The organism is Nonomuraea sp. NPDC049646 (assembly GCF_044465525.1).
Taxonomy (GTDB): domain Bacteria; phylum Actinomycetota; class Actinomycetes; order Streptosporangiales; family Streptosporangiaceae; genus Nonomuraea.
Genome location: NZ_JBITLU010000008.1, coordinates 1 through 55,283, shown reverse-complemented (window position 1 = coordinate 55,283; position 55,283 = coordinate 1). Strand labels below are relative to the sequence as shown.

The 55,283-nt window shown below is 68.9% G+C and carries 59 protein-coding genes and 1 tRNA gene (1 of these 60 running past the window's edge); 25 read left to right on the top strand and 35 right to left on the bottom strand.

Features of this window, described 5'->3' with window-relative positions; genetic code table 11:
- Positions 1-991, bottom strand: partial view of an LCP family protein gene (locus ACIBQ8_RS24170; protein WP_397193022.1) — the 5' portion only. The gene continues 272 nt to the left of window position 1, outside the view; the window shows 991 of its 1,263 coding nt (coding positions 1-991); its start codon is at positions 989-991; its stop codon lies off the left edge, out of view.
- A gap of 244 nt (positions 992-1,235) precedes the next feature.
- On the opposite strand from ACIBQ8_RS24170, the gene ACIBQ8_RS24165 reads away from it, so the two are divergent.
- Both ACIBQ8_RS24165 and ACIBQ8_RS24160 read left to right on the top strand, forming a co-directional pair.
- Complete coding sequence (locus tag ACIBQ8_RS24165; protein WP_397193021.1) at positions 1,236-2,582, top strand: hemolysin family protein; 1,347 nt, start codon at positions 1,236-1,238, stop codon at positions 2,580-2,582.
- A complete protein-coding gene (locus tag ACIBQ8_RS24160; RefSeq protein ID WP_397179992.1) occupies positions 2,579-3,625 on the top strand; it encodes a hemolysin family protein in 1,047 nt (348 codons plus the stop codon). The genes ACIBQ8_RS24165 and ACIBQ8_RS24160 overlap by 4 nt, the downstream gene beginning before the upstream one ends.
- Here the strand turns inward: ACIBQ8_RS24160 and pdhA are convergent.
- Complete coding sequence (gene pdhA / locus ACIBQ8_RS24155; protein ID WP_397193020.1) at positions 3,595-4,662, bottom strand: pyruvate dehydrogenase (acetyl-transferring) E1 component subunit alpha; 1,068 nt, start codon at positions 4,660-4,662, stop codon at positions 3,595-3,597. The genes ACIBQ8_RS24160 and pdhA overlap by 31 nt on opposite strands.
- 389 nt (positions 4,663-5,051) lie before the next feature.
- Positions 5,052-5,134 (bottom strand) — tRNA-Leu (locus tag ACIBQ8_RS24150).
- 198 nt (positions 5,135-5,332) lie between these two features.
- On the opposite strand from ACIBQ8_RS24150, the gene ACIBQ8_RS24145 reads away from it, so the two are divergent.
- From ACIBQ8_RS24145 to pknB, 7 genes are all read left to right on the top strand, one after another.
- Positions 5,333-6,073, top strand: coding sequence for a DUF3662 and FHA domain-containing protein (locus tag ACIBQ8_RS24145; RefSeq protein ID WP_125640997.1), 741 nt, complete (start codon positions 5,333-5,335; stop codon positions 6,071-6,073).
- Positions 6,074-6,090: 17 nt separating this feature from the next.
- Positions 6,091-6,561: an FHA domain-containing protein gene (locus tag ACIBQ8_RS24140; RefSeq protein WP_357693136.1), complete on the top strand. Its 471-nt coding sequence runs from the start codon at positions 6,091-6,093 to the stop codon at positions 6,559-6,561.
- A complete protein-coding gene (locus tag ACIBQ8_RS24135) occupies positions 6,558-7,853 on the top strand; it encodes a Stp1/IreP family PP2C-type Ser/Thr phosphatase (RefSeq protein WP_397179994.1) in 1,296 nt (431 codons plus the stop codon). Before ACIBQ8_RS24140 ends, ACIBQ8_RS24135 begins: the two co-directional genes overlap by 4 nt.
- The gene (locus ACIBQ8_RS24130; protein WP_397179995.1) at positions 7,854-9,272 is read left to right on the top strand and encodes an FtsW/RodA/SpoVE family cell cycle protein; all 1,419 of its coding nucleotides are present in this window, start codon (positions 7,854-7,856) and stop codon (positions 9,270-9,272) included. It begins immediately after the preceding gene.
- Complete coding sequence (locus ACIBQ8_RS24125) at positions 9,269-10,729, top strand: peptidoglycan D,D-transpeptidase FtsI family protein (RefSeq protein ID WP_397179996.1); 1,461 nt, start codon at positions 9,269-9,271, stop codon at positions 10,727-10,729. Before ACIBQ8_RS24130 ends, ACIBQ8_RS24125 begins: the two co-directional genes overlap by 4 nt.
- Positions 10,730-10,750: 21 nt before the next feature.
- Positions 10,751-12,121, top strand: a complete 1,371-nt coding sequence (locus ACIBQ8_RS24120; RefSeq protein WP_397179997.1) for a protein kinase — start codon at positions 10,751-10,753, stop codon at positions 12,119-12,121.
- Positions 12,122-12,204: 83 nt separating this feature from the next.
- Positions 12,205-14,049, top strand: coding sequence for a Stk1 family PASTA domain-containing Ser/Thr kinase (gene pknB, locus ACIBQ8_RS24115; RefSeq protein ID WP_397193019.1), 1,845 nt, complete (start codon positions 12,205-12,207; stop codon positions 14,047-14,049).
- A 428-nt stretch (positions 14,050-14,477) separates the two neighbouring features.
- Here the strand turns inward: pknB and ACIBQ8_RS24110 are convergent, their stop codons facing one another.
- Genes ACIBQ8_RS24110 through ACIBQ8_RS24100 form a run of 3 tightly spaced genes read right to left on the bottom strand, consistent with a single transcriptional unit; the run spans position 14,478 to position 15,830 of the window.
- On the bottom strand, positions 14,478-15,050 hold the full coding sequence (locus ACIBQ8_RS24110) for a gamma-glutamyl-gamma-aminobutyrate hydrolase family protein (protein ID WP_358291014.1): 573 nt from the start codon (positions 15,048-15,050) through the stop codon (positions 14,478-14,480).
- Entirely contained in the window at positions 15,047-15,205 is a 159-nt protein-coding gene (locus ACIBQ8_RS24105) for a hypothetical protein (RefSeq protein WP_397193018.1), read from the bottom strand. Before ACIBQ8_RS24105 ends, ACIBQ8_RS24110 begins: the two co-directional genes overlap by 4 nt.
- Position 15,206: 1 nt before the next feature.
- Positions 15,207-15,830 carry a class E sortase gene (locus tag ACIBQ8_RS24100; protein ID WP_397180000.1) on the bottom strand — a complete coding sequence of 208 codons (624 nt, stop codon included), beginning with the start codon at positions 15,828-15,830 and terminating at the stop codon, positions 15,207-15,209.
- A 144-nt stretch (positions 15,831-15,974) separates the two neighbouring features.
- Between ACIBQ8_RS24100 and ACIBQ8_RS24095 the strand changes: the two genes are divergently transcribed.
- Positions 15,975-16,220 carry a cell division protein CrgA gene (locus tag ACIBQ8_RS24095; RefSeq protein ID WP_125640971.1) on the top strand — a complete coding sequence of 82 codons (246 nt, stop codon included), beginning with the start codon at positions 15,975-15,977 and terminating at the stop codon, positions 16,218-16,220.
- 34 nt (positions 16,221-16,254) lie between these two features.
- Here ACIBQ8_RS24095 and ACIBQ8_RS24090 read toward each other — a convergent pair whose 3' ends face one another.
- Both ACIBQ8_RS24090 and ACIBQ8_RS24085 read right to left on the bottom strand, forming a co-directional pair.
- Entirely contained in the window at positions 16,255-17,118 is an 864-nt protein-coding gene (locus tag ACIBQ8_RS24090) for a rhomboid family intramembrane serine protease (RefSeq protein WP_397180001.1), read from the bottom strand.
- A 112-nt stretch (positions 17,119-17,230) separates the two neighbouring features.
- The gene (locus ACIBQ8_RS24085) at positions 17,231-17,767 is read right to left on the bottom strand and encodes a peptidylprolyl isomerase (RefSeq protein ID WP_352363322.1); all 537 of its coding nucleotides are present in this window, start codon (positions 17,765-17,767) and stop codon (positions 17,231-17,233) included.
- A 219-nt stretch (positions 17,768-17,986) separates the two neighbouring features.
- On the opposite strand from ACIBQ8_RS24085, the gene ACIBQ8_RS24080 reads away from it, so the two are divergent.
- Positions 17,987-18,424: a hypothetical protein gene (locus ACIBQ8_RS24080; RefSeq protein WP_352363324.1), complete on the top strand. Its 438-nt coding sequence runs from the start codon at positions 17,987-17,989 to the stop codon at positions 18,422-18,424.
- A gap of 99 nt (positions 18,425-18,523) precedes the next feature.
- Positions 18,524-19,600, top strand: a complete 1,077-nt coding sequence (locus ACIBQ8_RS24075) for a hypothetical protein (RefSeq protein ID WP_397180002.1) — start codon at positions 18,524-18,526, stop codon at positions 19,598-19,600.
- A 2-nt stretch (positions 19,601-19,602) separates the two neighbouring features.
- Here ACIBQ8_RS24075 and ACIBQ8_RS24070 read toward each other — a convergent pair whose 3' ends face one another.
- On the bottom strand, positions 19,603-20,160 hold the full coding sequence (locus tag ACIBQ8_RS24070) for a hypothetical protein (protein ID WP_397193017.1): 558 nt from the start codon (positions 20,158-20,160) through the stop codon (positions 19,603-19,605).
- A gap of 124 nt (positions 20,161-20,284) precedes the next feature.
- Here ACIBQ8_RS24070 and ACIBQ8_RS24065 point away from each other — a divergent pair, with 124 nt between their 5' ends.
- Both ACIBQ8_RS24065 and ACIBQ8_RS24060 read left to right on the top strand, forming a co-directional pair.
- On the top strand, positions 20,285-20,956 hold the full coding sequence (locus ACIBQ8_RS24065; protein WP_397180004.1) for a response regulator transcription factor: 672 nt from the start codon (positions 20,285-20,287) through the stop codon (positions 20,954-20,956).
- Complete coding sequence (locus ACIBQ8_RS24060; RefSeq protein WP_397180005.1) at positions 20,953-22,302, top strand: ATP-binding protein; 1,350 nt, start codon at positions 20,953-20,955, stop codon at positions 22,300-22,302. The genes ACIBQ8_RS24065 and ACIBQ8_RS24060 overlap by 4 nt, the downstream gene beginning before the upstream one ends.
- On the opposite strand, the gene ACIBQ8_RS24055 is transcribed toward ACIBQ8_RS24060, so the two are convergent.
- From ACIBQ8_RS24055 to ACIBQ8_RS24000, 12 genes are all read right to left on the bottom strand, one after another.
- Positions 22,289-23,254 (bottom strand): GNAT family N-acetyltransferase, encoded by a 966-nt coding sequence (locus ACIBQ8_RS24055; RefSeq protein WP_397180006.1) that lies wholly within the window; start codon positions 23,252-23,254, stop codon positions 22,289-22,291. The two genes, ACIBQ8_RS24060 and ACIBQ8_RS24055, sit on opposite strands and share 14 nt — an antisense overlap.
- A 10-nt stretch (positions 23,255-23,264) precedes the next feature.
- Positions 23,265-23,615: a hypothetical protein gene (locus ACIBQ8_RS24050; RefSeq protein WP_397180007.1), complete on the bottom strand. Its 351-nt coding sequence runs from the start codon at positions 23,613-23,615 to the stop codon at positions 23,265-23,267.
- Complete coding sequence (locus tag ACIBQ8_RS24045) at positions 23,612-23,989, bottom strand: SgcJ/EcaC family oxidoreductase (protein WP_397193016.1); 378 nt, start codon at positions 23,987-23,989, stop codon at positions 23,612-23,614. Before ACIBQ8_RS24045 ends, ACIBQ8_RS24050 begins: the two co-directional genes overlap by 4 nt.
- Positions 23,990-24,104: 115 nt before the next feature.
- Positions 24,105-24,677: a PadR family transcriptional regulator gene (locus ACIBQ8_RS24040; RefSeq protein WP_397180010.1), complete on the bottom strand. Its 573-nt coding sequence runs from the start codon at positions 24,675-24,677 to the stop codon at positions 24,105-24,107.
- 35 nt (positions 24,678-24,712) lie between these two features.
- The gene (locus tag ACIBQ8_RS24035; RefSeq protein WP_397180011.1) at positions 24,713-25,507 is read right to left on the bottom strand and encodes an MBL fold metallo-hydrolase; all 795 of its coding nucleotides are present in this window, start codon (positions 25,505-25,507) and stop codon (positions 24,713-24,715) included.
- Between the two features lie 34 nt (positions 25,508-25,541).
- On the bottom strand, positions 25,542-26,183 hold the full coding sequence (locus ACIBQ8_RS24030) for a response regulator (protein ID WP_397180012.1): 642 nt from the start codon (positions 26,181-26,183) through the stop codon (positions 25,542-25,544).
- The gene (locus tag ACIBQ8_RS24025) at positions 26,171-27,340 is read right to left on the bottom strand and encodes a sensor histidine kinase (RefSeq protein ID WP_397193015.1); all 1,170 of its coding nucleotides are present in this window, start codon (positions 27,338-27,340) and stop codon (positions 26,171-26,173) included. Before ACIBQ8_RS24025 ends, ACIBQ8_RS24030 begins: the two co-directional genes overlap by 13 nt.
- Positions 27,341-27,402: 62 nt before the next feature.
- Complete coding sequence (locus ACIBQ8_RS24020; protein WP_397180014.1) at positions 27,403-27,819, bottom strand: acyl-CoA thioesterase; 417 nt, start codon at positions 27,817-27,819, stop codon at positions 27,403-27,405.
- Positions 27,816-28,433, bottom strand: a complete 618-nt coding sequence (locus ACIBQ8_RS24015; RefSeq protein ID WP_397180015.1) for a TetR/AcrR family transcriptional regulator — start codon at positions 28,431-28,433, stop codon at positions 27,816-27,818. Before ACIBQ8_RS24015 ends, ACIBQ8_RS24020 begins: the two co-directional genes overlap by 4 nt.
- Before the next feature lie 30 nt (positions 28,434-28,463).
- Complete coding sequence (locus ACIBQ8_RS24010; protein ID WP_397193014.1) at positions 28,464-28,871, bottom strand: hypothetical protein; 408 nt, start codon at positions 28,869-28,871, stop codon at positions 28,464-28,466.
- Positions 28,872-29,024: 153 nt separating this feature from the next.
- A complete protein-coding gene (locus tag ACIBQ8_RS24005) occupies positions 29,025-30,824 on the bottom strand; it encodes a flavin-containing monooxygenase (protein WP_397193013.1) in 1,800 nt (599 codons plus the stop codon).
- A gap of 36 nt (positions 30,825-30,860) precedes the next feature.
- Positions 30,861-31,286 carry a DUF6010 family protein gene (locus tag ACIBQ8_RS24000; RefSeq protein WP_352363358.1) on the bottom strand — a complete coding sequence of 142 codons (426 nt, stop codon included), beginning with the start codon at positions 31,284-31,286 and terminating at the stop codon, positions 30,861-30,863.
- A 130-nt stretch (positions 31,287-31,416) separates the two neighbouring features.
- On the opposite strand from ACIBQ8_RS24000, the gene ACIBQ8_RS23995 reads away from it, so the two are divergent.
- Positions 31,417-32,403 carry a GlxA family transcriptional regulator gene (locus tag ACIBQ8_RS23995; protein WP_397193012.1) on the top strand — a complete coding sequence of 329 codons (987 nt, stop codon included), beginning with the start codon at positions 31,417-31,419 and terminating at the stop codon, positions 32,401-32,403.
- On the opposite strand, the gene ACIBQ8_RS23990 is transcribed toward ACIBQ8_RS23995, so the two are convergent.
- Together ACIBQ8_RS23990 and ACIBQ8_RS23985 are read right to left on the bottom strand one after the other, a co-directional pair.
- A complete protein-coding gene (locus tag ACIBQ8_RS23990; RefSeq protein WP_397180020.1) occupies positions 32,384-32,914 on the bottom strand; it encodes a flavoprotein in 531 nt (176 codons plus the stop codon). The two genes, ACIBQ8_RS23995 and ACIBQ8_RS23990, sit on opposite strands and share 20 nt — an antisense overlap.
- A complete protein-coding gene (locus tag ACIBQ8_RS23985) occupies positions 32,911-33,399 on the bottom strand; it encodes a MarR family winged helix-turn-helix transcriptional regulator (RefSeq protein ID WP_397180021.1) in 489 nt (162 codons plus the stop codon). The genes ACIBQ8_RS23990 and ACIBQ8_RS23985 overlap by 4 nt, the downstream gene beginning before the upstream one ends.
- A 65-nt stretch (positions 33,400-33,464) precedes the next feature.
- Between ACIBQ8_RS23985 and ACIBQ8_RS23980 the strand changes: the two genes are divergently transcribed.
- Positions 33,465-34,295, top strand: coding sequence for an alpha/beta fold hydrolase (locus ACIBQ8_RS23980; RefSeq protein ID WP_397193011.1), 831 nt, complete (start codon positions 33,465-33,467; stop codon positions 34,293-34,295).
- Positions 34,296-34,323: 28 nt separating this feature from the next.
- Here ACIBQ8_RS23980 and ACIBQ8_RS23975 read toward each other — a convergent pair whose 3' ends face one another.
- Positions 34,324-34,995 carry an HNH endonuclease family protein gene (locus tag ACIBQ8_RS23975; protein WP_397180023.1) on the bottom strand — a complete coding sequence of 224 codons (672 nt, stop codon included), beginning with the start codon at positions 34,993-34,995 and terminating at the stop codon, positions 34,324-34,326.
- A gap of 85 nt (positions 34,996-35,080) precedes the next feature.
- On the opposite strand from ACIBQ8_RS23975, the gene ACIBQ8_RS23970 reads away from it, so the two are divergent.
- Positions 35,081-35,716: a hypothetical protein gene (locus ACIBQ8_RS23970; RefSeq protein ID WP_397193010.1), complete on the top strand. Its 636-nt coding sequence runs from the start codon at positions 35,081-35,083 to the stop codon at positions 35,714-35,716.
- Positions 35,717-35,774: 58 nt separating this feature from the next.
- On the top strand, positions 35,775-36,569 hold the full coding sequence (locus ACIBQ8_RS23965) for a helix-turn-helix domain-containing protein (RefSeq protein ID WP_397193009.1): 795 nt from the start codon (positions 35,775-35,777) through the stop codon (positions 36,567-36,569).
- Here ACIBQ8_RS23965 and ACIBQ8_RS23960 read toward each other — a convergent pair.
- The 3 genes from ACIBQ8_RS23960 to ACIBQ8_RS23950 form a co-directional block, all read right to left on the bottom strand.
- Complete coding sequence (locus ACIBQ8_RS23960) at positions 36,537-37,190, bottom strand: class I SAM-dependent methyltransferase (protein ID WP_397193008.1); 654 nt, start codon at positions 37,188-37,190, stop codon at positions 36,537-36,539. The two genes, ACIBQ8_RS23965 and ACIBQ8_RS23960, sit on opposite strands and share 33 nt — an antisense overlap.
- A 63-nt stretch (positions 37,191-37,253) precedes the next feature.
- Entirely contained in the window at positions 37,254-38,123 is an 870-nt protein-coding gene (locus ACIBQ8_RS23955; protein ID WP_397180027.1) for a permease-like cell division protein FtsX, read from the bottom strand.
- 46 nt (positions 38,124-38,169) lie between these two features.
- Positions 38,170-38,640, bottom strand: a complete 471-nt coding sequence (locus ACIBQ8_RS23950; protein ID WP_397193007.1) for a hypothetical protein — start codon at positions 38,638-38,640, stop codon at positions 38,170-38,172.
- A gap of 262 nt (positions 38,641-38,902) precedes the next feature.
- On the opposite strand from ACIBQ8_RS23950, the gene trpS reads away from it, so the two are divergent.
- Positions 38,903-39,883, top strand: a complete 981-nt coding sequence (gene trpS / locus ACIBQ8_RS23945) for a tryptophan--tRNA ligase (RefSeq protein ID WP_397193006.1) — start codon at positions 38,903-38,905, stop codon at positions 39,881-39,883.
- Positions 39,884-39,941: 58 nt separating this feature from the next.
- Here the strand turns inward: trpS and ACIBQ8_RS23940 are convergent, their stop codons facing one another.
- The 6 genes from ACIBQ8_RS23940 to ACIBQ8_RS23915 form a co-directional block, all read right to left on the bottom strand.
- Entirely contained in the window at positions 39,942-41,384 is a 1,443-nt protein-coding gene (locus tag ACIBQ8_RS23940; RefSeq protein ID WP_397193005.1) for a hypothetical protein, read from the bottom strand.
- 207 nt (positions 41,385-41,591) lie between these two features.
- Complete coding sequence (locus ACIBQ8_RS23935) at positions 41,592-41,888, bottom strand: hypothetical protein (protein ID WP_397193004.1); 297 nt, start codon at positions 41,886-41,888, stop codon at positions 41,592-41,594.
- Positions 41,889-42,497: 609 nt separating this feature from the next.
- Positions 42,498-43,040 carry a GrpB family protein gene (locus tag ACIBQ8_RS23930; RefSeq protein ID WP_397193003.1) on the bottom strand — a complete coding sequence of 181 codons (543 nt, stop codon included), beginning with the start codon at positions 43,038-43,040 and terminating at the stop codon, positions 42,498-42,500.
- A gap of 246 nt (positions 43,041-43,286) precedes the next feature.
- A complete protein-coding gene (locus ACIBQ8_RS23925) occupies positions 43,287-44,084 on the bottom strand; it encodes a hypothetical protein (protein WP_397193002.1) in 798 nt (265 codons plus the stop codon).
- Positions 44,081-44,581 (bottom strand): SigE family RNA polymerase sigma factor, encoded by a 501-nt coding sequence (locus tag ACIBQ8_RS23920; RefSeq protein ID WP_397180035.1) that lies wholly within the window; start codon positions 44,579-44,581, stop codon positions 44,081-44,083. The genes ACIBQ8_RS23925 and ACIBQ8_RS23920 overlap by 4 nt, the downstream gene beginning before the upstream one ends.
- A 541-nt stretch (positions 44,582-45,122) precedes the next feature.
- Positions 45,123-45,536, bottom strand: a complete 414-nt coding sequence (locus ACIBQ8_RS23915) for a hypothetical protein (protein ID WP_397180036.1) — start codon at positions 45,534-45,536, stop codon at positions 45,123-45,125.
- A 241-nt stretch (positions 45,537-45,777) separates the two neighbouring features.
- Here ACIBQ8_RS23915 and ACIBQ8_RS23910 point away from each other — a divergent pair, with 241 nt between their 5' ends.
- Complete coding sequence (locus tag ACIBQ8_RS23910) at positions 45,778-46,089, top strand: immunity 53 family protein (RefSeq protein WP_397193001.1); 312 nt, start codon at positions 45,778-45,780, stop codon at positions 46,087-46,089.
- Positions 46,090-46,902: 813 nt separating this feature from the next.
- On the opposite strand, the gene ACIBQ8_RS23905 is transcribed toward ACIBQ8_RS23910, so the two are convergent.
- A complete protein-coding gene (locus ACIBQ8_RS23905; protein ID WP_397193000.1) occupies positions 46,903-47,394 on the bottom strand; it encodes a hypothetical protein in 492 nt (163 codons plus the stop codon).
- Positions 47,395-47,859: 465 nt separating this feature from the next.
- Between ACIBQ8_RS23905 and ACIBQ8_RS23900 the strand changes: the two genes are divergently transcribed.
- From ACIBQ8_RS23900 to ACIBQ8_RS23880, 5 genes are all read left to right on the top strand, one after another.
- Positions 47,860-48,381 carry a hypothetical protein gene (locus tag ACIBQ8_RS23900; RefSeq protein WP_397192999.1) on the top strand — a complete coding sequence of 174 codons (522 nt, stop codon included), beginning with the start codon at positions 47,860-47,862 and terminating at the stop codon, positions 48,379-48,381.
- A gap of 361 nt (positions 48,382-48,742) precedes the next feature.
- Entirely contained in the window at positions 48,743-49,171 is a 429-nt protein-coding gene (locus ACIBQ8_RS23895) for a DUF4279 domain-containing protein (RefSeq protein ID WP_397192998.1), read from the top strand.
- A gap of 126 nt (positions 49,172-49,297) precedes the next feature.
- On the top strand, positions 49,298-49,510 hold the full coding sequence (locus tag ACIBQ8_RS23890) for a hypothetical protein (RefSeq protein ID WP_397192997.1): 213 nt from the start codon (positions 49,298-49,300) through the stop codon (positions 49,508-49,510).
- A gap of 1,425 nt (positions 49,511-50,935) precedes the next feature.
- Positions 50,936-51,508 (top strand): RNA polymerase sigma factor, encoded by a 573-nt coding sequence (locus ACIBQ8_RS23885; RefSeq protein WP_397192996.1) that lies wholly within the window; start codon positions 50,936-50,938, stop codon positions 51,506-51,508.
- Entirely contained in the window at positions 51,501-52,391 is an 891-nt protein-coding gene (locus tag ACIBQ8_RS23880) for a CU044_5270 family protein (protein WP_397178808.1), read from the top strand. Before ACIBQ8_RS23885 ends, ACIBQ8_RS23880 begins: the two co-directional genes overlap by 8 nt.
- A gap of 784 nt (positions 52,392-53,175) precedes the next feature.
- Here the strand turns inward: ACIBQ8_RS23880 and ACIBQ8_RS23875 are convergent.
- On the bottom strand, positions 53,176-54,939 hold the full coding sequence (locus ACIBQ8_RS23875; protein ID WP_397192995.1) for an AIPR family protein: 1,764 nt from the start codon (positions 54,937-54,939) through the stop codon (positions 53,176-53,178).
- Between the last annotated feature and the right edge of the window lie 344 nt (positions 54,940-55,283).

The window sequence follows — 55,283 nt, the reverse complement described above, 5'->3', positions numbered from 1 at the left end:
CCGGGCTGGCCGCCTTCTTCACCACCGCGCCGAGGAACTGCCGCTGCCGCTTGGTGCGCTCGAAGTCCGGCAGCGCGCCGCCCTTGCGGGTGCGTACGTAGCCGAGGGCCTGGGAGCCGTTGAGCACCTGCTTGCCCTTCTTGAGCTTGAGCCCGGCCTTGGGGTCGTCGACGTCGGCCCGCACGTTGATCTCGACGCCGCCGATCGCGTCCACGATGTCCACGAAGCCGGCGAAGCCGATCTCCATGTAGTTGTCGACGTGCACGCCGGTGACGGTCTCGACCGTGCGGACCAGCAGCTTCGGCCCGCCGGCCGCGTACGCCGCGTTGAGCTTGTCGCGCCCGCGCCCCGGAATGGTCACCGCCGAGTCGCGCGGAAGGCTGACCAGGGTGGGCTTGTCGCCGTTGTCGGAGATGTGCAGCAGCATCATCGAGTCGGTGCGCTGCCCGACCGCGCGCCCGGTGGCCAGCTTCTTGCGCTCGGCCGCGGTCAGGCCCTTGCGGCTGTCGGAGCCCACCAGCAGCCAGTTGGTGCCGGGGGTGTCGGCGGGCCGGCCCGCGTACTCGTCGAGCACCCCGTCGATGCCCGCCAGCCTGGAGTTGATCCAGAAGAACAGGCCCACGGCCGCCACCAGGAGCAGCGCGACCAGGCCCGCGACGATCTTCAGGACGGTCCGGCCGCGCACCCGCGGCCCCCTGGGCCCGCGCGGCTCCTTCGGCGCGGGCTCGCCCGCCGCCCTGAGCGGTTTGACGGGGCTGTTCCCGGCGCGCTCGCGTCCGTAGACCTTGCCCGAGCGGGGAGGCGGTGGAGGCGGCGGCGACTGCTGCTCGTCGGAGTAGGCGGGCAGCTTGGACGTGGCCGCGTTCGGCACGCCCGGCGGGACCCGGTGGGCGGGTGCGCCACCGGAGCGCTGCCCGTCGCCGGGCCTCGGTGGCAGCGGGCGGCCGTCGCCCGGCGAGCGCATGGCCCGCGTACGGTCGTCCTCAGACACTTCGCCTTCTTCCCTTCGGTATGCCATAGACGCTACGTCCAACCCCCTGGCAGTGAAGACATCTCACCAAGTTTCTCCCACGGACAAGTACACACAACTAGCTGAGAGTCACTGCGGAAACATAGACGCGGACTGCGTCGTTAGCGTTATGGACGACCTCTATCGAAGGGATGATCGTGTCCGCTCCGGACTCGTGGAGTCTTGGCCCGTGCCTCGGCACGGGTTCCTCTGAGGGCTCACCCCGGTGAGCGCCTATCTCGGCCTGCTGGCCCTTTTCCTCCTCACCGCCGCCACCGGGTACTTCGTCGCCCAGGAGTTCGCCTTCGTCGCCGCCGACCGGGGCCTCCTGCGCGAGCAGGCCGCCGCCGGTGACACCCAGGCCGAAAAGGCGCTCCAGGTGACCTCCCGGCTCTCGTTCATGCTCTCGGGCGCCCAGCTCGGCATCACCGTCACGGCCCTGCTCGTCGGTTTCCTGGCCGAGCCGGCCATCTCCGTCCTGGTACGGCCCTGGCTCGACGGCACGGGCCTGCCCGACGCGGCGATCACGGGGCTGTCCGTGGCCGCCGGCGTGTTCGTGGCGACCGTGGTGCAGATGGTGCTCGGCGAGCTGGCGCCGAAGAACCTCGGCATCGCCAGGCCCGAGCCGGTGGCCAAGTTCCTGGCCGGGTCCACGCTGGTCTACCTGGCGGTCGTGGGGCCGGTGGTCAAGCTGTTCGACTCGGCCGCCACCGGGCTGCTCCGCCGCGTCGGCATCGAGCCGGTCGAGGAGGTCGAGCACGGGGCCACCCCCGAGGAGCTCTCCCGGATCATCGAGGAGTCGACCCAGGCGGGCGAGCTGCCCCCGAGGTTGTCGGAGCTGCTGGAGCGCGCCCTGGAGTTCGGCGACCACAGCGCCGAGGAGATCATGGTGCCGCGCCCCCGCGTGGTGGCGCTGCGCGACTCCCAGCCCATCTCCGAGCTGCTGGAGGTCATGCGCGAACGCGGCCACTCCCGCTACCCCGTCATCGGCCACGACGGCGACGTGGTGGGCGTGACGGGCGTGCGCGAACTGCTGGCGTCCGGCCTGGACGAGGGCCTGGTCGGCAGCATCACCCGGCCCGCGCTGCTGGTGCCCGACTCGCTGCCGCTGCCGGCCGTCCTCGACCGGATGCGGGCGGCCGACGACGACATCGTCTGCGTCATCGACGAGTACGGCGGCCTGGCCGGCGTGCTCACCGTCGAGGACCTGGCCGAGGAGCTGGTCGGCGAGCTCGTCGACGAGAACGACCCCGAGCCGGCCGGCGCCGTCGAGCGGCCCGGCGGCGTCTGGGAGGTGCCCGGCTGGCTCAGGCTGGACGAGGTCGAGCGCGCGACCGGCGTCGCGCTGCCGGAGAGCGACGACTACGACACCCTCGCCGGCCTGGTGCTGGCCCGGCTGGGCCGGATGCCCGACCCCGGCGACGTGGTGACCGTCCCGATCGAGGGCGACGCCGACCCGTTCGCCGACGACGCGGCCGAGCACCTGGCCGAGCTGACCGTCATGTCGCTCAACCGCCGGGTGCCCGAATGGGTGCGGCTCGCGCCCGTGCAGCACGCGGAGGCGTCCCGATGACGATGATCCTGGTCAGCCTCGCGCTGCTGCTGTTCAACGCGCTGTTCGTGGCCGCCGAGTTCGCGTTCGTCTCCGCCAGGCGGCACCGTCTGGAGGAGATGGCCTCGGGCGGCAACCGCCTGGTCCGGGTCGCGGCCAAGTCGGCGGTGGGCGGCGGGCGTCAGCTCTCGCTCATGCTGGCCGGCGCGCAGCTCGGCATCACCCTGTGCACGCTGGGCCTCGGCCAGGTCACCGAGCCGGCCATCGAGCACTTCCTGGAGCCGGTCTTCGCCGCCGTCGGCGTGCCGGAGTCGCTGCGCATGCCGATCGCGCTGACGATCGCGCTGGCGCTGGTGACGTTCCTGCACATGGTGGTGGGCGAGATGGCGCCCAAGTCGTGGGCGCTGACGCACCCCGAGCGGGCGGCGCTGCTGCTGACGCTGCCGTTCCGCGGGTTCACCCAGCTCATGCGCCCGCTGCTGTCGTCGCTCAACGGGCTGACGAACCTGATCCTGCGCCTGTTCGGCGTGCAGCCGCGCGACGAGCTGGCCACCACCAGGACGCCCCGGCAGCTCGCCATGCTGGTGGGCGAGTCGGGCCGGATGGGCCTGCTCGACCGCGAGGAGCACGACCTGCTCACCCGCGCGCTGCGGCTGCAGGCCGAGGGCATCGAGCGCCTGATGGTGCCGATCGACCGGGCCGTGAAGGTGCCGCCGTCCGCCGGTTCGGCCCAGATCAGGGCCAAGGCTGCGGGCAGCGGCCACCTGCGGCTGCTGGTGGGCGGCCCGGCCGGGATCGAAGGCGTCCTGCACGCCCGCGACGCCCTCCTTCAGCCCGCGCGTACGGCCGGTGAGCTCGCCAGGCCGCTGCCGAGGCTCGCGTGCGTCACGCAGGTGCCCGAGGCCGTGACGGCCCTTCAGGAGGCCCGCGCGCACCTGGCGCTGGTCACCGGCCAGGGCGGCGCGGTCATCGGCATGGTGAGCCTCACGGACCTGCTGGGCGAGCTCCTGGACACCAAGGCCGCCTCGCGCGCCTACTCCCCGGCGGCGAACCCGTCGAGGTAGGCGGCGTGCTGCGCCCGCTCGGACTCGATGAGCGGGTGCGGCTCGGCGTAGACGTGCTCGAAGATCGCCGAAGGGGCGGGGTCGGGCAGTTCGAGCAGCCGCCTGCGCAGCTCGGCCCCGATCTTGGCGGCGTCGGCCTCGACCTCGCGGAAGAAGTCGTCGCCGGTGCCGGCCGCGGTCAGGTACGCCCTGACCCGCTCGATGGGGTCGCGCCGCCGCCACGCCTCGACGTCGTCCTTGGCCCGGTAGCGGGTGGGGTCGTCGGAGGTGGTGTGCGCCCCCATCCGGTACGTGAACGCCTCGACGAGCGTGGGCCCCTGCCCCGACCGGGCGTCGGCCAGCGCCTTGCGCGTGACCGCGAGGCAGGCCAGCACGTCGTTGCCGTCGACCCGGACGCCGGGGAACCCGAAGCCCTCGGCCCGCCGGTACAGCGGGATCCGCGACTGGCGTTCCTGGGGCTCGGAGATGGCCCACTGGTTGTTCTGGCAGAAGAACACGATCGGCGCGTGGCAGGCGCCCGCGAAGACGAACGCCTCGTTCACGTCGCCCTGGGAGGTGGCGCCGTCGCCGAAGTAGACGATGGTCGCCCCGGCCTTGTCGGTGCCGATGACGCCGTCGCGCTGCATGCCCATCGCGTAACCGGTGGCGTGCAGCGCCTGCGTCCCGATGACGATCGTGTACAGGAAGAAGTTGTGCCGGGACGGGTCCCAGCCGCCGTGGTTGACGCCGCGCCACATGGCGACCACGTCGAGGGGGTCCATCCCCCGGCAGTAGGCGACCCCGTGCTCCCGGTAGGAGGGGAAGACGGCGTCCAGATCCCCGATGGCGCGCCCGGAGCCGACCTGGGCGGCCTCCTGCCCGAGCAGTGACGTCCACAGCCCCAGCTCCCCCTGACGGGCGAGCGCGACGGCCTCGGAGTCGATCCGCCGGACGGCCACGAGATCCCGGTAAAGATCCCGGATCTCATCATCCGAGACGACCAGCGGATATTCGGGATGCTCCACACGCTCACCGGAGGGCGTGAGCAGCTGAACCATCGAGTCATCCATTGTGCGGCAACCCCCTGAACGGAAACCCAGCGGCCACAGTTTGCCGTAGCCCTCAGGATCACCCGAACCCGCCCACCAATCCAATGTGACCTAAATCACGCAAGCCACCAGAAAGTTCCCTGCAAGCCGGCTGACCTAAAGTCCAAGTGCCACGTCACAAGAAAGAAATCCCAGGACCCTTGCGCACCAGGACCCGGTACGAAACTGTGGGCCAGGCCCAGGAGATGAGCAACCCGCGTGGATGGGGGCCCGGGGGAGAATCCCCCGAAAGCTTGTCCCCCTGGGGGTCCGGGGGTTATCCCCCGGGCAGATATGACGAGGGGACCCGAGGAAGCCGACCTGTAAGGCCGGCGACCAAGGATCCCCTAGTCACCGAGTGGGCGAGGAGGGATTTGAACCCTCACGTCCTTTCGGACACACGGACCTGAACCGTGCGCGTCTGCCGTTCCGCCACCCGCCCGTTTGTGGGTGCGGAGAAACAGTAGCACGGAACAGCCACTGGTACTGAACCCGGATACGATCGCAGAAGACACGGAAGCGGAGGAGCTGGGCGCGACTGGCAACGAGCGTCACGACGCCGCCACGTGGGACGAGCGGAAACCGGGCGCCGGAAGCGTCTGGGGCCGCGATCATATGCAGGGAAGAAGGGAGGTACCCGGTGGGAGTCCTTCAGCGCTTCGAGCGAAGGCTCGAAGGCTTGGTTGAGGGGGCCTTTGCGCGGGCGTTCAAATCTGACCTTCAGCCGGTCGAGGTCGCCAGCGCGGTTCAACGGGAGATGGACGAGCGGGCGGCGATCGTCGCGCAGGGCCGGACGCTCGTGCCCAACGACTTCGTGGTGGAGCTGTCCACGACCGACAGCGAACGGCTTGAGGTCTACGCCGACAGCATCAGCCACGAGCTGGCCAACCTCGCCAGGGAGTACGCCAAGGAACAGGGCTACTCCTTCGTGGGACCGGTCCGGGTGCGCTTCGAGACCGCCGGAGACCTGGCTGTGGGCCTGTTCCGCATCCGGTCCGGCGTCATCCGCGGCGCGACGGTCGAGCAGGACGAGATCCGCCAGCCGGCGAGCGACCTGCCCCCGTCCAGGCCCGGGGCCTTCAACGGGCGGCCCAGGCTGCTCGTCTCCACCCAGGACGACCCGCAGGGCGACCGCTCCTACGAGCTCACCACGCCGGTGACCTTGCTCGGCAGGGGCACCGACTGCGATCTTCGTCTTGTCGATCCGGGAGTGTCGCGGCACCATGCGGAGCTGCGCGTCGAGGGGCAGCTCGTGGCCCTCGTCGATCTCGGTTCGACGAACGGCACCTTCGTCAACGGCCAGCCGGTACGCAGAATCGAGCTCCAGAACGGCACGCGAGTGACGCTGGGACGCACGACTCTGGTGTTCCGGCGCGATTAGGGGTAGACAGACGGTCCATGTCCGAGCTCACGCTGCTGCTGATCCGGCTCGCCTTCCTGGCGGTGCTGTGGTTTTTCGTCATTGCCGCAGTCGGCGTGATCCGGACTGACTTGTTCGGTTCACGCACGGCTCCCGCGGGCCCGCGCAAAGCCGTGAAGCCCGCCAAACCGGTGGCCAAGCCCAAGAGCAAGAAGGGCGAGCCACGCCAGCTCATCGTTACCGGTGGCCCATTGCAGGGCACCACCATTAACCTCACGGAGACGCCCATCACCATTGGCCGGGCGAACGACGCCACGCTGGTAGTCAGCGACGACTACGCATCCAGCCGGCATGCCCGGCTCTTCCCTCAGGACGGTCAGTGGATCGTGGAAGATCTCGGTTCGACCAACGGCACGTATCTCGACCGCTCGAAAGTCACCCGTCCGACCCCGGTGCCGCTCGGTGTTCCGATCCGCGTCGGCAAGACAGTCATTGAATTGCGCAAATGACCATCGCACTCCGCTACGCCGCCCGCTCGGACGTCGGCCTCCTCCGCGAAGGGAACGAGGACTCGGCGTACGCTAGCGGCCGCCTGCTGGCCGTCGCCGACGGCATGGGCGGGCACGCACACGGCGAGGTGGCGAGCTCTGTCGCCATCGCCGCCATGGCCTCTCTGGAAGAGGCCCAACAGGGGGGTGACCTGCTCAACGCCATTGAGGCAGCGGTGCGCGACGCCAATCGCCGGCTGCACGAGATGGTCGGGCGGGATCCCAGCCTCAAAGGCATGGGCACGACGCTCACCGCCATGCTCTGGAACGGCACCCAGGTCGCCCTGGTGCACGTGGGCGACTCGCGCGCCTACCTCCTGAGACGCGGCGAGCTCTACCAGATCACCCATGACCACACCCTGGTGCAGCAGCTCGTCGACGACGGGCGCATCACGCCCGAAGAGGCGGCCACGCACCCCCAACGATCGATCCTGCTGCGCGCGCTCGACGGCAGCGGCGAGGTCGATCCCGACCTCACCCTGCGCGAGGCGCAGGTGGGCGACCGCTACCTGCTCTGTTCCGACGGCCTGTCGGGCGTGGTGAGCGCCGAGACGCTGCACGCCACGCTGACCAACATCGACGACCCCGAAGAGGTGGTCCGCCAGCTCATCGATCTGGCGAACCGGGGCGGCGGGCCCGACAACATCACGTGCGTGCTCGCCGACGTGCTGGAGATCAGCGACGGCCAGGAGGTTCCCGTGGAGGCGGCGGTCGTCGGCGCCGCGGGGATGACCAGGCTACGAGGAGGCGCCCCGGAGACCCAGCCGGGGCGAGTGAGCGCGGTGACCGCACCCCAGCCGGCGATCGCCGACGGTGACGACTTCGACGAGCCGGTCGCGCAGGCGACCCGGCGGTCGGGGCGGCGCCGTCGTGTGTGGCCCGTGCTGGTCACCGTGCTCGGGGTGGGCGCCGTCGCCTTGGGCGCCGGCGGTTACCTCGGATGGCAGTGGACCCAGGACCAGTTCTTCGTCGGTGCCAGGGGCGACGAAGTGGTCATCTTCCAGGGGATCAAGCAGGAGGTGGGGCCGATCGAGTTCTTCCACGTGGAGAAGCGCACCGGCCGTCCGCTCTCCAAGCTGTCCCCGGCGGACCAGGCCCTGATCAAGAGCGGCATCCCCGTCACCGACGTCAACGAAGGCGTGACGAAGATAAACGGATTGAAGTTCTCCCAGGACGACACGGGCGACAAGGGCGACACGAGCACCACGGCCACGTCGCCCACGCCCACCGCCACCAAGACGAAATCGCAATAAATGGCAGAAATGCTCGCGACCCCCGTCCCGATGCCGGCCAAACGGCGGGTGGCCCAGCTGGTCCTGCTCGCCATGGCGGTGCTGATCATCATGGGCGCCTACGCCAACGTCGGCCTGGCCGTCGACGGCAAGGTGCCGGCCGGCATGCTGGCCTACGGCCTGGGCCTGGGCGGCCTGATGCTGGCGGCCTACCTGGTGCTGGCCAAGTTCGCGCCATGGGCCGACCCGCTGATCCTGCCGCTGGTGACCCTGATCAACGGCCTCGGGCTGGTGATGATCTACCGGCTGGAGTCGGCCGACATGGGCGGCGCCTCCACGGCCAACCAGATCATGTGGACCGGCGTCGGCGTCGTGATGTTCTCGATCACGCTGATCGTGCTGCGCGACCACCGCATGCTGCAACGCCTGACGTACACGGCGGGCGCGGTGGGCCTGGTGCTGCTGGCGATCCCGGCGCTGCTGCCCGGCTCGCTCAGCGAGGTCCAGGGCGCCAAGATCTGGATCCGCATCGGCGGCTTCTCCATCCAGCCGGGCGAGTTCGCCAAGCTGGCGCTGGTGGTCTTCTTCGCCGGTTATCTGGTGGCCAAGCGCGACGTGCTGGCGCTGGCCGGGCGGCGGCTGCTCTTCATCGACCTGCCGCGTGCCCGCGACCTCGGCCCGGTCCTGGTGACCTGGGGCCTCAGCCTGCTGGTGCTGGTCTTCGAGAAGGACCTCGGCACCTCGCTGCTGCTGTTCGGCACGTTCATCGCGATGCTCTACATCGCCACCCAGCGCACCTCGTGGGTGCTCATCGGCGTCCTGCTGTTCGTCGGCGGCGCCTTCCTCGCCGGGCAGGTCTTCGACCACGTGGGCGCGCGTTTCGACGCCTGGCTCGACCCGAGCAACCCGATCTACTTCGGCACCGACCCCGTCTGCCAGCAGGGCGGCGCGGGCGACCCGATGTGCAGCAAGAGCTACCAGATCATGCAGGGGCTGTTCGGGTTCGGCGCGGGCGGCATCCTCGGCACCGGGCTCGGCCAGGGGCACCCCGACCTGATCCCGCTGAGCTTCTCCGACTTCATCTTCGCCGCGACCGGCGAGGAGCTCGGGCTGACCGGCCTGATGGCGCTGCTCATGCTCTACGCGCTGCTGGTCGAGCGCGGCCTGCGCACCTCGCTCGTGGCCCGCGACCCGTTCTCGAAGCTGCTGGCGGGCGGCCTGTCGTTCATCCTGGCCTGGCAGGTGTTCATCATCGTCGGCGGCGTGACGAACCTCATCCCCCTGACCGGCCTGGTCACCCCGTTCATGTCGCAGGGCGGCTCGGCGCTGCTGGCTAACTGGATCCTTATCGCGCTGCTGGTACGCATGTCGGACGCGGCGCGACGGCCCCCGCCCCAGGCGATCCAGAACGAAGGACTCACCCAGGTGTTCCAGCGATGAACAGCACTCTGAAGCGTGCGGCCGTGGCCTGCCTGGTCATGTTCGCGCTCCTGATGATCAACGTGAACATCCTCCAGGCGGTCCGCGCCGACGACTACCGCTCCAACCCGAGCAACCGCCGCAACTACTACGAGCGCTACGCCGTCGAGCGCGGCCGCATCACCGCCGGCGGCAAGGTGATCGCCCAGTCGGTGGAGACCGACAGCAAGAACTTCCGCTTCGTCAGGAAGTACACCGACGGCAAGCTCTACGCGCACGTCACCGGCTACTTCTCGCCCGAGAGCGCGAGCGCGATCGAGGGGGCCGAGAACAAGCTGCTCGACGGCTCCAGCGCCGACCTGCTGCTGCGGCGCAGCATCGACCTGTTCACGGGCGAGCCGACCAGGGGCGCGAACGTCGACCTGACGATCAACCCCAAGGCGCAGAAGGCGGCCTACGACGCGCTGCGCGCCAGTGGCAAGCGCGGCGCGCTGGTGGCGCTCGACCCGCGGACGGGCGGCATCCTCGCGATGGTCTCGCTGCCCACCTTCGACCCGGCCGAGCTGTCGGGCACCGACAAGGGCACGGTGTTCTCCCGCTACAACGAGCTGGACAAGGACAAGAGCCAGCCGCTGCTCAACCGGGCCATCGCCCAGACGTACCCGCCGGGGTCGACGTTCAAGGTCGTGACGGCGGCGGCGTACCTGGAGGACGACTCCTCGCGCGGCGGCGACACCACGGTCGACGCGCCGCAGCGGCTGCCGCTGCCCAACACGAACATCAGCCTGCCCAACTACGGCGGCGCGGCCTGCGGCGCCGGCCAGGTGCCGCTCGTGTACGCGCTGGAGAAGTCCTGCAACACGCCGTTCGCCAAGATCGGCATGCAGCTGGGCTACGACAAGCTCAACGAGCAGACCGAGAAGTTCGGCATGGGCAAGCAGATCGGCGTGCCGATGTCGGTGGCCCAGAGCGACTTCGGCAGCAAGTACGACGACGCCGCGCTCGCGATGGCCTCGATCGGCCAGCGCGACAACCGGATGACGCCGCTGCAGATGGCCATGATCGCGGCCGGCATCGCCAACGACGGCAAGGTGATGAAGCCGTACCTGGTGAACAAGATCACCGACTCCAAGAACGACGTCATGGAGGAGGCCAAGCCCGAGGAGCTGACCGAGGCGGTCAGCTCCGAGACGGCGAGCAAGCTGCGCGACATGATGGTCAGCGTGGTCAACAACGGCACGGCCAACCTCGCGCAGGTGCCGGGCGTCCAGGTGGGCGGCAAGACCGGCACCGCGGAGACCAGCAACGGCGCGCCGCCGCACGCCTGGTTCATCTCCTTCGCGCCCGCCGAGAACCCGAAGGTGGCGCTGGCGGTCATCGTCGAGTCGGGCGCGGCCAACGTCGGCGCGGAGGCCACGGGCGGCCACACCGCCGCCCCGATCGCAAAGGCTGTGCTGGAGGCGGTGCTGAACAAGTGAGTGACGGTAACGTGCTGGGTCATGCGGCTCCGTAACCGCTACCTTCTGCTCTCCCGCATCGCCACGGGCGGTATGGGAGAGGTGTGGCGCGCCCGTGACGAGCTTCTGGGCCGCGAGGTCGCGGTCAAGATCCTGCGCAGTCACATGCACGCCGACCCCACGTTCCGCGAGCGCTTCCGCAACGAGGCGCGGCTCACCGCCGCCCTGGCCGACCCCGGGGTGGCCCAGATCTTCGACTACGGCGAGCAGAGCGATCTGGCCTATCTCGTGATGGAGCTGGTGCACGGCGAGCCGCTGTCGGCCATCCTGGGCCGCAACGGCGCGCTCGGGCCCGAGGTGGCGCTCGACGTGGTGCACCAGACCGCCAAGGCGCTGCACGCGGCCCACTCCTCCGGGATCATCCACAGGGACGTCAAGCCCGGCAACCTGCTGGTCACCCGCGAGGGCACGATCAAGGTGACCGACTTCGGCATCGCCCGCGCCCTGGAGGCCGCGCCCGTCACGCAGACCGGCACCGTGCTCGGCACCGCCCAGTACGTCAGCCCCGAGCAGGCCCAGGGCTTCCCGCTCACGCCCGCGACCGACCTGTACTCGCTGGGCGTGGTGGCCTACGAGTGCCTGGCCGGCCACACGCCGTTCCGGGCCGACAGCCAGGTGGCGATCGCGCTGCTGCACCTCAATGAGCAGCCGCCGCCGCTCGGCGCGGACGTGCCCGTCCCGGTGCGCGACCTGGTCATGACGCTGCTGTCCAAGGAGCCGGGGATGCGTCCGGCCTCGGCGCTGGAGGCGGCCGACCGGGCGTACGTGCTGCGCCAGTCGCTGGTGGAGGGCGTCGAGCAGGGCGCCGACCTGAGCATGTTCACCGACCCCGCGGGTTTCCGGGTGCGCGAGCCGGCCACGGAGGACCAGCGGGCGACCGAGAGCCTCGCCCCGGCGACGACGGTCCAGAGCCCGCCCGATCCGCCGGCCCGCAGCCGCCGCGGCGCGCGGACGCTGGCGCTGGTCGCGACGGCCGGTTGCGTGGCCGCGGTGGGGCTGAGCGCGATCACGTTCGCCAACCGCGATACGACGCCGCCGCCCCTGCCGGAGATCGCCGAGCCGAGCCACTCCCCGATGCAGTCACCTGAGCTGCTCAGGCCCACGCGGACCAAGAAGCACACGCGCCGACCCCCGGCGCTTCCGGTGAAGTCGACGCGGCCGGTACCCTCGCGGTCGGCTACGGTAAGCAAGTCGGCTACTCCCACGAAGAAGCCGACACCGAAGCCAACCCCGACCACCCGTACCCCGACTCCCACCCCCACCACCCCAACGCCCAGCAGGACACCGACAACTCCGACACCAACCGCTTCGCCGGACCCGGGTGGCACAAACCCGCCGAAGGAGGAGACGTGATGCGCTACGGGGTCGATGATGGACACCGGCGGCCCCCCGAGCAGGCCGGTACCCAAGATGAACGGTAAGGGACAGTGCAGGAAATGACTCAGCCTCGGCTACTCGGAGGTCGTTACGAGCTCGACGGTGTCGTCGGGCGCGGCGGCATGGCCGAGGTGTATCGCGCCCGAGACATCCGGCTGGACCGCATAGTCGCGATCAAGACCCTCCGCTCCGACCTGGCGCGCGATCACACCTTCCAGGCCCGCTTCCGCCGCGAGGCGCAGTCGGCGGCCTCACTGAACCACCCCGCCGTCGTCGCGGTCTACGACACCGGCGAAGACGTCACCGACGGCACCCCGGTGCCCTACATCGTGATGGAGTACGTCGACGGCCGGACGCTGCGCGACCTGCTGCGCCAGGACCGCCGGCTGCTGCCCGAGCGGGCGGCCGAGCTGGTCGACGGCATCCTGCGCGCGCTCGACTACAGCCACCGCGGCGGCATCGTCCACCGTGACATCAAGCCGGCCAACGTGATGATCACGCGCGCCGGCGACGTCAAGGTGATGGACTTCGGCATCGCGCGCGCGATGGCCGACTCGGCCGCCACCATGACCCAGACGGCGCAGGTGATAGGGACCGCCCAGTACCTGTCGCCCGAGCAGGCCCGCGGCGAGCGCGTCGACGCCCGCAGCGACATCTACTCCACCGGCTGCGTGCTGTACGAGCTGCTCACCGGCCAGCCGCCGTTCACCGGCGACTCCCCGGTGGCGATCGCCTACCAGCACGTCCGCGAAGAGCCGATCCCGCCCTCGCAGATCGACCGCGAGATCCCGGCGTGGGCCGACGCGATCGTCCTCAAGGCCATGGCCAAGGACCCGGCCCACCGCTACCAGAACGCCGGCGAGATGCGGGCCGACATCCAGCGGGCCATGTCCGGCATGCCGGTCGACGCCCAGACGATGGCGATGACCGGGAACTTCAACCAGGGCACCCGCATGATGACCGCCACCCAGGCGGCCCAGGGCCCGGCCACGCAGCGCACCGGCGCGGTCCCGCCGTACGAGTACGGCGACGGCGACGGCTCCCGCGTGGGGCGGCGCAGGGCGTCCGGCGGCGGTGGCGGCAACGCGGTCAAGACAGCGTTGTGGATCATCATCCCGCTGCTGATCATCGGGGCCTTCGTCACGGTCGGCTACCTGGTGTTCGGCACCAAGACCGCGCCCACCGACGCCTCGGTCACCATCCCGGCCCTGTCCACGCAGAAGCAGGGGGCCGCGCAACAGGCGCTCATCGCCCTGAACCTGAAGCCCGAGGTGGTGCAGGAGGCCAGCGACGAGTTCGGCAAGGGCACGGTGATCAGGACCGAGCCGGCGGAGGGCGAGAAGGTCGAGAAGGGCGCCACGGTCAAGCTGTTCGTGTCCAAGGGCAAGGAGAAGGTCGCCGTACCCGACGGGCTCATCGGCATGAGCACCCAGGACGCGATCAAGGCCCTCGACGACGTCGGGCTGAAGGGCGTGGTCAAGACCAAGCAGTCCGCCAAGCCCCAGGGCAAGGTCTTCGAGACCAAGCCGGCGGCCGGCACCGAGATCGAGAAGGACACCAGCGTCACGCTCTACGTGCCGTTCGAGCTGACCGAGCTGCCCGACGTGATCGGCTACACCCAGCAGGACGCCATCGCCGCGCTCAAGGGCGCCGGTTTCAAGGTGAAGGTGTCGCCGCAGGCCAGCGACCAGGCCGAGGGCACGGTCATCCAGCAGAACCCGGGCGCCGGGCAGAAGCTGCAGCCGAACACGACGATCACGATCGTGGTGTCCACCGGGCCCGAGACGGCTCCGCCGCCCACCAACGAGCAGCCGACCGAGCAACCGACCGACGACCAGACGGACTTCCCGTCCGACGAGCCGACCGAGGACAACCCGATCGGCGACGACGGCCTCAACGGCTGACCTACCACCGAGGGCCGCCCTCCCCACCCGGGGAAGGGCGGCCTTCGGCGTTCCACCGCAACGCCCACTCCGCCTTGCCTGTAGGGCCGGGGGGACCGAGTGTCCCGCCCTGCCGGAAGGGGCGGAGTGGCGAGCGTCCCGCGTCGCGAGAAGGGCAGGGGGCGGACGGCCCGCGCTGCGGGAAGGCCGAGAGGTGGTGAGTCTCCCGTCTTGCTGTAAGGAGCGGGGGGCGAGCGTCCCGCCCTGCGGGAGGGCCGGGGTGGCGAGAGGGCCGTCCTGTGAGAGGCGCCGGGGGTGGCGAGCGGCCCGTCCTGCCAGAAGGGGTGGAATGTGGGTGTTCTGGCTTGTCGGGGGCGTGGGAACGCCCCCGCCGCTCGGGGGCAACGGCGGGGGCGCTCATTTGGTAGTCGCTCTGTGCGAGCCGGGCGTTACACGATCCCGTGCAGCCAGTTCCCGAGCAGCCGGTGGCCGTGCTCGGACAGCACCGACTCCGGGTGGAACTGGATGCCCTCGATGGGCGCCCGGCGGTGGCGCAGGCCCATGATGACCCCGTCGTCGGTGCGGGCGGTCACGTCGAGGACCTCGGGGACGGTCTCCGGCAGCACGGCGAGCGAGTGGTAGCGGGTCATCGGCACCGGCGACGGCAGGCCCTCGAAGACGCCCTTGCCGTCGTGGTGCACGGCGCTGGTGCGCCCGTGGACCAGTTCGGGCGCGCGGGCCACGGTGGCGCCGAAGGCGACCGCGATGGCCTGGTGGCCGAGGCAGACGCCGAGCAGGGGCGTCCCGCGCTCGGCCGCGCGCAGCACCAGGGGCACGCTCACACCGGCCGCCTCCGGGGTGCCCGGCCCGGGGCTGACGAGCACGCCGTCGAAGGCGTCGCCGTCGCGCACGTCCACGACGTCGCGGGGACGGACGTCGCAGTCGGCGCCCAGCACGCGCAGGTACTGGACGATCGTGTGGACGAAGCTGTCGTGGTTGTCCACGACCAGCACGCGGGTCATCTTCTTACGGTCACCTCGTCGAGCGTCACCGCCGGCTCCAGGAGCGGGAACACGGCATACCAGAGTACGACCCCCGCGACCGTGACCAGCAAGGCGGCCGCCAGCACCTTGCGACAGGGGTCGCCGGGCAGTTTGCGCCAGATCCAGCCGTACATGTCATTCCTTTCTGAGCTCGGTCTTCTTGAGCACGCCGTACACGATGAGGCGCTGGGCGGCGGAGTACTCGGGGTGGCAGGTGGAGAGGGTGATGTAGGCGCGGATGGGACGGATGTCGGGCTTGCCGGGGACGGGGGCGAGCACGTCCACCTCCGTGGGCTCCACGACGTCCTGGGACGTGACGCGGTAGGTGTAGCGGGCCTCGGGGGCGTCCACGATGATCTCGTCGCCGCGTTCGAGCTCGTCGAGCTCCTTGAACGGGGCCGCGTACGTGGTCCGGTGGCCCGAGACCACGAAGTTGCCGATCTGGCCGGGCATGGCGCTGTCGGGGTAGTGTCCCGGGCCCTTCTTGAGGTGCTCGGCGTCCACACCCTCGACGATGGCGTACCGGTAGTCGCGGCCGAGCCTCGGGATGCTGAGCATGGCGACGGCCTTGCCGAGCTCGATCTTGTCGATGCGGCCGCGGTCGCGCTCGGCTCGCTCGGCGGCCAGCTCGCGCTGGAGCAGCAACTGCTGGCTCCTGGTGTAGGCGCCGGTGCCCCAGAGCAGGTAGGCGCAGAACAACATGAGGACCAGGCCGGCGGTGATGCTCAGCTCCCCCACGGCCCGGAAGATGGACCGCATGTCGTCAGCGTATTCATGACATCTCCCGACGCGGGGGATCGCCATGTCGTGCGCGTGGCGACTATCCTGGGGCACGCTTCAACTACGCTTAACGAAGAGCCTGTGGACGATCCGGAAGCCCAGGCCCTCAGCAGGAGTTACCCAGTGCCCAAGTCCAAGGCTCGCAAGAAGGCGGTTTACACCCCGCCGCAGAAGTCCCAGCAGGTCAAGGTCAGCCCGCGCTGGCTGGCGCCCACCATGGTGGTGTCCTGGATCATCGGCATCCTGTGGATCGCGATCTACTACGTCGCCCCGCAGGCGCCCTTCTTCAGCGACCTCCAGAACTGGAACCTGCTGATCGGGTTTGTCTTCATCATCTTCGGTGTGGTTCTTTCCACCCGCTGGCGTTAGTTCTTTCCACAGTCTTTTCCACAGCCTGGGGAAGTCAGATCGAGCTCAGGATCGCCGAGGTCCGGGCCATCACGAGCACGGCTAGCACGGCCAGCGCTCCCGCGATCGCCAGCACCTGCCACAGGGTCCGGTTGTTCTTGGGGGCGTAGGCCATCGCTCCCGCCAGCACCGAGCCGGTGATCAGGCCGCCGACGTGCCCGGTCCAGCTGATGCCCGGGAACACGAAGGTGATCACCAGGTTGATCACGATGAGCATGGCGATGCCGCGTACGTCCATGTTGAGCTTGCGGCCCACCACGAAGACGGCGCCGAAGAGGCCGAAGATGGCTCCCGACGCGCCCACGGTCGGCTGGCCGAGCGGGTCGAGCCAGAGGCTGAGCACGCTGCCGCCGACGGCGCTGACGAGGTAGAGGGCCGTGTAGCGCACGTGGCCGAAGGCGCGCTCCAGGTAGGGCCCGACGACGTAGAGCGCCCAGCAGTTGAACAGGATGTGGAAGACGCCGGCGTGCACGAACGCGGCGCTGACCAGCCGGTAGTAGTCGCCGAAGACCGCCACTCCGGCCGGCCACATCTGCAGCGCGCCGGTGACGGCGGGCACGAGGTACTGGGCGCCGAAGACCAGGACGTTGACGGCCAGGATGGCCCAGGTGACGTACGGCGTGCCGACGACCTGGCCGCCGAAGGTGGAGCGGGCCTGGCGGAAGCCCTGGCTGCCCTGGGCGACGCATTCGGGGCACTGGAAGCCCACGGCGGCGTCGCGCATGCAGTCGGGGCAGATGGGCCGGTCGCAGCGCTGGCAGCGGACCCAGGTCTCCCTGCCGGGATGCCGGTAGCACGTGGGGACCGCCTCGGCGGGCTGCTCGGGCTGCGAGGGCGGGCTGGGCGGCTGGCTGGTCATGTCCAGAGCCTATGACGTACCAGCCCCAGCTGTGTGCTGTCGATCAGGGCTGTGACATGCCTGCCCGAAGGGGGCGGGACCCGTGGACGGCCCGCCCCCGTCAGGGATGGGCTCAGCCCTGCACGCGCTCGATGGTGACCGACTCCAGGACGACGTCCTGGACGGGACGGTCGCGCCGGTCGGTGTCGGTCTTGGCGATGGCGTCGACGACGTCCTGGCCCTCGACGACCTCACCGAAGATCGTGTGCTTGCCGTTGAGGTGCGGCGTGGGCACGACCGTGATGAAGAACTGCGAGCCGTTGGTGCCCTTGCCGAACCGGACGCCCGCGTTGGCCATGGCCAGCAGGTAGGGCCGGTTGAAGTAGAGGTCCGGGTGGATCTCGTCGTCGAACTCGTAGCCGGGGCCGCCGATGCCCTGGCCGAGCGGGTCGCCGCCCTGGATCATGAAACCGGAGATGACCCGGTGGAAGATGGTCCCGTCGTACAGCCGGGCCGTGCTCTTCTCACCCGACTCCGGGTGCGTCCACTCGCGGGTGCCCTCGGCGAGCTCCACGAAGTTCCGGACGGTCTTCGGCGCCTGGTTCGGGAAAAGCTCGACCTTGATATCGCCGCGATTGGTCTTCAGATTTGCGATCAGCTTCTCAGCCACGAGACAGCTGCCCCCCTCTATGCACAGGGTTGTTTGTGATGTTGTGAGAAGTATGGCCGTTCGGCCTCCTGAGCCATCCTCCCATGGACCGCCATGATTGAGCCGCCTTGTCCAGGGAAGGTCAAGCGCGGGGCCCCAACGACAGGGGAGGTTGTCGTGTCCCTGACACTGAAGAGACGCCGCGTGGTAATAGAGGTACCCGCCACGTGGATGGGCCGCATGAAGGCCCAGGCCGTCAAGACCGGCCATCGCATGGCGCCAATGGCGGACCAGGCCAAGGTGGCCACCGCACAGCGCATCGAAGACGCCCGTTACTGGGCGGCGCCGAGGCTCGACGCCGCGGCGCACGGGTTCGAGGATCAGGTCGCTCCCAAGGTCAGCAGGATGCTGTCGGCGGCGGCCAAGCGAATCGACCCCAAACCGTCCCGGTCACGGCGGTGGCCGACGATGGTGCTGCTGACCGGTCTTGCGGTCGGCGCGATCGGCTACATGGCCTACCGCCGCAACGCCCAGCAGTGGACCGAGCACATGAAGGACTCTGCCTCCGATGCATCACGCTGGGTCGGCGAGAAGGCGGACCGGACCGCGCATTCTGCGGACCGGATGGCGTCCAACGTGCAGAACAAGACGGACCAGGCATCGCACAACATGCCCTGATCCGGACCGGAAGCGCGCCTCCGCTCTCACGAGCGGGGGCGCGCTTCCGCGTTCCGGCCCCCGTTGACTCTTCACCAAGCGCTTGCTACAAAGCCGGGCATGGCGCTGTCACCGCTCGACGATCACCCCGTGCACCAGACCGCCCAGGTCATGCGGCACGTCGCCACCTCCGACCGCAACTTCTACGACCGCTACTACTTCAACTGCCACGCAGGCACCGACGAGCTCATGCTGATCGTCGGCCTCGGCCAGTACCCCAACCTCGGCGTCACCGACGCCTTCGCCCTCGTCAGGCACGGCGACCTGCACCGGGTCGTGCGGGCCTCGCGCGAGCTGGGCCCCGACCGGATGGACACCGGGATCGGCCCCTTCCGGGTCGAGGTGATCGAAGGGCTCAAGCGGCTCCGCGTGATCCTGGAGCCGACCGAGCATGGCCTTTCCTTCGAGCTCGACTGGGAGGGGACGATCCCGGCGACCCTCGAACCCCGCCACCACCTGCGCCGGCAGGAACGGGTGATGTTCGACTCGGTGCGGCTCGCCCAGACCGGCCGCTGGTCCGGCAGCATCACCGTCGGCGACCAGGTGATCCCGGTCACCCCCGACCGCTGGCTCGGCACCAGGGACCGGTCGTGGGGCGTGCGGCCGGTCGGCGAGCCCGAGCCGCCCGGCATCCAGGCCAACGACCCCGGCACGTTCTACTGGCTGTACGCGCCGATGAAGTTCGACGACCACGCCATCCTGTGCATCATCCAGGAGGACCACCGTGGCCGGCGGCTGCTGGAGGAGGCCGTGCGCGTCTGGACGGACGGGCGGGAGGAGGAGTACCTCGGCCGGCCGGACTACCGCCCGGTCTACGCCCCGGGCACCCGGGACGTCGTGGACGCCGTGATCGCGTTCTCGCCGCCGGGCGGCAGGCCGTTCGAGGTGCGCTGCACGCCGGTGCTGCCGGTCCACCTCATGGCCGGCACCGGGTACGGGCTGGAGCCGGAGTGGCGGCACGGCATGTACCAGGGGCCGGGGCCGGTCGTGCAGGGGGTGACGTACCGGCTGCCCGACGACGCCGCCAGGATGTGGGGCCTGGTCGACGCCGTCGGCCGCTTCGAGTACGACGGGCTCGTCGGTTACGGGCTGTACGAGTACTGGGCGCTCGGCCCGCACCCGTCGTTCCCCGGCTGAACCTACTTGGCGGGCTCGGCCGAGGCGCACACGATGTGGACGACCTTGCCGGGGTCGTCCAGCTTCACGGCGCCCGGGGGAAGCTCGGTCGCGGGCAGCGCCGGCAGCATCCGCGCCGCCTCACCCTCGGGAAGGGTGGCGCTCGGGGCCGCGGGTGCGGCCTCGCCCTCGGGAAGGGTGGCGCTCGGGGTGGTCGGCGCGGCCTCGGTGCCGGCCTGAGGGGCCGCCGGGGCGGCCGGGACCGAAGGCGTGGTCGGGGTGGCCTCGGTGACGGTCCCGGGGGCGAGTTCGATCACGCGGCCGCGCTCGGCCTTGAGTTCCGGCGCGCCGTCCGCCCGCTCCCCCTTCTCGGCGCGCATGACGAACACGCGGGCCACCGGGCCGTCGGCGAGCTTGATCTCCTTGCCGTCCGGCGTCCGGCAGGACACGGCCGCTGTGGTGACGGTGGTCGCGGTGGTGGCGTCGGGGGCGGGGGTTCCGTCGGCCAGGGCGGAGCCGCCCAGGCCCGCGAGCGCGAGCACCCCCACCGTGCCGAGGACCGCGAGACGTCGCTTGAACATGCATTCTCCTCAGTGGAATCCATCCGAACGCCCCGAGCGTGCTCGCCCGCACCTGAAGCGACCCTGAACGCGCCCTAAATGATCTTCAGGTTGGCTTTAGGTTCGCTCAGGCACTCTGGACGTCGTGCGAGTGCTGCTGGTGGAGGACGAGGAACGGCTGGCCGGCCTGATCAAGGGCGGGCTGGCGGGCGAGGGCTTCGCCGTGGACGTGGCCCACGACGGGCGCGACGGCCTGTGGATGGCGACCGAGAACTCCTACGACGTCATCGTCCTGGACGTGATGCTGCCCAGGATGAACGGCTACACGGTCTGCTCCCGGCTGCGCGAGGCGGGCGACTGGACACCGATCATGATGCTCACCGCCAAGGACGGCGTCTACGACGAGGCCGAGTCGCTCGACAACGGCGCCGACGACTACCTGGCCAAGCCGTTCTCGTACGTGGTGCTGCTGGCCCGGCTGCGCGCCCTGGTGCGGCGCGGCGGGACCGAGCGGCCCGTGACGATCACGGTCGGCGACCTGGTGGTGGACCCGGCCGGGCTGCGCTGCCGCCGGGGCGGGGTGGAGGTCGGGCTGACGCCGAAGGAGTTCGCGGTGCTGCACGCGCTCGCCCGCCGCTCCGGCGAGGTGGTCTCCAAGAGCGAGCTGCTGGCCCAGGCGTGGGACTTCTCCTACGACGGCGACCCGAACATCGTCGAGGTCTACATCAGCGCCCTGCGCAGGAAGATCGACCTGCCGTTCGGCCGGACGACGCTGGTGACCGTCCGGGGAGCGGGCTACCGGTTGGAGGCGGCGTGAGGGCGCTGCTCGCGGGGCGGCCGAGGTGGGCGCGGGTGCCGGCCGGGCTGTCGTCGGTGCGGGTGCGGGCCACCGTCGCGGCGACGCTGGTGGTGGCCCTGGCGCTCGGCGTGGCCGCCCTGGTGCTGGTCATGGCGTTGCGCGGCACGCTGGAGGGCAACGCGGGCGAGGAGGCGGTCAGGCGCGCCGCGGCGGCGATGCCGTACGCGGAGACGGTGCCGGTCCTGCCCGAAGGGGTGACGCCGGCGGCCGGCACGACCGCCGCGCAGGCGAGCCCGACCCTGGTGGACGACCTGTCCGTGGTGCGGCTGGCCGATCCCGACCTCGTCCTGGCCGGCCGGGCCACCGGCTCGCCCGCCCTGTGGGCGCAGCCGGCCGACTACGCCGTCGCGGGCCTGCAGGTGAGCACGCCGACCGGCCCGGCCACGCTCTGGTCGCGGGTTTCGCTGGACGGCGTGCAGAAGGCCGTCCAGGCCCTGTACGGCGCGTTGCTGCCCGGCGTGCCCGCCCTGCTGCTCGTGGTGGCCGGGATGACCTGGTTCTCCGTGGGCCGCGCGCTGGCCCCCGTGGCCGCGATCAGGGCCAAGGTGGCCGACATCACGGCCCGCGACCTGCACCAGCGCGTGCCGGTGCCCGGCTCCAAGGACGAGATCGCGGCCCTGGCCACCACCGTGAACGGCACCCTCGACCGTCTGGAGACGGCCGTGGGCCGGCACAAGCGGTTCGTCGCCGACGCCGCGCACGAGCTGCGCAGCCCCATCGCCACCCTGCGGGCCCGCCTCGAACTGGCCGAGCCGAGCGAGCTCACCCGCGAGGCGCTGGCCGACGTCGAACGCCTGCAGTCGCTGGCCGCCGACCTGCTCATGCTGGCCAAGCTGGACGCCGGCGAGCCGCTGCGCACCGGCGAGCTGGACCTGGGTCAGGTGGCGGCCGAGGAGTCGCTGCGCGCCAGGCGGCGGCCGGAGATCAGGGTCGAGCTGGACATCGAGCCGGACGTGGTGCTGCACGGCTCCCGCGCCCACCTCGACCGGCTGGTCACCAACCTGGCCGACAACGCCGTACGGCACGCCGCCTCGGCCGTACGCGTACGGGTGCGCGCCGAGGAGGGCCAGGCCGTGCTGGAGGTGCGCGACGACGGCCCGGGGATCCCGCCGGAGCACCGCGAGGCCGTCTTCGGCCGCTTCACCCGCCTGGACGAGGCGCGGGCGAGGGACGCCGGCGGCGCCGGCCTCGGCCTGCCCATCGCCAGGGACATCGCCCACCTGCACGGCGGCACGCTCACGTACACGGACGCCGGTTTCGTGGCCCGGTTCCCCCTCGCGGAGGCGGCGCTCAGCCCCGTTTGACGGTCAGGGCGTAGTTCGTGCTGCGCTGGATGATCTCGAAACCGGCGCGGGAGTAGACGCGGACGGCTCCCGTGGGGTTGTCGGCGTCGACGCCCAGCGCGGTCGTGTCGAACCCCTGGGCGCGGAAGGCGGCCAGGGCGTGCGCGATGAGCGCGCCGGCCACGCCCTTGCCGCGCCACTCCCGGACCGTGCCGATGATCTGGATCCAGGCCCGGCGCTCGCCGGCCAGCTCGTTGTAGCCCTCGAAGGTGTGGGTGATGAGCGTGCCCACCGCCCGCCCGTCGTGCAGGGCCACGAACGACGACTCCGGCAGGAAGTTCTGGGATCCGACGATGTAGTCGCGCCAGCTCTCCGGGGTGTGCGGGACGCTGCCCCAGTGGTCGAGGAACGCCTCGTTGCGGACGCGGCGGGCGCCTTCGTCCAGGTCGGGCGACCAGGTGGTGACGGTCACCCCGGCGGGCGGCGCGAAGGCCGGCAGGTCGCCCGACAGCGAACGTCCCATGTGGGCGAACCAGCGGTTGGCGACGAAACCGGCGCCCTCGGCCAGCGCCTTCAGCCCGAGGTTGGTGTCGGGCGCGTAGAGGTGGATCTCCGGCTGCACGCCGGGGAAGGCCCGCTCGCTCAGCCCCGGCGCCGCGGCCAGGCTCCAGTCGACGATCCGCCGGCCGAGCCCGCGCCTGCGGTGGGCGGGGTGCACGCCGCCGGACAGCCGCATGACGTGGGTGTCGGTGACGGACTGCCGGGCCGGCAGGTAGCCGTAGGCGACGATCTCGCCGCCCTGCCTGGCCGCGAGCGTCCCCGCGGCCAGGTCGATCAGGCGGTGGCCGAGCTGCTCCCTGACGTCGTCGAGGTCGTGGACCTCGCCCGTGCGATCCTCGGCCTCGATCGCGGCCAGGAGGACGGCGAGCGCCTCGGCGTCGTCAGGGGTCAGCGGTTCCCACACCAGGCTCATGGCCAGCAGCCTAGGACAGCCTGGCGGAGCACCCCAATTCTGTCCCGATGCGGGCGATGCCTTCGGCGAAGCCCTTCCTCGTCCGCTGCGCGAACCCGATGAAGAACCGGTTGGCCAGGGGCACGGCCCAGCGTCCCCGCTCGGCCACGTCGTAGACGCGGTGCTCCACGCGGGCGCCCTCGGGGTGCGGGAGCACGGCCCACTCACCGCGGTACCACCAGCCGCCCTGGTAGGCGACGGTGTACCCGTCCTTCTCGACGGTCATCGGGTGTGCGGGCAGCGAGCGCGTCAGGGCCTGCCACACCTGCTCGACCGGGGCGCCGACCACCCCGGCCACCTCGGTGATCAGCCGTTTCCTCACGGCTTGCGCACCCGGCTGTTCTGGAAGGAGGCGAACCGCCAGCCTTCCGGCGTGCGCAGCGCGGTCAGCGTGACGACGGACTCCCTGCTCGGGTCGGGCACGCCGTCCACCGACGAGTTGCCGCCGACGATCACCAGCGCGACGTCGTCGGTCAGCGGCCTGACGAGCGGCGCGGGGCCGCCCTCGGCGAGCTTGATGGAGGTCTCGAACAGCGCGCGGTGGGTCTCCTCGATCGCCTTCCTGCCCCGCAGGTGCAGGCCGAAGAACGTGATGTAGTCGGCGTCCTCGGTGAACAGGCCGGCGTAGGCGGCCGAGTCGCCGGCGTTCCAGGTCTCCGTCATCCGCTCCACCAGGCGGGTGATCTCTTCGGACATGGCACAGCTCCTTTCGTCGCGGCGCCTATCCTGGGAGTTGCGCGTCCGGGCAGGGCAGGCGCCGTGTTCGGATGTCCGGCCGTCGGGGTGTTGGCGCACCCCGGCGGCCCTTCTCTCACCCCTCGGTCGTGCTCGTCCAGGCGAGCTCGCCCTGGTCGAGCCGGTCGAGAAGTCTTCTGATCCAGGCGAGCTCGGCGGCGTGCAGCGCCTGCTCGCACTCGACCTCCAGCATGAGGATCTCGGGCAGGCCACTGTCGTGCATGGCCTTGATGTGTCCTTCCATCCCGGCGAGCGTGCCTTCCAGGGTGGCGGCGCGGGTGCGCAGCGCCCGCTGCGCCTCGGGCAGCGGCAGGCAGCCGATCAGCGAGATGGCCGCCACGAAGGCGCGCCGGTCGGGGTCGGGCTGCTCCAGCAGCCGCCGGAGCCGGGTGATCAGCTCCTCGCGGCCCTCGTCGGTGATCTCGTAGACCGTGCGCTCGGGCCGGCGGCCCTCGCGGCCGGTCGCGGCGGGGACGATCAGCTCGTCCCTGGCCAGCCGCTCGACCGCGTGGTAGAGGCTGCGCGGCAGGCCGGTGATGTAGTCCTTGTGCGTGTCGATGATGAAGCGGTGGAGCTCGTAGGGGTGGCTCGGGTGCACCGTGAGCAGGGCGAGCACGGTCAGGTCGACCAGGCTGTTGCGTGGCGCCATGTTGCCTCCCCCTATATTGCAGTTTGCAATATAGCTCACCTGTCGAGCTGGAGGAAGGCCCGCTCGATCGCCTGCCGCGACACCTCCTCCGGGTACGGGAACCGGGTGATCGAGTCGCGCAGCCCCTCCACGTGGGCCTTCGCGGCCAGCTCCGCCACCAGCGCCAGCTCGGCCTGCTGCTCCTGGACGAAGGCCCGGCCGACCACCGCGCCGTGCCCCGGCACGAACACCGGCTCGGGCAGCGCGGCGAGCATCGCGGCCGTCGTGTCCGGCCAGTCGAGCGGGTAGGAGTCGCCGAACGCCGGCGGCGCGCCCTCCTCGACCAGGTCGCCGGCGAACACCACGCCGGCGTCCGGCACGTGCACGACGATGTCGTTGCTGCTGTGGCCGAGCCCGAAATGCCGCAGGTGCACCATGCGTCCGCCGATGTCGAGGCTGGCCGAGACGGTGAAGGTGTGGTCGGGCGGCACGACGGCGACCTCCTCCATCTCCGCGCGGCGGTCGGGCAGCCGTTCCATGACGTCCGCGCGGTGCCGCTCGCCGTAGACGTCGATCTCCTCGGCGCACCGGACGTGGCTCCAGATCTCGGCGGGACGGAAGAGGGCGTTGCCGAAGTAGTGGTCGAAATGCGAATGGCTGTTCACGACCGTCCACGGGTAGCCGGTGATCGTCCTGATCGCGTCGATCAGGTCGGCCGCCTCCCGGTGGGAGCTGCGGGTGTCGAGCACCAGGCAGTGCCCGTCGCCCACGATCAGGCCCGTGTTCATGTCGAAGGACTCGTGGCGGCGCACGTAGACCCGGTCGCCGACCTCCTGCCACTGCTCGTTCATGGCAACGAACCTTACTTTTCGGACTTCCCGCCGGTCATCCCTGAAGGTAGGCCAGCACGGCCAGGACCCGGCGGTGGCCGTCGGACTCCGGCGGCAGGTCGAGCTTGGTGAAGATGCCGGCTATGTGCTTGGCCACCGCGGCGTCGGTGACGACCAGCTCCCTGGCGATCGAGGCGTTCGCGCGGCCCTCGGCGATCAGGGCGAGCACCTGCTGCTCGCGCGGGGTCAGCCGGGCCAGCGGGTCGCGCCGCCGGCGCAGGAGCTGGCGCACCACCTCGGGGTCCACGACCGTGCCGCCCGCGGCCACCCGGTCGAGCGCGTCGACGAACTCGCGCACGTCGCCGATCCGGTCCTTCAGCAGGTAGCCGACGCCCGCGCCGGCGCCGGACTCCAGCAGCTCGGCCGCGTACGTCTGCTCGACGTACTGGCTGAGCACGAGGACGGCCAGCTCGGGGTGGCGGCGGCGCAGGCCGAGCGCGGCGCGCAGGCCCTCGTCGGTGAAGGACGGGGGCATGCGCACGTCGGTCACCACGGCGTCGGGGCGATGCTCGGCGACCGCCGCGACCAGGGCCTCGGCGTCGCCGACCGAGGCCGCCACGGTGTGGCCGAACCGTTCGAGCAGCCCGGCCAGCCCCTCGCGGAGCAGCACGGCGTCCTCGGCGATCACGACGCGCACGGGATCTCCACTCGTACCAGGGTCGGGCCGCCCGGCGGGCTGGACACCGACAGTCTTCCCGCCACCACGGCCAGCCTGTCGGCCAGGCCGGTCAGCCCGGTGCCCCTGGCCGGGTCGGCGCCGCCGACGCCGTCGTCGCGCACCTCGACGGCCAGCGTGCCGGCCGCCGTCCGGGCGGTGACCGCGGCCCTGGTGGCTCCGCTGTGCCTGGCCACGTTCGCCAGCGCCTCGCTGACCACGTAGTACGCGGTGACCTCGACGGGCGCGGGCAGCCGTCCCAGCTCGTCGGCGTCCACGTCCACGGGGACGGGCGAGCGTCCGGCCACGTCGCGGATCGCCGCGCCCAGCCCCCGGTCGGTGAGCACCTGCGAGTGCACGCCCCGGATCAGCTCGCGCAGCTCGGCCAGCGCCTGCCTGGCCTCGCCGTGCGCCACGTCGAGCATCCGGGCCGTCGGCGAGTCGTCGGGCACGTCCAGCCGGGCGAGGCCGAGCGTCATCGACAGCGCGACCAGCCGCTGCTGCGCACCGTCGTGCAGGTCCCGCTCGATCCTGCGGCGTTCGGTCTCGAACGCGTCCACCAGGCGCGCCCGCGACCGCATGACCTCGCCCAGCTCCGACCCGGCCGGCGCGAGCACCGCCCTGACCATCGCGCCGCGCGCCCCGCCCCACGCCGTGATCGTGTACGCCGCCACCGGCAGCAGCAGCACCCCCGCCACGCTCCCCACGGCGGCCAGGACCGGTCCGGCCTCCGGCTGGACCACGGGGGACAGGATCAGCAGCACCGGCCCTCCGACGGTGAACCCCAGCATGACCAGGTCGATCCACCACATCGCGAACACCGTCATGACCGCGACGCCGATCTCCCGCCGGCGCCGGTCGGGCACCGGCGGCAGCGGCGGCAGCGGCACGGTGTCCACCAGGCGCAGCCGCACCCGTTCGAACCGGGCGATCAACGGCACGGCCGCCGCGAGCAGCACCGGCACGAGCAGCAGGCCGGCAGGCGGCCCGGCGAGCCCGGCCGCGACGACCCCGAGGGCGACGGCCGCCCCCGGCACCACGCTGCCCAGCAGGTACGCCACGCACCGCCACGGCCAGGCCGACCGGAGGAAGCCGGGCGGCCGCCGCGTGAGCGCTTCGAGCGCGGTCCTGTTTCCCACCCGGTGACCGTATCCGGGGACGGGAACGGCCCGCAGTAGTGCAGGGTCTACCCTCGGCGGACTCAGCCCGCCATCAGCGGCTCGGCGGCGGTGCGCAGTTCGGCGCTGAACGGCGTGGGCCGGAAGGTCTGCGGGTCGAGGTTGACGTTGACGCGGTAGCCCTCGGCGTGCACGACCGAGCGGTCCTCGGACAGGACGCGGAAGCCGTACACGCCGCTGGTGCGGCCCATGCGGTCGATCCAGAAGTCGACCTGCACCTCGCCCGCGCCCATGACCGGCGCGTTGTAGGTGATCTTGAACTCGCGTACGGCCAGGTAGAGGTCCTTGAACTTGGAGACCGCCGGGTCGAAGCTCCAGCCCTGCTCGGCCCAGTAGGCGGAGATCGCGCGCTCGACCAGCAGGGCGTAACGCGAGTTGTGCAGCAGGCCCATCGCGTCGAGGTCGTCGAAGTGCACCTGGGCGGGCCGGGTCTGGGTCACGCGAGCTCCTTCAGTCGGTCGTGGACGGCTCGGCGGGCCCGCTCGAAGGCGGCCTCACCCCTGCCGAGCAGGCGGGTGTGGGTGACCGCGGCCTCGCCGAGGGCGTCGATCTCGTACGCGAGCTGCGCCGGGTCGGTCTCCGGGGGCAGCTCCCCCAGCTCGACCGCCTCCCGGACCAGCCGCTCGATGAACCTCAGCCAGTCGGCCATCGACTCGGCGACCCGGTCCCTGACCGGGCCGGGACGGTCGTCGAACTCCACCCGCGCCGTGTAGAAGAAGCACCCGCCGGGCAGGACGCCTCTCTCGTAGAAACTCAGGCGGGCCTCGTGCAGGGCCAGGACGCGGGCCACGCCGGGAGGGGCCTTGAGCGCGGGCTTGACGATCTCGTCGGTCCATTGGCGGACGGCCCACTCGATGGTGTCGAGCTGAAGTTGCTCTTTATCCCGCCAGTGAGCGAAAAATCCGGATTTGCTGACTCCGGCGGCTTCGGCGAGCCGGCCCAGGGTCAGCCCGTCCAGACCGTGCACCGAGGCCAGTGACACGGCCTGCCCGAGGATCGCCTCGCGGCTGCGCTGCCCGCGCGCCCGGCGACCGTCTTCCTTAACGTCGGCCATGCCGCCCAGCATACATTAACGACCGATCGTTCACATTGGTGGGGTCAGACCGACCATCCCGTAGCGCGCCGCGACCGCGTCGAAGATCTGGACCGCCGCCGCCGCGTCCGCGTCCACGAGCGGGCAGTCGAGCTGGGGATCGTTGCCGTCGAGCCCCGACTCCCGCTCGACGATCCGCGCCACCTGGTACATCAGGTCGACGACGTGGCTCGCGGCCTCACCGTGCCACCGGTACGGCACGCTGATCCCCCAGCCGCCCTCCCAGTGGTTCACGGAGATGCCGGTGCCTTCGTGTTCGAGCTCCCAGTTGGGCGGGTCGTCGAAGACCGTCACGTCACCGAGCAGCGCGCGGGCCTGGCTGACGACGTTGTTCCAGGCCGCCGGGTCCGGCGGGCGCGGCTCGTCGCCCTCCGGGCCGAAGTACAGGTCGTAACTCATGGTGGACGAAACTAGCGCCCATCCCCGACGAATCTCCGCAAAATACGCCGAACGACAACCACCCGACTCCCACGACCACCGACAGCAGGAGCAGGACGGTCACCCGGTAGCTTCACTGCGGCGGACGTCATGCTTCCGAGGTGAGCGGCCGGATCATTCGACCGCTGCGCGCTTGCGGAACTCCAGCCCCTCGAACATGCCCGACCTGCGCCAGTCGTCGATGTAGGCGAAGTACGCCATCGCCCCTTGCGGATGGCCGATGTTCAGCCGGCCTTTCATGCCGGCGTCGTGGCCCTCGTTGTTGTAGTAGCCGGGCGTGCAGTCGGCGGAGGCGCCCAGGATGCTCCCGGGGCCCGACAGCAGCAGCTCGATCCAGGCGTCCTCGGCCTCCCGGGTCGCCTCGACCTCGTCGAAGCCCTGGTCGAGCGCGTGGCTGACGATCGTGGCGATGGTCCGGCCGGCCTCGGTGAGGTTGTGCGGGATGTTGGAGATGAGGTTCGCGCCCTGCGTGGGCTGGACGACGAAGGCGTTCGGGAAGCCGTGCACGTGGATGCCGTGCAGGGTCCGCATGCCGTCCGCCCAGCGGTCGGTGAGGCGCAGGCCGTCGCGGCCGGTCAGCTCGTAGCCGGCGCGCCGGGTGTAGTCGGTGGTCACCTCGAAGCCAGAGGCGTAGATGACGCAGTCGACCTCGTACTCGACGCCCGCGGCCACCACCCCGCGCCCGGTGACGCGCTCGACGCCCTTGCCGTCGGTGTCCACCAGGCGGGTGCCCGGCACGTTGAAGGACTGCAGGTACTCGTCGTGGAAGCAGGGACGCTTGCAGAGCTGGCGGTACCAGGCCTTGAGCTTCGCGGCGGTCTCGGGGTCGGCGACGATCGCGTCGACGCGGGCCCGGATCTCCTCCATCTTCTCGAAGTCGGAGTCCTCGTACGCCTGGGCCATCTTCTCCGGGGTCAGGTCCTCGGGCGGCAGGGCCGCGATGCGGGCGCGGACGCGGCGGGCGATGTCGGTCCAGCCGTCCATCACCAGGTCCTCCTCGACCAGGCCGCCGGTCTGGTTGCCGGTGAAGTTCTCGAGCCAGCGCTGTTGCCAGCCCGGGGTGGCGATCTCGGCGAACCAGGCGGGGTCGGTGGGCCGGTTGTCGCGTACGTCCACCGAGGAGGGGGTGCGCTGGAACACGTACAGCTCGGCGCAGGCGCGGGCCAGGTGCGGCACGCACTGGACGGCCGTCGCGCCCGTGCCGATGACGGCGACGCGCTTGTCCGCCAGCCGGTCCATGGGCGCGCCCGTGGGATCGCCGCCGGTGTAGTCGTAGTCCCAGCGGCTGGTGTGGAACGAATGCCCGCGGAAGTCGTCGATGCCGGGGATGCCGGGAAGTTTCGGCACGTGCAGCGGGCCGATGCCCATGACCACGAACCGGGCGGTGAAGGCGTCGCCCCGGTTCGTCCGGACGGTCCAGCGCGACCGGGACGCGTCCCACTCCAGGTCCTGGACCTCGGTGTGGAAGAGCGCGTCGTCGTACAGGCCGTAGTGCTTGCCGATGCGGCGGCAGTGTTCCAGGATCTCGGGGGCGTGCGCGTACTTCTCCGTCGGCATGTGGCCGGTCTCCTCCAGGAGCGGCATGTACACGAACGACGCGGTGTCGCACTGGGCTCCCGGGTAGCGGTTCCAGTACCAGGTGCCGCCGAAGTCGCCGCCCTTCTCGACGATCCGCACGTCCCCGACCCCCGCCTCCCTGAGCCGGGCGCCGGTGACCAGCCCGGCGAACCCGCCGCCGACGACGGCCACCGTCACGTGGTCGGTCTTCGGTTCGCGCTCGGTCCTCGGCGTGTACGGGTCGTCGAGGTAGTGGGCGAAGCGGCCGGTGAGGCGGACGTACTGGTCGTTGCCGTCCGGGCGGAGCCGCTTGTCGCGCTCTTCGAGGTATTTGCGGCGGAGGGCTTCTTTGTCCATACGTCCTCCGGGGACGAGGTTCCGAATTCCAGAATGTCATTCGCGAATCTCGTTCGACAAGGCCCGCGGACGGGCGAAGCGGGCCCGCAGCCGGCCGAGGACCGGCGGACCGCCCGCGAAGCACCACAACGCGATCACCGGATCGCAGATGGCGCAGCCGAAGGAGGAGTCCGCGGCGAAGGGCAGCAGCGGGCTGCCCTGGAGGTGGTGCAGCACGTCCCAGGCGGTGTGCAGCAGCCAGCCGATGCCGATGAACGTCCAGCTCTCCAGCCCGCGGTAGGCGACGTACGTCATCACGACCGGCAGCAGGAACTCCCAGTAGCCGAGCCCGCCGCCGCTCAGGTAGGCGGCGCCCGCGCCGGCCACCAGCACGGCGTTGGCACGGCGGCCGTGCGGCTCGGGGATCAGGGAGACGAGGGAGACGGCGACCAGGCCGATCAGGATCGGCATGAGGATGGACATGGGGCACTTCCTGCTGGTTTCGGGGGAACGCAGCCAGGCTAGGCGGGCCGCCCGGCCCCTCCCAGAGGGTGACTCGACAAACTCCGACGAGTTCCCGCCAACCGTCCGCCGCCTGGCCTAGCGTGTCCGCATGCACACTGTGGCGGTCCTGGCCCTCGATCACGTGGTGGCGGCCGACCTGTCGATCCCGGTCGAGGTGTTCGGCCGGGCCCGGCTGGCCGACGGGAGCCGCCCGTACCGGGTCCAGGTGTGCGCGGCGACGCCGCAGGTGCCCGGCGACGCCTTCACGATCGTCGCGCCCCACGGCCTGGAGGCGCTGCGCACCGCCGACACGATCATCGTGCCCGGCTGCTCTGAGCAGGCCGTCCCGCCGGGGCCCGAGGTGCTCGCGGCGCTGCGCGCGGCGGCCGCCGCGGGCACCCGCATCGCCTCCATCTGCGTGGGGGCCTTCACCCTGGCCGCCGCCGGGCTGCTCGACGGGCTGGGCGCGACCACCCACTGGATGGCCGCCGACCGGCTGGCCGAGCTGTTCCCCGACGTCGAAGTGCGGCCCGACGTGCTCTATGTCGACAACGGCCAGATCCTGACCTCGGCCGGCGCCGCCGCCGGGCTCGACCTGTGCCTGCACCTCGTCCGGCGCGACTTCGGCTCGGCGGTCGCCGCGGACTCGGCCCGCCTGTCGGTGACGCCCCTGGAGCGGGAGGGCGGCCAGGCCCAGTTCATGGCGCACACCCGGCCGCCGGTGCCCCAGGGCTCGCTGCTGGAGCCGGTGCTGGCCTGGATCGAGGACAACCTCGACGGCAAGGTGACCCTGGCCGCGATGGCCGCGCACTGCGGGATGAGCGAGCGCACGTTCGGCCGCCGCTTCCGCGAGCAGACCGGCACCACGCCGCTGCAGTGGCTGCTGCGCGCCCGGGTGCGGCGGGCACAGCTCCTCCTGGAGACCACCGACCACGGCGTGGAGCGGATCGCCACGCAGTCCGGGTTCGGCTCGGCGGTCGCCCTCCGCGAACGGTTCAAGCGGGTGGTCGGCGTGCCGCCGCAGTCCTACCGCGCCGCCTTCCGGCCTCTCGTCACGAACGCGTTTCCGGCTCTCGTCACGGACCCAGCGCCGTGAGCGCGCTCTCCCAGACGTAGGTGTCGTTGCCGTCGCCCGCGCTCGGCGCGTGCGGCTCGAACTGCCCCGGCCCGATCAGGACGCGCACCCCCTCCGACCGCAGCTCCTCGACGCTGCGCCGGAAGGGCGCGCGGGAGGCGAGCGCGCTGTTGACGAACGGCAGCACGACCACGGGGATGCCGAGCCCCGGAGCCTCGGCCAGCAGCCCGAGCGCGTAGGTGTCGGCGACGCCCATGGCGAACTTGTTGATCGTGTTGTACGTCGCCGGGGCGACGATGATCGCGTCGGCCCTCGGCGGCCTGGGCTCGTCCGGCCTGCGGTAGCGGCTGCGGACCGGGCGCCCGGTCAGGCGCTCCAGCTCCGGCACGTCGACGAAGCCGAGCGCCGACGGCGTGGCGACGACCTGGACGTCCCAGCCCGCTTCCTGGGCCGGGACGACGAGCCTGGCCACGTCGCCGGCCGGCCCGGCCGCGCACACGATGACATAGAGACTGCGTGCCGGTGTCTTCACGGTTGAGATCGTAGGACGCCCGCCGTCCCCTCGACGTCGCGCACGCGGGCGGCGACCTCCGGCGTGAGGTGCCGGGCCAGCACCTCCAGGGCGGCGGTGACCTCGCCGACCGCCTCGGGGCCCGGATCGGGCAGGACGGCGGCCAGGGCGTCGTCGATCGTGGCGGCCCTGACCTCGGCGACCCGGGCGGAGGGCGTCGCCGCGGGACGGATGAGCCGCCGCCGCCGGTCGGCCGGATCGGGCACGCCCTCGATCGACCCCGTGGACTCCAGCCGGGCGACGGCCGTGGACACCTGGCTCTGCGGCAGGCCGGTCCGCGCCGCGATCTCGCTGACCGTCGTGCCGGGGTGGGCGACCACGTCGCCGAGGACGACGAGCACCGTACGGACCGAGCCCCGGGGGCCGTCGCCCTTCGGCTGGGGCATCGCCTGCTCGCCGATCTTCATGAGGGTGCGGCCGAGCAGGAACAGTTCGACTCCGTTCATGAAGTCATGATACATCTATATCGATGCATCGATTTCGATGCTTTTTCTCGTCGGAGGAGACCCGTATGAACGCCCTTCCCGTCCCAGGCGCCACCCTTCACTTCCAGGTCGAGGGCAGCGGCCCGGTCCTGTTGCTGTCGCAGAGCGGCGAGGGCGACGCCGATCGCACCGCCGACCTCGTGCCGCTCCTGGCCGACGCCTTCACCGTCGTCACCTACGACCGGCGCGGCCTGTCGCGCAGCACCCTCGACCCCGCCGCGCCGCCCGTCACCATGGCCGACCACGCCGACGACGTCGCGCGGCTGCTCGCCGAGGTCGCCGACGGGCCCGCCCTGATGGCCGGGTTCAGCATGGGAGGCGCGATCGGGCTGCGGGTCGCGGCCCGCCACCCCGGCGTGCTCGGCACGCTGGTCGCGCACGAGCCCGTGCTGCCGAACCTGCTGCCCGCCGCCGGCCGCGCCGAGCACGTGGCCGAGCTGGCCGCCATCCAGCGGGCGTACGCGGACGGGGGGCTGGCCGCGGCCGTCCCCGCGATCACCCGGCACCTCGGCATCGACCCCGGCCACGACGAGACCGAGGACGGGCTCACCCCGCAGCCGCTCACGGCCAGGCGGCAGGCCAACTTCGGGTTCTTCATCGGGACGGAGTTCACGGCCGTCATGGAGGACGACCTCGCCCCTGCGGAGACGGTGGGCACCGGGACCCGGGTGATCCCGGCAATCGGCCTGGCCACCCGGCCGTCGGTGCACACCTACCGCTGCGCGCTCGCGCTGGCCGAACTGCTCGGCGTCGAGCCGGTCACGCTGCCGGGCGGCCACAACGGCAACACGGCCTTCCCGCGCGCGACGACTCGGGCGCTCAAGGAACTGCTCGCTCCGCGTCACGTCCAGGCGTGAGCGTACGGGCGGCCAGGTGGACACGCGGTCAGCGACCGCAGGTGCGGAGCATGTTGGACAGCGCCACGCGCTCGCTGCGCGTCACGAACAGGCGGTAGTGGTGTTTCACGGTGATCCACGAGGTCGCGTAGCGGCACCAGTAGGCCCGGCGGCGCGGACGCCAGCTCTGCGGCCCCTGCCCGCCCTTGGCGATGTTGGCGGAATGGCTGACGGTGACCAGCTCAGGACGGGTGAGGTCGTTGGCGAAGGCCCGCCGCCGCGCCTGGCTCCACCTCTTGGCGCCCGAGCGCCAGGCGTAGGCCAGCGGGACGACGTGGTCGACGTCCACCAGGCGCTCGCTCTTCAACCGCCGGCCGTCGTACGGGCTGTACCAGACGCCCTTCACCGGATGGCAGGCCGCGTTCCTGCGCACCCGCCGCCCGTCCCGGGCCAGGACGGTTTCCCGTACGTCACACCGTCCCTTGTGACGTCCCCACCCGGGCTGGAACCGGCGGTGGGTGTAGCCGCGCAGGGATAAGGGCCTGGCCACCCGTAGCTGGGCCAGCATGCGGCGGGCCCGCGCCGCGCTGACCTCCGCGCCCGCACGGGCGCGTGCGCCGGACTGCGCGGCGGCCGGCTGCGGCGCGGCGACGACCTCGGTGATCGGGATGACCAGAAAGGCGAGGACGGCCATCAGCACGGCCCGTCTCAGGAAGATCATGCTTTACCCCATACCCACCCAGGACGGACCTCCTCCAAGTAGATGGCCAGCCCTCCGCAAGTGGGGGTGCGTACCTTCCCGAACCATGAGAAAGCTCCCTCTCCTCCTCGCCGCCCTGACCGCCGCCTCCGCCGTCGCGCTGCCCGCGAGCGCGTCCCTCGCGTCGGCCTCCTCCACCGCCTCCACCGCCTCTGCCACCTCCGCCGCCTCCGCCTCCGCCGCCGCCGGGAAGACGCTGTCCTTCCGGGGGATGACGCTGCGGATCCCCGCCGACTGGAAGGTGTACCGGTCGGCCGGCCACGTCGTGGTGGTGACCGGGTTGTTGTGCAAGAAGCCGGAGCCGTTCGCGCCCGACTGCGAGAGCTTCTGGATCTTCGGGCCGAAGGAGTACACGAACGTGCCGGTCGGCGGCGGTTCCGTCACGTACACGGGCAAGCAGCAGTTCCATCCGTTCAGCGGGGTGATCCCGTGCCCGTTCAACTCCAGCCTGAGCTGGTATCCCGGCGAGAAGGCGTCCTACCGCGGGCTGCGGCCGGTGGGCGCCGGGCACAAGGCGAAGTACACCACCTGGCCGAACCGCTGCGTGACCAACGACACCGGCCGCACCACCTCCAGGTGGAACGAGAAGGAGTGGTTCCTGCCGCAGTCCGGGATCCTGGTGGTGGACGCCTGGAACACCTACGGGCTGGCCGGCGTGCTCAAGCGCGCCACCTGGAGCTGATCCCGCACGTCCCGGTTTCCGGCACCATGGGCGGTGGTGTGGTGATGCGGGGTGAGGGATGACGAGCCGGTTCTTCATCGGTGAGGGGTACGCGTCGTACCAGGGGCCGTCGGCGGACAACTCAATCCATCGTCACGCCGCCTACCAGGTGACGGCCGCCGTGGAGGGCGAGGTGACCGTCGTCGACGAGCGGGAAACGTGTCATCGCGGGCCCGCACTGATCATCCCGCCCATGGTCCGGCATCGCATGCCGGGGGCGCCGGACGTCCGCATCTGGTTCGTCGAACCGCAGTGCTCGTACGCCTCCGTCCTGCGCGACCGCTGCACCCCGGCCCGCTCGCCTGGCTCCAGCCTTCCAGCCACGAAAGGCACCTCCCCCACCGGCTCCCGCGTGGCCCCCTTCGGCTCCGGCTTGGCGTCCGTCCGTGAGGTGATCACCGTGGCCGCTGATCTGCGTGCTCCCAGTGAGGAGGACTTCCGCCTGGTCGCGGAACCTCGGCCGTCCGGGGAGCTGGATCCGCGCCTGGTGATCGCGATGGAGGCGTTGACGTCGCGGAACCTCCTGCTCGCCGACGCGGCCGCGCAGGCCGGGCTCTCACCCCAGCGCCTGCGCGCCCTGGCCCGGCTGCAACTCGGCATGCCGCTCGCCCGGTGGCGGATCTGGCGGCGGCTCACCCGCGCGGCCCGCGCCCTGGCCGACGGCCGCTCGATCGCCGAGGCCGCGCTCGACGGCGGCTTCGCCGACCAGGCCCACTTCCACCGGCAACTGCGCGACATGCTGGGGCTCACGCCGGCGACCGTGCTGCCGCTGCTGCGCCGGTCAGCCGCGGCCGGCCACGTAGACGGAGATTGAGCCGGTCACCGTCCGCACGACCTCCGCCTCCCGGACGTCCGCGAACCCCGCGTCGGTCATCAGCTCCGGCAGCACGCCGTCCGCGTTGGGCTGCGTGTCCCGCACCCCGTCGGCCAGTTGCACGACACGGAACGCCAGCCGCATCGACGCCGTCCGCTGCCACCCGTAGTCGGCGATCACCAGCTTGCCGCCCGGCCGCAGCACGGCGTGCATCGAGGCGAGGATCGCGCGTTTCATCGGAAGCGGACATTGGTGGAGGACCAGGCTCGACACCGCCGTGTCGGCCGACCCCGGCCATAGCAGGCCGGTCAGCGCGTCCCCCATGCCGAGCAGCCACTCCGGGGACGTACCGCTCGCCCTGCTCTTGCGCCGCGCCTGGGCCAGCGTCTCCGGATCGGGGTCGACGCCGACGATCCGGGCCCGCGGTTCGAGGCGGTGGAGCAGCACGGCCTGCGACCCGGTGCCGCAGCCGACGTCCACGATGGTCTCGTCGGGCCTGGGGGCGACGTGCATGGCCACCAGACTGCGCCACAGCCGTTCCCGCGTCAGGGCGACGACCGGGTCGTACAGGCGGGTGAACTTCAGGCGTCCGAGTGCGGGGGTGAAGGTCTGTTGCGACATGAGCGCAGTCTCAGCCGTACGCCGGCCCGCGGTCTTGAACAGAACGCTCGCGCCTGGACGCCGCTACTCGCATTCCCGGGTGCGGGCTTCGACGTTCCGCAGCCCGTATTCGGACCTGAGCCGCGCCCCTTGCAACACGCACTCGTGGTCCCACACCTGGCTGACCCCCGGCATCTTCGCGAGCCGGTGGCGCCAGGGACCGCGGTTCACCTCCGGCTGTATCGACAGCAGATACGACTCGGGTATGTCCGACACCCTGACCGCCGCGATCAGCGTCTCATTGTCCGCGTACGTCTCGGCGAAGCGGCGATAGGCCGTCCTCTGGTCCTCGAATTCATACGATTCGAGGCCGGGAATCCGCTCGATGACGGCGACGATCGCCTTCTTCTCCTTGGCGGTGGCGGCTTTCCTGTTCGCCCCTCCCCGCCCGTGCCGGCACTCGGGCCCGGAGGCATCGCCCACGCAGAGGAACACGGAGACCTCCACATTCCAGTACGACCGGGTCACGCGACGGTTCTCCAGCTGATCGACCACCAGCCCGACCCCGGGCCGCCGATCCACCGCGCTCACGACGCGGGCCCGATCAGCCGCCTCGGAGACCCGGATCCAGAACGACTCCGGCATGTCCTTGGCCCGCACCTCGGCCAGCATCTTCCGCTGACCGGCGAACTCCCGCCGGAACTCCGCATGGGCCGCCGCCCGGCTCACGAACCGCACCTCGGTCACGCCGGGCGTGGAGTTCAGGAAAACCTCGACGTCACGCCGCTGTCCCGCCGTCGCATGCCGTTTGTCACACCTGTGCGCGGAGGGCGTACAGAGGAACACCGCGATCTCACCGTTGTCGGCGGCGACGTCCGCGGGACCGGGCTCCACCTCGGCCGACGCGGCCTGCCCCGCCATTCCCGACAACGCCACGACACTTGCGACCAGCACCCGCCATAACCAACGTCTCACCGGACTCCTCGCATCACGAAAACATTCACCTGCGCCTGCGCGGGCGACGCTGACGTACCGGCGCGGTCGGGGAATCGTAGCCGGACCACCGCAACATCAAGATGGACAGGCCGACGACCGCGGTCACCACGCCGGAGACACAGGCCAGAAACGCCAGAGCGCTCTCGCCGTCCGGATCGCCAATGCCGGACGGCCTGGTATCGACCCATTCGCCCGTCGCCCATCCCTGTGTGGCGACCAGCACCCCGAAGAGGGTCGTGACCGTCCCCAGCAGATATCCAGGGGTCCGCGCCCACACCCCCTTCACGGCGAGCACGAGCCCCACGACCAGCGCGATCGGCACGGTGACGAACTGTCCCATCTCCAGTGCCATCAGCGCGGAGAGCCGCGCATGCTGAAAACCGTCCCCGCGCGCCGGCAGCGTCAGGAACAGGCACACCGCGGCACCGGCCAGAAGACCTATCGCCAACAACCGGAGCATCGCCACGAGCAGCATGATCCCGGACCAACCCACCGAACCACCAGACGTTTCCCATACCCGTCACCCGCGGACCCGCCCGCTCCGAACCGGGTGGTACGGTATGCGTCATGCGGATGATCCACTCATTTCTCGGCTGGTGGCGCCCCTAACCGGGCGGCACTGCTCATCCGCGCAGACCTGACAAAGCGGCCGCCCCGTCCCGGGCGGCCCGTCGGTGTCCACATCTCTCGGCCGATCCAGGACGACAGGCGGCTCCCGACCTGAGGGAGCTCCACCGATGCCACGACGTCTCACGGGTTTCACGCCCTCCGGCGACCTGCACCTGGGCAACTACTTCGGCGCCATCGCCCCGATCATCGCCGGTCAGACCACCACCGACACCGTCGTCTTCATCTCCGACCTGCACGCGCTCACCCTGGACCACGACCCCACCCAGGTGCACCGGCGAACCCTGGAATTCGCCACCCTGCTGCTCGCCGCCGGCACCGACCCCGAGTCCTGTCTGTTCCTCGTCCAGTCGCACGTCCCGGAACACACCGAACTGCACTATCTGCTCGAATGCACCACGGGCTACGGCGAGGCCCAGCGGATGATCCAGTTCAAGGAGAAGTCCGGCCGCCAGCAGCAGGTCCGCATGTCGCTGCTGACGTACCCGATCCTCATGGCCGCCGACATCCTGCTGTACGACACCGACGAGGTCCCCGTCGGCGAGGACCAACGCCAGCACGTCGAGCTGGCCAGAACCGTCGCCCAGCGGTTCAACACCCGGTACGCCCCCGTCTTCACCATGCCCACGACGGTCAACCCGCCGGTGGCCGCCCGTCTCATGGACCTGACGTCGCCGACCGACAAGATGAGCAAGTCGGCCGCCACGCCGGGCGGCGCCCTGCGCCTGCTCGACGAGCCCGACGTGCTGCGGCGCAAGGTGATGCGCGCGGTCACCGACGCGGACAACGCGGTCGCGTACGACCCCGACCGCAAACCCGGCGTCTCGAACCTCCTGGCCATCCTGGCCGCCTGCACCGGACGCGCCCCCGAGGACCTGGCGTCCCGGTTCGACCGCTACGGCGAGCTCAAGGAGGCGGTGGCCGACGCGGTGGTGACCACCCTCACCCCCATCCGCGACCGCTACCTGCACCTGTCGGAGGACCCCGGCCACGTCCGGAAGGCCCTGCGGGCCGGCGCCGAACGAGCCCGCGACCTGGCCGGCGCCAAGATCCGTCAGACCAAGGCAGCCATCGGCCTGCTCCCCGCCTGACTGCGACACCACCGCGCACCACGCCCGCCTCCGTCTCCGCGCCGGAGGCGGGCCCGCGTCACCCGCCGATCAGGACATGAGCCCCGTCGGAGCCCTCACGAATCCGGCCGAGCACCCGCAGGAACCGACGACCGTGCGGATACAGGCCGTTCTGGGGAAGCCAACCGGTGGTGCGGCTGATGCCGGCCTCTTGCAGATCCTGTCGGACGCGCCTGCCCAGCAGGTCGGCGACCGCCTGCCCATGGCGGCCGCGGGTGATGGTGAACGCGGTGAGCCTGCACGTGTCCGGTGACGGCTGCTGCAACTGGATCTCCACCGTGCCGAGCACTTCTCCGGTCACCGGATCGCCCGGCGGACGCTTCTCGTAGGCCCAGCGGCGAAGGTCCCACACACGTGGTTCGTCGTGGGGTTGCGCCTGTCGTACGTGTGTCTGGCCGTCGTCCCCCACCACGGCTACGTACCGGACCCGGTTGTCGGAGCACGGCGTGGGGTGCGGGTGATCACCCGAGCAGAGCGGATCCCAGTGGTAGGCGAACCAGATCAGCGACGAGGCGAGCTCAGGGTAGGCGCCGGCCCATCGGTCGTCGAAGAAGAACCACTGTTCGTACGTCCCGTGGCCGTCGTGGGCGAACAGCTGGGCCACGTGTTCACCCGTCCGGACGACGGTCCCGTCGCGATCGGCCCTCAGATCGGCCTCCACATCGGCCTCCACATCGGCCTCCAGGAGCCGCAGCGCCTCGGCATGCGAGTGGGGCAGGGCATGATCCTCGCCCGTCCCCCGCGGGTGCTCGGGCCATCGGCTGCAACGCTCCAGCGCGGCCGCCACGCCGTCCTCGCCGGGCGCGACCAGCAGGCGCAGAACCTGCAGCTCTTCAGGCCAGTCCGCGGTGGAGGCGTCCAGGTCGCGCAGCGCCGCACCGAACTGCGACAGTCGCACCCCGGGCAACGCATGAGTGGGATTCCAGCCGATGCTGTCGTGCCTCGCCTCGCAGGTGAGCAGTACCGCGAAGACGCAGCCTTCCCCCGCAGCCCGTCGGCCGGTCAGCTCGGTGACCCGCAGCGGCGGCGTGAACGTCGTGCCGCCCGCGACGGGCTCAGCCACCTCGGGCAGCGGCCCGTCGTGCACGGCGAACGCCCACCGCTCCGGATCCGCCACGACCGCGGCGTCATCGACGAGATAGTAGGCCACGTCATAGTTCAGCCCGTTGGCGAGGACGCGAACGCTGTGCTCGTCGACGTTGCACTGATAGACGTCCGGGATCCGCGTTCTGGCAAGAGTGCGCAGCTCCTGCATGGTCGCGGGGGCCGGGCCGCCCTCCGAGAAGAGCCATGGCAGCCCGTAGAGATCCGCTCCCAACTCCCGTACGAGCCAGTCATGGGCATCCTGGCCGGCGGCATCGCTCCAGACGTTCCGGACCCACTCCAGCACCGTCGGCTCAGCCAGGCGCCGGACCGACTTCCCCAAGATCCCTTGGTCCCAGGATCGATAGACCACGTACACGGGCGGCCTCCCAGCCGAGCAGCATGATCATGGTCACATTGCCCGAGCTTGTCGGCATTCACAACTCGCGTGAGGCAGGCCATCGGTCAAGGCGGGAAGACAGGCTCGCCGCTGTCGTACAGACGGGCCCCGGACGTCATCCGGGCCCATCTCGGTCAGGGGAGCCGCGCGGGGAGCGCGGCACTGCCGGTGATGCCGCCGTCAGCGTCACAGCAGCGCCAGCCAGACCGCGAACGGCAGGGGGATGAGCACTGCCGTGCCGAGCCGCGCCGCGAGCCCCCGCCCGCGTCGGATCGGGAGAACCACGTCGACCATCACTGCCAACGCCAGAATGACGACGCCGGTCACCACTAGGAGGAACATGACGATGCTCGCGTGATCGAGCGTCGTGTAGTTGCAGTTGACGAGACCCGGCTTGGCAAGGTCTTCCGTGCTCCTGCAGTCCATCGGCAGGTACTCGGTCAGCAACCACCGCGCCAGAGCGAACGGCAGTGCCGCGGGCACGCCGAGCGCGAGGTTGACCAGGGCGGGGCCCAGAAGCCCGCTCCTTGCCCGCCCCTCACGCCGAGAAGGCGGATCCGTCCTGCACACAGCCATCGAAACGCCCTCTGCTCTCTGGTGGCCCACCAGAGGCATCATGGCCTAGGACGCCCGGCCGACCGGGACCGACAGCCCATCAGGCACGCAGGCGAATCGCGGCCTCAATTCGAAGCCCGACACCGATCCCAGCGAAAATGAGCGTCCCGAGGAGAACATTGGTGGAGAGCTCTTGTCGGAGAATGACACCGAAAGCGGTTACCACCGCCGCAAGTACGAAGGCAGCGTTCCCCAGGGACCTCACCGTCTGCCCCCCATTTCCCCCTCGCCCGGACCCGCTCAATACAGGATCGGGGTGAGCCATGCCCCGATGCATCGCGGACGGATGATCGGGGTCATAAGTCGCCGAACCCCGGTTTTCCGCCTGGTAGGGAAGCCAGTGGCTGTTCCATTGTGGCGAGGGTGCTGCTTTCCTCGGCACAATCGAGACATCGGAACTCGTCGCTCGCCCGGCGACCCGACCGGTTACCTGTTCAGGTGCCGCACATGGCGTACGCGCCCCACATCTGACCTCGGTCACCTCGGCACCTGGCTGGCATCTATGGACGCTAGTTCAGCGTCACTCAGACCGGCTTCCGCGAGGATGGCCTGCACCATCGCGTTCTTCCCTCGGACGTAGTCGTCGATGTCGGCGGCGTTCCCGGCAACGCGCTTCTTCACCATGGCGTACTGGTCGCGGAGTCTCGCGTTGGTTCGCAGGATGTCTCTGACCGCGAGGTGATTGCGGAGGGACAGCGACCCCTCGACGATGACATAGGTGTGGGTCCCGGCGAATCGTGCCGGTGCCTTGAAGGCCCATCTCTGGGGGATCCCCAGCTCGCCCCGTGGTGAGAACCCCAGGCCGATCAGGACGTCCGAGGCGGCTGCGACGTCCCGCTCCGCCACCACGATGTCGCAGTCGATGATCGGCTTGGCGGCCAGCCCGGGGACTGACGTGCTGCCGACATGTTCGATGGAGATCACAGCGACCTCGGCGGCTGCCAACGCCTCGGCATACTCCCTGCACAGCGCCTCGAACCGATCCGGCCATGTGGGGTCATAGTCGACTACCGTGATCACGGCTGGAGCCTAGCGGGCGTGACGGGCTTCCGTGAGTAATGCGCAGAAGTCCGGCCGCCGACCACGTTCCGTCGGGGCCGAACACGCGATGATCAGCCCTCCCGGTAGCCCCAGACCAGACGTCGGCCGGCCACCGTCCGGGACCGGCCCCCGCCGCACGCCCGGACGGCGCGCGGGCTGAGGGCCGCGGCGCCGCTCTTCCGGTGCCCCTGTCAGGCGGGACGCCGTCAGTCATCGCGCCTCGGGTCAGGACGTCCGGTGCGCCCGATCGATGGCGGTCGGGGCCGCGGTCGGGCGGTCGTAGATGCCGACCGCCCACTCGCCAGGCTGCTCGCCGACCTCCGCCGAGAGACGTTCGAGCACGTCCTGGTGGGAAAGCTCACCGCTGGCCGCCTGCTCGTCGCACATCGTCGCCCCCTTCAGGAACGGCCTGCAGCGGCCGAGTTCTTCGACGACCTTGACGACGGGGGCGTCCGCGGGGAAGACCCATACCTGGATCGCTTGCCGGCCCTTGAGCCAATTGGCCGGCGCCGACCGCCGGTCGTGGTGGCCTCCCGCCCCGGCTCCGCACCGCCCGGACGTGCCGCCCGCTTCACCGCCCCTGAGTGGAATCCTGACGACGACCCAGGCTCTGGGATCCGCACAGACCACCTTGTAGCCAGTGGAAACGCTCGTCGGCGTGAACATCACGCTCTTGCGGACGCCTGTCGTACCGAAGCGCTGGGTGTGGATGAGGGGAAGGGTGAACCTCTCGGCTCCCAGCACTACGGAAAACGTCTTGGGCGGTTCGGGGGGCGTCTGGATCCGTGCCGAGCTGGGCGGCGCGGCCACCGCGGCCTGGTCGGCCCGGTCGGGGCCCGTCAGCATGACGGCGGCGGCGACGGTGGCGACGGCCAGCACCCCGACGTTCAGCGAACGCCGGCCCCGCCGTATCCGGCGGCCTCGACGGACGATCGCGTCGAGGTGGGGGACCGGTTCCCTGCCGGTCGCGTCGTGGGCGTACGCGTCCAGGAGCGTGCGCAGGTTGCTCTCCGTGTGCCTCATCGCTGGAGCTCCTCCAGGTTCATGGTGCGGATGTCCGGATCGACGCGCAGACGGGTCAGGGCCCTGCCGAGCTGACTCTTGACCGCGCCCAGCGAGCAGCCGATGATGTCGGCGATCTGGGTGAGGGTCCGTCCCTCGAAATAGTGCAGGACGATCACCGCGCGCTGGCGGGGCGACAGGGCTGCGAGGGCTTTCCACAGCGCCGCCCGGTCCCCCACGGCGGCCGCGTGATCCTGCGGGTCGGCCGTATCGGGCAGGGTCTCGACCGGCACCTCGCCGCGCCACAGCCGGCGCCACCAGGTGGCGTGGGTGTTGACGATGATGCGATAGACGTACGGATCGGGGTTGCCCTCGATCCGCCGCCAGGCCACCCATGCCTTGGCCAACGCCGTCTGCACCAGGTCCTCGGCGGTCCCCCAGTCCCGGGTGAGGAGGTACGCCATCCGGCACAGCCGTAGATGGCGATGCGCCACGTACTTGGCGAACCCGTCGTCCATCAGTCATCTCCGTCTCGTCGTCTCCGGCGATGACTACAAGGTGGGGGGCACATACGGATGACAGTCCCTCGCGGCACAGTCCGGCAGGCTTCTGCACAGCGACGCTCGCCCCGCCTCATCCCCCGCCCCGCTTGGACGGCCCCGGCAGCCGTGCCACGCGCTTCGACACCGTAACCGGCACCGCTGCCACGCTGAGCGCTCACGCCGAGGCCAGGCAGGCAGAGATCGTCCTCAATACACCGCGCCACCCCGCATGGGCACGGCCTCCCGCAGGCGAGCGGACACGGCGCCGAGGACGCCGCGGAAGCATGGGCTATCAAGCCGAGCGGACGCCCACGACGCTTTCGGATCGGGCCGGACGACTCTCTGATCGAGCTGACAACGACTGAAAATGTGGCTCGTCAACGCGACCGTGCAAGCTACCGACGGTTGCAACTCGTGACCGTTCCCACCGAGAGATGACCCTCGATTTGCGGCGCGAGTGCACGCGACGGTACCGGTATCTGTGATCAGAGCACAGGCAGACGCGATCGCTCGTTGCTCAATCCGCGTAGTACTCCCCGTACCAATGTGACCTCGACTCGGGTGAGAAGCCCTCGAAGTCGCCGGCTCGCTCACCCAACAGGAGGTAGTCCAGCGCCACCAACGCCTCGGGTGAGTTCATCGCGGCGAGAAACTCCTTGGTCCGCTCAAGTCCGGCGCCGCAGAGCAACTGAACATCGATGGAAGCACCGGCATCCCAGCTCGACCTCTTGGCATCCCAGATCGTCAGCACATCGTCCAGATGACCGGCATTGAACAACTGCACGCAGCAGAGCTTCATCAACTCGGTATCGCCCTCACCCTGCGCACTTCGCTCCAGCGCCGCCTGCGTTCTCAGCGTCTCTCGAATCTCGTCGAGATCACCCCCAGACGGTCGAAGACCGTAGCGTCGCAGGCTCTCATCCTCGTCCAAAAACCCTCCCAATGAGGCCCGCGACCAACGTTCTGATCTATCACCACGCGCACCCGGCCACCTAAACAGTGGAGCCTAGGAGACTCGAACTCCTGACATCCTGCTCGCAAAGACGCATGCTGATCTCCAACAGAGAAGATGCAGTTCAGCGCACTGATCGCGGTCACGGTGACTCCCTGCTGTTCTCTTTGGGTCACCGTCCCATCGGGCACGCGACGGGCACGGCTGCCAGACTCACCACGTGATCACCGATGCACTCAGCTTCCTTCAGTCTTGGTACGCCTCCCGCTGCGATGGCGACTGGGAGCACGGCTACGGCGTGGCGATCGCCACGCTGGACAACCCAGGATGGCACTTGAAGATCAATCTTGTGGATACACCTCTTGCAGGCACCCAGCTGGATCGGCTGGTAGTAGAGCGGACTGACGACGACTGGCTGCACGTCTGGAGCGATGGCATTCACTTCGAAGGAGCATGCGGCCCGCTCAATCTTGGTGAGATGCTGGAATCGTTTCGGCACTTCGCTGGCGGCGCTGCCTCGCCTTCCCCCTAATGCATGCCCGCGCTGACGGCAGGACTGGTTCGACTGGCCTTGCCCAAAGCCAGTCACCGAGAACCCGGCAACGGCGATCAGCCCCGATGCCTCGCCACCAAGCAGGTTCAGATATGAACCACGACCAGGCAATCGTAAAGGCGGGAATGGTGACTACTTCACCAATTTGGAAGAGTTGGAAACATCGTCGCCTGAGCTACTGCGCTGCTGGTCGGGCCGTCAGACGCATGGGCCGTCGCTCCACGTAAGCCCCGTTGATCGCCTTACTATCGGACACGTATTGGAGGCGGTTACTCTGATGCAGCTTTGATCGGAAGGGGGAGTAGATGATTTTAAGGGCATGCAGTCGGGTGTTGATGGGGATCGGGCTTACGGTCCTTGTTCCCAGCATCCTCATGCAGTTGGGGGTGCAGGACAAGTGGATGCATGCGAGGGTGGTCGAGCCGTCGAAAGCAAATGCATCCTTCCTGACACCGCTCGTGATCTCATGGATTGGTATCGGTCTGGGGATCGCGTGGGTGCTGGCGGCCATAACCTGCTTCCTCATACCGAGATCCATGGCCTATCTGCAGCGAACGGAGGGGCGCCAAGGCGGTTCGGGTGCGGTCGTTTAACCTCCTCGCCACCCGATCATCCCGTCTGCCGTCGACCCGCCCAAAGGGAAGCGGGCCACAGGTCACGGTTGAGCGCCCCAGCGGACGAACGCCCCCCTGACCCGTGGGCCTGGTCTGCTGGGCTTGTCCCGGGTCGATGGCGGAAGGGATGATCAGACTCCACCTCAGCTGCTCACAGCAAGAACGCCCGACGCGGCGATCACCCCTGAGCCGGAATGCCCCCGCCGGACGCTTCCTCGTTCGTGGCCACGCCGTAGAGGTGCTGACTCACCGTGAGATCGTTCTCCAGGATGTGGTCGATGGTCTCCCAGTAGTCCGAGAGCCATGGGTGTGCGAGGGCTTCGTCTCGGGTCAGCTTGCGTCCGTAGAACGGTTTATCTGGTGCAACTGCAGCTCCGGTCACCAACGTGCAGGCCGGGGTAGGGGAGTTCTCTACTGGTCCGACGCGGCATCCGAATGTGACCCGGTTGGGGCCGGGACGGCTGACCGGCTCGTCAGGTTCCCAGGCGTCGTCGAGGATGACGTCGATCCGTGATTCGTGGATTCCGTCGTGGTGGTAGCAGGAGGCGTAGTAGATCGCATAAGCCCCGTCGTCGTTGTTGATGAAGCCTGTCACGCGCTCGAAGGGGGCTTGGCAGCAATCGCAGGTACCGGTCTGAATGTCCCGGTCCGGGTCGATTCGGAGTCTCACGCTCGCATTATGGGGTGCGGCGGCGGCGTGGCCCACGTGCGGTGAGTGCGATGGGGACGGCGGGGCGAAGTGCGGCGGGCGGACCGGTGCCCCGCCGCCGGCCGGGACCGGTCCCAGGCCGCACGCCCGGATGACGGGCGGCCGTGCAGCAGCGTGCCGCGCCGCTGCCTGACGAGCTGGCAAGAGGAGCCCTCGACCCATCGGGCACGCAACGGGCACGCCCCCCGGAACAAGGCCCGCTAACGATCAGAACCACAGGCCGATGACCTGTGCTTTTGTATGAGCGGAGCCTAGGAGACTCGAACTCCTGACATCCTGCTCGCAAGACGGTCTGATCTTCAGGGACAACGGCCCCGACCGGTGCGGGTGACGGTCCGCGAGTGACCGTGACTGACCGCTGCCGACCGCCCTTAATGGCACGCTGATGGCACGACAGAAGCGAGAACGTTCCGGCACAATTACTGGATGTTCAACTTCGGGGTCCCCGGATACAGGCCGGAATGGTTGAGTGGACGCTCAGCGATCACGGCTGTTCATGGAGTGAGGCTGGGCCGTCTCACAGGGCGGCGGCTGACCCGCGCACTTCTGGTATGGGATCTCGACCAGGATGAGTGGCTCGCCGACTGCCCGATCCTTTTGGACTTCGATGGAGAACAGGTCGAGATCAAGCACTGGAAGTTCGACGAGGTCTCCATCACCTGGAACACCATCGATCCGAAGCGCGCGCTGGACTGGCAGGACTTCCACTTGGCATGGCGAGATGACGCACCAGACGAGCTCGCTGCACTGGTCGGTCAGACTTGTTCGGCAGTGGAGCTGCTGATGTGGAGAGACCGGGATCTCGTAGAAGGAACGATCGTGTCTCTGGGGTTCGGCTTCCCGAACGGCCAGGTGACGATCTACAACGCCCTCGATGAGAACGGCATCGAATTCACACCTCCTGGCGACCGCTACGCGCGATACACGATAGGACCATCCGATTCTTAGTTCGCCCAAGGCGACTCCCAGAAGTCGGAGTGCCGACGGTTTTACTGCGTACCGATAGTTCAGACGCTTACTGCTCTGCGACCTGCGGTTCTGCCGACTGCGGCGCCGGCAGTCCCGTACTTCATCCCGCGCATATGCCGGATCTTGAATCTCGGCCTTGTTCTGGTGTTCCAGGAGAGACTTGAACCATTCGCCTGCCTCCTGAGCCACCTTGACGAGCCTTGGCTGGGGCTCGCCCCATCGGTTGAGCAGACCACTTCTCCGCGCGGCTTGCGCATCCCACCCTGCCTACATCGGGAACTGTTCAGAGTCACCGCATGCAGGTCGATCAGTACGTATATCTCGCGCTCAAGATGAGCACGTGTCCGCTGTAGAGATGGCGGCACGGCTCGGCCTTGAGCCTGACGTGGTCACGGTCCGAGGCAGTAGAAGGCTGGAACCGCCGCACCCGACCGTTCATATCTCGCAGATCAACGGGCCACGGTCCTCAAGGCAGCCGGTGGATGACATGATCCTGGCCCTGGTTGGCCGGCTGGAACCCTACGCCAAGATGATCGGCGCGGTGGTCGATGAACTGGATCGGCATGAACCTGGAAACACGGCCACCATCCAGGTGGTTCGATTTTTTGGCAGTGAGGAGGACGGGGTCGCGGCCCCGGTCGTGCCCGCGCTTCCAGCCACCCCTGCTCGGCATCGGCAACTGGGATGGCATCCGGGTCGGCGCGTCCTGGACTTCTTACAGGTCACACGTGCCGAACTCGACGTCGATGAGTACGGAGACAATCTGTAGCAGAGCGTTAGCAACCGAGCCTGCGGTGGTCGGTCAGCTGGGAACTGCATCGATCACGGCCTGTTGGGGCGCTGAGCTGGGCAGCGAACTGGTCCCGAGCGACCCGACCGAATACGCGCAGCCGCTTTGATCAGCGACGGCGCCTCCCGCCTCGTCGACGGCTTTCACCTGGCGACCTGGCGCGAAGCCGTGGACACGATCGACCAGCACGGACGGGCGACCCTCATCACCCACGTCCGGGCCGCCGAGCATTCAGACCCGCATGGCGAACGATGGCCCCGCGGCAAGACCTACGACGACGCCACCGCTGCTCACATCTCATTCACCACGACGGAATAGGCATGTGATGTTGTCGTGGCGGACGCCGAAGGCGGCCACCAAAACACTGGTGGCCATGTGCTCCAAGTACCACCCCTGAGCCTCGATCTCCTCGATGAGCTCACCGATCTCGGGGAGAGTTCTCCCTTCGGGTGCCTTGTCCAGAGGGGCAGTGAACCGGGCGATGAAGACCCGCCGCCCCGCTGCATAGGCATGTTCGGCAGCCGCGACGACCTGCTGCTGACTAGGGCTAGGCCCACGAAGCACCATTGATGGCGCACCTTCCTGCCTTTTACGGAGAGCTGCCCTAACACAAGGCACACCGTGCATAATCCCAGCACAAGGCCAGTAGGCAATGCGACAACTTCAGCTCTCTCGCCGCACCTTCCAAGGCCCGTCCCTACCAACCGTGATCATTTCACGCATATTGCATCAAGGCCACTGAGACAGAACGTCAGACGACGGTGTCCCTCTCTTGTGCGTCTACTGCAGGTGAGCCCGCAGATTAAGGCCAGGAGCATGAAGCCGGTCGTAGCCGGGACCGCCAGCGTGGCAAAGGTCGCCACCACGACAATGATCGGCCACGCAGGCAGGCGGGCCAGCAGCGCTTGGCGAGCTTGAGCTAGGAGTCCCAATCACCGGCAGGCCAGAGGAGCAGCAGCGGTAAGAACGACACCACAGCCCCTGCCAAGGCGTACCTCAATAGAGGACGCACAACGTGATCGTCGGCGATCAGGGACGGCCAGGTCGATATCGAGGTAGCTGCTCTGCTGAACTTCGACGATCAGTAAGGGCGCGTCCCCCGCTGCCACCCTCCTGATCAGGCATTCTGGAGCACCTGACTGAGCAGCGACTTCCCAATCCGCTGCGGCACTTCTACGACCGCGTCGGACGTCTACTTCCATCCGCCGTCCGACGAGGTTGAGTGCCCTCGCCGATGCGCTTTCTCCACCTGCTGCATTCGTCCGGTGGGGCTTCAGCAGGCCCACCCAGCGACCAGTCACCGAAGGCGCGAGGTGCGCCGCCAGGCGCCCGATTCGGAATCGCCTGAGGCGTAGAGCGCAAAGCGCCCCAATGGCGAAGACCATTGGGGCGAGCACGAGCCAGCCATACCACCCAACCAAGACCGGGGTGGGGAGTATCCGGCCCACCTACACAGTGGAGCCTAGGAGATTCGAACTCCTGACATCCTGCCTGCAAAAACGATTTGATCTTCAAGCACAACAGCCTCGACCTGCACCGCCGGCTCCCTGAGCGACCGTGACTGACCACTACTGACCGCCCTTAATGGCACGCCAATGGCACGGCGATCACGACCGCCATCTACGCGGAGACCGAGGCAACCACACATGCACCAGCCTCCCCCTGCCCCTGCTAGCGCTGCGGGAAAGTTGACAGGGGTTGCGGCGAAGGGAGAGCAACAACCGTTCGCAAGAGGGTGAGAGCGTGACGAGCGAGACGTGCGAGCAAGTGGATGACGACGAACTCGTCGCCCGATTCCGGCTGGATGCGGAGGAGTTCACGGCCGTCTACGACCGTTACTTCCGGGAGGTGTACCTGTACGTGGCCGGCCGCCTCGATGTCCAGGCCGGAGAGGACGTCGCGGCCGAGACGTTCTGCCTGGCCTTTCGTGACCGGGAACGCTTCGACCCCGCCCGCGGAGGGATACGACCGTGGCTGTTCGGCATCGCCACGAACCTCATCGCCCGCCACCGACGCAAGGAAGCGCGCCACTACCGGGCGCTGGCCCGTACGGGCGCCGAGCCTCCCGCCGACAGCCATGAGGACCGTGTGGTCGACTCCGTTGCGGCACAACGTATGGGAACCCGCCTGGCCAAGGCCCTAACCACACTCAACGGGGGCGAACGCGACGTGCTGACGCTGATCTACCTGGCGGAGCTCACGCACCAGGAGGTGGCCGATGCCCTCGGCATCTCCTATGGAACCGTCGGCTCCCGACTCAACCGTGCTCGCAAGAAGATTCACCAGGCGATGGCCAAGGAGGACAACCATGGATGACCTGCGCGAGATCCGTCCCTTGCTCGCCAAGCCCGACCCATCTCCCGATGTGATCGCCCGGCGACGCCAACAGCTCCGTTCCAGCATGTACCGCCGCGCCCCTCAGCGACGAGCACGGTGGCTTTTGATCCCAGCCGCTGCCGTGACCATCACCGCCGCACTCGTGATCGTGCCCAGCCGTTTCGACGACTCCCAACCGTCGATCAGAAGCGCAAGGGACATCCTGCTCGTGGCCGCCAGCACAGCAGAGCACACCCCTGAAGGCTCCGGCACGTACTGGCACATCACCGTCACCCATGAGGGATCTCCGAAAGCGGAGTATTGGTACCGGCGCGACGGTCAATTCTGGCTCAAAGGCGAAGGGATGGGGCTCAAAAGCAATGGGCTGAAGGGTGAGGGCAAACTCTTCAAGTTCCCTGGAAAGCCCCAGCCGTTCGCGGTGGGGCCGTTGCGCATGAGCTTCCAGGAGCTGCGGCGACTGCCTACCGACGAGAGCGCCCTGTACTCCCAGCTACTGTCGGCTGTCACCCAAAGCGATATCCGCACCGGCGCAGGATCGCCAAGCACCGCCGAGCAGGACGGCTTCGCCATACAAGCGTTGATCTCGCTGATCAGTGAGGCGCCGGTCTCACCTCAAGTCCGCGCCGCCGCCTACCGAGCGCTCGCCTCACAACCTGGGGTCGTGGACCTCGGTGAGGCTGACGGGGGGCGACGCCTGAAGATCCCGCTGGCTCCCGGTGAGGGCACAGTGGTCGTGGATCCGGACACCGCAAGGGTTCGCAACACCCCCGTCTGGGTTCCCCTCACTGGAGGAGTCGCTTTCACCCAAAGCGGCGGCGTGACAATCGACGCCGAATGGACAGACCGACTTCCGACGGAGTGAAGCGAGTCCAGCCGAGCAGCAGCTACACGAAAGCCCAGGCCAACGACCTGGGCTTTCGTGTGTGTGGAGCCTAGGAGATTCGAACTCCTGACATCCTGCTTGCAAACGGGAGCCAGCTACACCGTCCAACGGTCACCATCCTGGTTAGCTGCAGATGTCGGCTGAGGGCGCCTGCCCTTACGCGGCAGCGTTGCTGTATTCCGCTGCTGTACAGCACCCACCACAAGTAGCCTCAGCCCACTCATCCGATGGCAAGGGGTCCCGTACCGCAGGGCCGCCAGGCCCGAGGAACGGAAGCCCCGCGGCAGCCTGACCTTCCGCTTTTCAGGCGGAGCAGCGCCCTATTCGGCTTATCGAGAACGTGGTCAGGCGCGTGTAGATGGTGGCGCGGATGTGTCGGAGAGTGGGGCCGTTGCTGCCAGTACTGCTGTTACCCCGGCCACGGTCCCCCTGGTGGCAAGGTCCGACGAAGGAGGGCCTTGCCGGCGATGGCCCCATCCCGTACGACAGTCACCGAAGTCCGCGATCGTCACGGCCTTATCCACCGTGCTGCCATCTGACCTGTAGCTGGTTCGAGGCAGACCGGAGGCGTTTAGACGCGCTTTCGCCTCCTGCTCGAGAGGCCTCGTAGAAGGCGGCCACGTTCGCCCAAGCCCACAGTCGTCCAAGTGGCGACTGTGGGCTAGCAACTTCGGGACCAGTTCCCCCGCAACCCGGCGGCAAGCCAATTCAGGAGCGCAGGGTCATCAAGACTCGAGCGCTGGAAGCGGTTCGGCAGAATTAATTAATGCCCATTGGTCGGTCGCTGCTGCTGCCTGCTGCGCGCCCTATGGAGACGCATGCAAAGTGTATTGTAGAATGTCTCGTACGGCGTGGCAGAAATCTTGTTATATAGATCCCTCAAGAGGAATGCATCCCCCGACTCTTCAGTTATAGACGTAAATCCAATTTCCGACAGAATTTCATAGGCAGTTAGATACGCCTCGATAAAATCATTGGGATTGGATTCGATCGAGCTGCGAGAATCTTCTATGAAGCGGACGAGTCTCGACGCTTCTTCATGTGCATCACGAGACCTATCGGCGAGATTTGTCGACGTAATGGCCCCGGCCGCCAGAAGACTAATATAAGCACTGTAAACTGGTTTTTTGAAGCGCTGGAAATACTGAGTTTCGGTTTCGGCAAAGACTCTGCTTACCTCTGCACGGCCGAGCCTACTACCCCCACTGATAACGAACAGTCCAGAAAAGACTCGATCTGCCGCGTCATCCCTTTCGTACAAGAGATCCAGCACTCCGGTCAGCAACTTGTTATAGTTGTTATCGAAGATATTGGTTGGCCGCTCGCTAAAGATACCCTTGTAGAGAGCCTTGGTCTCCTCATAGGTAATCTGCGTATCGCTGATAGTAGCAAGAAGATCTGTCACACCATGCGAGGCGTCGGGTTCGACCGATATACCCATCCGCGCAGCTGCACGTTGAACCAATTGCGGCCTAAGGTATTTCGCTAAATCCAAGTCGATCTGGCGAATCCTGTTTTGATAGTTTGCGGAGTGAGCCACCTCCCAAAGATCGTTTGACTCGACGACCTTTACCGCCACTAGCAGATTGTCTTGTACATGGTCGCGCCGCTGAACGATACACATCGTCGTCTGGCAACCATTGACGATAGAGGCGCTAGACAGCACAAGCTTGTGGCCAACCACTGTAACGCTTTTAGCCCGTATAGTTATGCCGTTATTTCTTTCGAGCATTTTTTCTGGAAGCTCTTCTACCGTTTTGAGAATCTTCCTATTTACCGACTCTCTATCCTGGTTTCGCTCCAAACCCAGGAATGACCGGATATTCTCAAAGAAGAGCCCATCTCCATGCTCGTCATAAAGCTTGATAAGCTCTTTGCCGGAGACGACTCCGAGATGAACAGAACCTACATGCAGCCAATTCTTTACGTCAAACTCAATTCCCGAGGGAACCTCGAAAGATTTCCTGTAGATGGACTGCAAAGTCAGGAGGAGCTCACTCCCGTCAGCGATGACAATTCGCTCCTCGCCGAGCAGCTCCTCAAAGAATTTCACCGAACTCCGTTTGCTGGTTCGGTACTTTCTTATCAGAGTATCCAGGTTAGAGGAAGTGACAACCAGAAAGACAGGCCGTGGTGCCGTTGGAGCGCTCAATTCCTCAAACAGGCTCGGCTGAGGTGACTCGTTATCGGCAAGGTAGGCCGACTCGAACCCTTCAAATTTACTTATTATTGAGTCTATTTCATCGACGCGACGAATTCGATATTTGGATTGCGCAAAAAGTTGGCTGCCGTCAGGATTCTGCGCCGTCAGAATGTCCACGCCGCCGTCATGGCTCAGCTTCTTATTAAGCTCGAATTCCTCAAATCCATTAAGCTTAGGAATTCGAGGGAGCAGCGCGTGAGCGAAATGAACAAACCTAAGCCCCTTGTTATGGGGGTTCTCGTCAGCCAGTTCCTCGTCTAGGTGCGCCGAGAATGCGTCATAGCTGCGGAGCCACTCTGGCAAGACATTCTGAGGCTCGGACACCGGCACCTCCTGGCCACTGGGCAGCCCTACAGAGTTAGGGTGCCATCGATTCTTGCATAAGAGGGACCAACACGCTCAAGAACACAATGACTATCTCGCTGTGGAACGTTACGCGTGGGCGGTGCTGGCCGCGACCGGCCGGAGAGCCGCAGCGCGGCCAGCAGCCGCCTGACGCGCGCCGGGCCGCCGCAGGCGGTCTGGCCTTGAAACCGTAGGGAAAGTTCTCATCCATTGCGAAGCACTTCGGCTTGTCCTGTCCCGGGACATGCTTGACACGTCGATCCCAAGACATGGGTGACAGGTGCTGTTGTCGGCCAGTCTGGCGTGCGTCGTTGCGGCGTCGT

Coding starts and splice junctions, on each gene's coding strand:
- ACIBQ8_RS24160 (WP_397179992.1), top strand. CDS start 2,579: ATGACGATGATCCTGGTCAGCCTCGCGCTGCTGCTGTTCAACGCGCTG.
- pdhA (WP_397193020.1), bottom strand. CDS start 4,662: ATGGTTCAGCTGCTCACGCCCTCCGGTGAGCGTGTGGAGCATCCCGAA.
- ACIBQ8_RS24140 (WP_357693136.1), top strand. CDS start 6,091: ATGTCCGAGCTCACGCTGCTGCTGATCCGGCTCGCCTTCCTGGCGGTG.
- ACIBQ8_RS24135 (WP_397179994.1), top strand. CDS start 6,558: ATGACCATCGCACTCCGCTACGCCGCCCGCTCGGACGTCGGCCTCCTC.
- ACIBQ8_RS24130 (WP_397179995.1), top strand. CDS start 7,854: ATGGCAGAAATGCTCGCGACCCCCGTCCCGATGCCGGCCAAACGGCGG.
- ACIBQ8_RS24125 (WP_397179996.1), top strand. CDS start 9,269: ATGAACAGCACTCTGAAGCGTGCGGCCGTGGCCTGCCTGGTCATGTTC.
- ACIBQ8_RS24120 (WP_397179997.1), top strand. CDS start 10,751: ATGCGGCTCCGTAACCGCTACCTTCTGCTCTCCCGCATCGCCACGGGC.
- pknB (WP_397193019.1), top strand. CDS start 12,205: ATGACTCAGCCTCGGCTACTCGGAGGTCGTTACGAGCTCGACGGTGTC.
- ACIBQ8_RS24110 (WP_358291014.1), bottom strand. CDS start 15,050: ATGACCCGCGTGCTGGTCGTGGACAACCACGACAGCTTCGTCCACACG.
- ACIBQ8_RS24105 (WP_397193018.1), bottom strand. CDS start 15,205: ATGTACGGCTGGATCTGGCGCAAACTGCCCGGCGACCCCTGTCGCAAG.
- ACIBQ8_RS24100 (WP_397180000.1), bottom strand. CDS start 15,830: ATGCGGTCCATCTTCCGGGCCGTGGGGGAGCTGAGCATCACCGCCGGC.
- ACIBQ8_RS24090 (WP_397180001.1), bottom strand. CDS start 17,118: ATGACCAGCCAGCCGCCCAGCCCGCCCTCGCAGCCCGAGCAGCCCGCC.
- ACIBQ8_RS24080 (WP_352363324.1), top strand. CDS start 17,987: ATGAAGGCCCAGGCCGTCAAGACCGGCCATCGCATGGCGCCAATGGCG.
- ACIBQ8_RS24075 (WP_397180002.1), top strand. CDS start 18,524: ATGGCGCTGTCACCGCTCGACGATCACCCCGTGCACCAGACCGCCCAG.
- ACIBQ8_RS24070 (WP_397193017.1), bottom strand. CDS start 20,160: ATGTTCAAGCGACGTCTCGCGGTCCTCGGCACGGTGGGGGTGCTCGCG.
- ACIBQ8_RS24055 (WP_397180006.1), bottom strand. CDS start 23,254: ATGAGCCTGGTGTGGGAACCGCTGACCCCTGACGACGCCGAGGCGCTC.
- ACIBQ8_RS24045 (WP_397193016.1), bottom strand. CDS start 23,989: ATGTCCGAAGAGATCACCCGCCTGGTGGAGCGGATGACGGAGACCTGG.
- ACIBQ8_RS24040 (WP_397180010.1), bottom strand. CDS start 24,677: ATGGCGCCACGCAACAGCCTGGTCGACCTGACCGTGCTCGCCCTGCTC.
- ACIBQ8_RS24035 (WP_397180011.1), bottom strand. CDS start 25,507: ATGAACGAGCAGTGGCAGGAGGTCGGCGACCGGGTCTACGTGCGCCGC.
- ACIBQ8_RS24015 (WP_397180015.1), bottom strand. CDS start 28,433: ATGGCCGACGTTAAGGAAGACGGTCGCCGGGCGCGCGGGCAGCGCAGC.
- ACIBQ8_RS24010 (WP_397193014.1), bottom strand. CDS start 28,871: ATGAGTTACGACCTGTACTTCGGCCCGGAGGGCGACGAGCCGCGCCCG.
- ACIBQ8_RS24005 (WP_397193013.1), bottom strand. CDS start 30,824: ATGGACAAAGAAGCCCTCCGCCGCAAATACCTCGAAGAGCGCGACAAG.
- ACIBQ8_RS24000 (WP_352363358.1), bottom strand. CDS start 31,286: ATGTCCATCCTCATGCCGATCCTGATCGGCCTGGTCGCCGTCTCCCTC.
- ACIBQ8_RS23995 (WP_397193012.1), top strand. CDS start 31,417: ATGCACACTGTGGCGGTCCTGGCCCTCGATCACGTGGTGGCGGCCGAC.
- ACIBQ8_RS23985 (WP_397180021.1), bottom strand. CDS start 33,399: ATGAACGGAGTCGAACTGTTCCTGCTCGGCCGCACCCTCATGAAGATC.
- ACIBQ8_RS23980 (WP_397193011.1), top strand. CDS start 33,465: ATGAACGCCCTTCCCGTCCCAGGCGCCACCCTTCACTTCCAGGTCGAG.
- ACIBQ8_RS23975 (WP_397180023.1), bottom strand. CDS start 34,995: ATGATCTTCCTGAGACGGGCCGTGCTGATGGCCGTCCTCGCCTTTCTG.
- ACIBQ8_RS23970 (WP_397193010.1), top strand. CDS start 35,081: ATGAGAAAGCTCCCTCTCCTCCTCGCCGCCCTGACCGCCGCCTCCGCC.
- ACIBQ8_RS23965 (WP_397193009.1), top strand. CDS start 35,775: ATGACGAGCCGGTTCTTCATCGGTGAGGGGTACGCGTCGTACCAGGGG.
- ACIBQ8_RS23960 (WP_397193008.1), bottom strand. CDS start 37,190: ATGTCGCAACAGACCTTCACCCCCGCACTCGGACGCCTGAAGTTCACC.
- ACIBQ8_RS23950 (WP_397193007.1), bottom strand. CDS start 38,640: ATGCTGCTCGTGGCGATGCTCCGGTTGTTGGCGATAGGTCTTCTGGCC.
- trpS (WP_397193006.1), top strand. CDS start 38,903: ATGCCACGACGTCTCACGGGTTTCACGCCCTCCGGCGACCTGCACCTG.
- ACIBQ8_RS23925 (WP_397193002.1), bottom strand. CDS start 44,084: ATGAGGCACACGGAGAGCAACCTGCGCACGCTCCTGGACGCGTACGCC.
- ACIBQ8_RS23920 (WP_397180035.1), bottom strand. CDS start 44,581: ATGGACGACGGGTTCGCCAAGTACGTGGCGCATCGCCATCTACGGCTG.
- ACIBQ8_RS23900 (WP_397192999.1), top strand. CDS start 47,860: ATGTTCAACTTCGGGGTCCCCGGATACAGGCCGGAATGGTTGAGTGGA.
- ACIBQ8_RS23880 (WP_397178808.1), top strand. CDS start 51,501: ATGGATGACCTGCGCGAGATCCGTCCCTTGCTCGCCAAGCCCGACCCA.